Source organism: Mycetohabitans sp. B46 (genome assembly GCF_037389205.1).
Lineage (GTDB): Bacteria > Pseudomonadota > Gammaproteobacteria > Burkholderiales > Burkholderiaceae > Mycetohabitans.
Genome location: NZ_JADBGL010000001.1, coordinates 57,672 through 113,962, shown reverse-complemented (window position 1 = coordinate 113,962; position 56,291 = coordinate 57,672). Strand labels below are relative to the sequence as shown.

The 56,291-nt window shown below is 62.3% G+C and carries 54 protein-coding genes, 1 tRNA gene and 3 pseudogenes (2 of these 58 cut by a window edge); 31 read left to right on the top strand and 27 right to left on the bottom strand.

Annotated elements, in window-relative coordinates:
• Positions 1–330, bottom strand: partial view of a glycerol-3-phosphate dehydrogenase gene (gene glpD / locus IHE30_RS00565; RefSeq protein ID WP_337687972.1) — the beginning only. 1,230 nt of this gene lie to the left of the window's left edge; 330 of the gene's 1,560 nt are visible here — the first part of the coding sequence; the start codon lies at positions 328–330; the stop codon falls past the left edge of the window.
• Between the two features lie 78 nt (positions 331–408).
• Here glpD and IHE30_RS00560 point away from each other — a divergent pair, with 78 nt between their 5' ends.
• On the top strand, positions 409–816 hold the full coding sequence (locus IHE30_RS00560) for a hypothetical protein (protein ID WP_337687970.1): 408 nt from the start codon (positions 409–411) through the stop codon (positions 814–816).
• A gap of 242 nt (positions 817–1,058) precedes the next feature.
• Here the strand turns inward: IHE30_RS00560 and IHE30_RS00555 are convergent, their stop codons facing one another.
• The gene (locus IHE30_RS00555; RefSeq protein WP_337687969.1) at positions 1,059–1,256 is read right to left on the bottom strand and encodes a hypothetical protein; all 198 of its coding nucleotides are present in this window, start codon (positions 1,254–1,256) and stop codon (positions 1,059–1,061) included.
• Between the two features lie 255 nt (positions 1,257–1,511).
• Positions 1,512–2,291: a DeoR/GlpR family DNA-binding transcription regulator gene (locus IHE30_RS00550; RefSeq protein ID WP_337687966.1), complete on the bottom strand. Its 780-nt coding sequence runs from the start codon at positions 2,289–2,291 to the stop codon at positions 1,512–1,514.
• Between the two features lie 264 nt (positions 2,292–2,555).
• Here IHE30_RS00550 and IHE30_RS00545 point away from each other — a divergent pair, with 264 nt between their 5' ends.
• Complete coding sequence (locus tag IHE30_RS00545) at positions 2,556–3,383, top strand: ferritin-like domain-containing protein (RefSeq protein ID WP_337688359.1); 828 nt, start codon at positions 2,556–2,558, stop codon at positions 3,381–3,383.
• A gap of 80 nt (positions 3,384–3,463) precedes the next feature.
• On the top strand, positions 3,464–3,961 hold the full coding sequence (locus tag IHE30_RS00540) for a hypothetical protein (RefSeq protein ID WP_337687964.1): 498 nt from the start codon (positions 3,464–3,466) through the stop codon (positions 3,959–3,961).
• On the opposite strand, the gene IHE30_RS00535 is transcribed toward IHE30_RS00540, so the two are convergent.
• From IHE30_RS00535 to IHE30_RS00525, 3 genes are all read right to left on the bottom strand, one after another.
• The gene (locus IHE30_RS00535) at positions 3,958–5,616 is read right to left on the bottom strand and encodes a DEAD/DEAH box helicase (protein WP_337687963.1); all 1,659 of its coding nucleotides are present in this window, start codon (positions 5,614–5,616) and stop codon (positions 3,958–3,960) included. The two genes, IHE30_RS00540 and IHE30_RS00535, sit on opposite strands and share 4 nt — an antisense overlap.
• Before the next feature lie 192 nt (positions 5,617–5,808).
• On the bottom strand, positions 5,809–7,107 hold the full coding sequence (locus IHE30_RS00530) for a c-type cytochrome (RefSeq protein ID WP_337687960.1): 1,299 nt from the start codon (positions 7,105–7,107) through the stop codon (positions 5,809–5,811).
• Positions 7,108–7,127: 20 nt separating this feature from the next.
• Positions 7,128–7,859 carry a c-type cytochrome gene (locus IHE30_RS00525; protein WP_337687958.1) on the bottom strand — a complete coding sequence of 244 codons (732 nt, stop codon included), beginning with the start codon at positions 7,857–7,859 and terminating at the stop codon, positions 7,128–7,130.
• 399 nt (positions 7,860–8,258) lie between these two features.
• Between IHE30_RS00525 and IHE30_RS00520 the strand changes: the two genes are divergently transcribed.
• The gene (locus IHE30_RS00520; RefSeq protein WP_337687956.1) at positions 8,259–9,680 is read left to right on the top strand and encodes an F-box domain-containing protein; all 1,422 of its coding nucleotides are present in this window, start codon (positions 8,259–8,261) and stop codon (positions 9,678–9,680) included.
• 123 nt (positions 9,681–9,803) lie between these two features.
• Here the strand turns inward: IHE30_RS00520 and IHE30_RS00515 are convergent, their stop codons facing one another.
• From IHE30_RS00515 to IHE30_RS00505, 3 genes are all read right to left on the bottom strand, one after another.
• Positions 9,804–10,472: a phosphoribosyltransferase gene (locus IHE30_RS00515; protein ID WP_337687954.1), complete on the bottom strand. Its 669-nt coding sequence runs from the start codon at positions 10,470–10,472 to the stop codon at positions 9,804–9,806.
• Between the two features lie 56 nt (positions 10,473–10,528).
• Entirely contained in the window at positions 10,529–10,714 is a 186-nt protein-coding gene (locus tag IHE30_RS00510) for a hypothetical protein (protein ID WP_337687953.1), read from the bottom strand.
• Positions 10,715–10,810: 96 nt separating this feature from the next.
• Complete coding sequence (locus tag IHE30_RS00505) at positions 10,811–11,680, bottom strand: manganese catalase family protein (RefSeq protein WP_337688358.1); 870 nt, start codon at positions 11,678–11,680, stop codon at positions 10,811–10,813.
• A 408-nt stretch (positions 11,681–12,088) separates the two neighbouring features.
• Between IHE30_RS00505 and IHE30_RS00500 the strand changes: the two genes are divergently transcribed.
• The 4 genes from IHE30_RS00500 (at position 12,089) to IHE30_RS00485 (ending at position 14,695) form a co-directional block, all read left to right on the top strand.
• Positions 12,089–12,343 carry a DUF6566 family protein gene (locus IHE30_RS00500; RefSeq protein WP_337687951.1) on the top strand — a complete coding sequence of 85 codons (255 nt, stop codon included), beginning with the start codon at positions 12,089–12,091 and terminating at the stop codon, positions 12,341–12,343.
• A gap of 488 nt (positions 12,344–12,831) precedes the next feature.
• Entirely contained in the window at positions 12,832–13,035 is a 204-nt protein-coding gene (locus IHE30_RS00495) for a DUF6723 family protein (RefSeq protein ID WP_237576787.1), read from the top strand.
• Positions 13,036–13,105: 70 nt separating this feature from the next.
• Positions 13,106–14,371 carry an Nramp family divalent metal transporter gene (locus IHE30_RS00490; protein ID WP_337687948.1) on the top strand — a complete coding sequence of 422 codons (1,266 nt, stop codon included), beginning with the start codon at positions 13,106–13,108 and terminating at the stop codon, positions 14,369–14,371.
• 21 nt (positions 14,372–14,392) lie between these two features.
• On the top strand, positions 14,393–14,695 hold the full coding sequence (locus IHE30_RS00485; RefSeq protein WP_337687947.1) for a hypothetical protein: 303 nt from the start codon (positions 14,393–14,395) through the stop codon (positions 14,693–14,695).
• A gap of 229 nt (positions 14,696–14,924) precedes the next feature.
• On the opposite strand, the gene ydiK is transcribed toward IHE30_RS00485, so the two are convergent.
• The 7 genes and pseudogenes from ydiK to IHE30_RS00450 all read right to left on the bottom strand — a co-directional run.
• Positions 14,925–16,016: an AI-2E family transporter YdiK gene (ydiK, locus tag IHE30_RS00480; protein ID WP_337687946.1), complete on the bottom strand. Its 1,092-nt coding sequence runs from the start codon at positions 16,014–16,016 to the stop codon at positions 14,925–14,927.
• A gap of 621 nt (positions 16,017–16,637) precedes the next feature.
• The gene (gene arsB, locus IHE30_RS00475; protein WP_337687944.1) at positions 16,638–17,708 is read right to left on the bottom strand and encodes an ACR3 family arsenite efflux transporter; all 1,071 of its coding nucleotides are present in this window, start codon (positions 17,706–17,708) and stop codon (positions 16,638–16,640) included.
• Positions 17,705–18,010: a hypothetical protein gene (locus IHE30_RS00470; RefSeq protein ID WP_337687943.1), complete on the bottom strand. Its 306-nt coding sequence runs from the start codon at positions 18,008–18,010 to the stop codon at positions 17,705–17,707. The genes arsB and IHE30_RS00470 overlap by 4 nt, the downstream gene beginning before the upstream one ends.
• A 57-nt stretch (positions 18,011–18,067) precedes the next feature.
• A pseudogene (locus IHE30_RS00465) lies at positions 18,068–18,546 on the bottom strand (ArsI/CadI family heavy metal resistance metalloenzyme).
• Positions 18,543–18,884, bottom strand: coding sequence for an ArsR/SmtB family transcription factor (locus IHE30_RS00460; RefSeq protein ID WP_337687941.1), 342 nt, complete (start codon positions 18,882–18,884; stop codon positions 18,543–18,545). Before IHE30_RS00460 ends, IHE30_RS00465 begins: the two are co-directional and overlap by 4 nt.
• Before the next feature lie 438 nt (positions 18,885–19,322).
• Positions 19,323–19,399 (bottom strand) — tRNA-Met (locus tag IHE30_RS00455).
• 857 nt (positions 19,400–20,256) lie between these two features.
• Positions 20,257–20,434 (bottom strand): annotated as a pseudogene (locus tag IHE30_RS00450) (response regulator); the annotation flags it as partial.
• Positions 20,435–20,758: 324 nt separating this feature from the next.
• Here IHE30_RS00450 and recA point away from each other — a divergent pair.
• From recA to IHE30_RS00420, 6 genes are all read left to right on the top strand, one after another.
• A complete protein-coding gene (gene recA / locus IHE30_RS00445) occupies positions 20,759–21,823 on the top strand; it encodes a recombinase RecA (protein WP_337687940.1) in 1,065 nt (354 codons plus the stop codon).
• Between the two features lie 54 nt (positions 21,824–21,877).
• Complete coding sequence (gene recX / locus IHE30_RS00440; RefSeq protein ID WP_443193560.1) at positions 21,878–22,306, top strand: recombination regulator RecX; 429 nt, start codon at positions 21,878–21,880, stop codon at positions 22,304–22,306.
• Positions 22,307–22,461: 155 nt separating this feature from the next.
• A complete protein-coding gene (locus IHE30_RS00435) occupies positions 22,462–23,100 on the top strand; it encodes a DUF2889 domain-containing protein (RefSeq protein ID WP_337687939.1) in 639 nt (212 codons plus the stop codon).
• Positions 23,101–23,112: 12 nt separating this feature from the next.
• The gene (gene sucC / locus IHE30_RS00430) at positions 23,113–24,279 is read left to right on the top strand and encodes an ADP-forming succinate--CoA ligase subunit beta (protein WP_337687937.1); all 1,167 of its coding nucleotides are present in this window, start codon (positions 23,113–23,115) and stop codon (positions 24,277–24,279) included.
• Between the two features lie 87 nt (positions 24,280–24,366).
• On the top strand, positions 24,367–25,248 hold the full coding sequence (gene sucD / locus IHE30_RS00425) for a succinate--CoA ligase subunit alpha (RefSeq protein WP_041754466.1): 882 nt from the start codon (positions 24,367–24,369) through the stop codon (positions 25,246–25,248).
• 186 nt (positions 25,249–25,434) lie between these two features.
• Complete coding sequence (locus tag IHE30_RS00420) at positions 25,435–26,148, top strand: TerC family protein (RefSeq protein ID WP_337688356.1); 714 nt, start codon at positions 25,435–25,437, stop codon at positions 26,146–26,148.
• 248 nt (positions 26,149–26,396) lie between these two features.
• Here IHE30_RS00420 and IHE30_RS00415 read toward each other — a convergent pair whose 3' ends face one another.
• Positions 26,397–26,975, bottom strand: a complete 579-nt coding sequence (locus tag IHE30_RS00415) for a pilin (protein WP_337687935.1) — start codon at positions 26,973–26,975, stop codon at positions 26,397–26,399.
• Between the two features lie 160 nt (positions 26,976–27,135).
• On the opposite strand from IHE30_RS00415, the gene IHE30_RS00410 reads away from it, so the two are divergent.
• Positions 27,136–28,941, top strand: a complete 1,806-nt coding sequence (locus IHE30_RS00410) for a PglL family O-oligosaccharyltransferase (protein ID WP_337687933.1) — start codon at positions 27,136–27,138, stop codon at positions 28,939–28,941.
• A gap of 64 nt (positions 28,942–29,005) precedes the next feature.
• Here the strand turns inward: IHE30_RS00410 and moaC are convergent, their stop codons facing one another.
• Complete coding sequence (moaC, locus tag IHE30_RS00405; protein WP_337687932.1) at positions 29,006–29,485, bottom strand: cyclic pyranopterin monophosphate synthase MoaC; 480 nt, start codon at positions 29,483–29,485, stop codon at positions 29,006–29,008.
• Between the two features lie 281 nt (positions 29,486–29,766).
• Here moaC and IHE30_RS00400 point away from each other — a divergent pair, with 281 nt between their 5' ends.
• The gene (locus tag IHE30_RS00400; RefSeq protein WP_337687931.1) at positions 29,767–31,503 is read left to right on the top strand and encodes a M48 family metalloprotease; all 1,737 of its coding nucleotides are present in this window, start codon (positions 29,767–29,769) and stop codon (positions 31,501–31,503) included.
• A 30-nt stretch (positions 31,504–31,533) separates the two neighbouring features.
• Here IHE30_RS00400 and IHE30_RS00395 read toward each other — a convergent pair whose 3' ends face one another.
• The 6 genes from IHE30_RS00395 to IHE30_RS00370 form a co-directional block, all read right to left on the bottom strand.
• The gene (locus tag IHE30_RS00395) at positions 31,534–32,157 is read right to left on the bottom strand and encodes a DUF2946 family protein (protein WP_337687930.1); all 624 of its coding nucleotides are present in this window, start codon (positions 32,155–32,157) and stop codon (positions 31,534–31,536) included.
• 6 nt (positions 32,158–32,163) lie between these two features.
• Positions 32,164–33,177 (bottom strand): hydrolase, encoded by a 1,014-nt coding sequence (locus tag IHE30_RS00390; protein ID WP_337687929.1) that lies wholly within the window; start codon positions 33,175–33,177, stop codon positions 32,164–32,166.
• Positions 33,155–33,601 carry a nuclear transport factor 2 family protein gene (locus IHE30_RS00385; protein WP_337687928.1) on the bottom strand — a complete coding sequence of 149 codons (447 nt, stop codon included), beginning with the start codon at positions 33,599–33,601 and terminating at the stop codon, positions 33,155–33,157. The genes IHE30_RS00390 and IHE30_RS00385 overlap by 23 nt, the downstream gene beginning before the upstream one ends.
• A gap of 71 nt (positions 33,602–33,672) precedes the next feature.
• Positions 33,673–34,698, bottom strand: a complete 1,026-nt coding sequence (waaF, locus tag IHE30_RS00380; RefSeq protein WP_337687927.1) for a lipopolysaccharide heptosyltransferase II — start codon at positions 34,696–34,698, stop codon at positions 33,673–33,675.
• A gap of 166 nt (positions 34,699–34,864) precedes the next feature.
• Positions 34,865–35,059, bottom strand: a complete 195-nt coding sequence (locus tag IHE30_RS00375; protein WP_337687925.1) for a zinc-finger domain-containing protein — start codon at positions 35,057–35,059, stop codon at positions 34,865–34,867.
• Between the two features lie 31 nt (positions 35,060–35,090).
• The gene (locus IHE30_RS00370) at positions 35,091–36,011 is read right to left on the bottom strand and encodes a branched-chain amino acid transaminase (protein WP_337687924.1); all 921 of its coding nucleotides are present in this window, start codon (positions 36,009–36,011) and stop codon (positions 35,091–35,093) included.
• 309 nt (positions 36,012–36,320) lie between these two features.
• Between IHE30_RS00370 and IHE30_RS00365 the strand changes: the two genes are divergently transcribed.
• The 11 genes from IHE30_RS00365 (at position 36,321) to IHE30_RS00315 (ending at position 49,029) form a co-directional block, all read left to right on the top strand.
• A complete protein-coding gene (locus IHE30_RS00365; RefSeq protein WP_337687922.1) occupies positions 36,321–37,076 on the top strand; it encodes an AzlC family ABC transporter permease in 756 nt (251 codons plus the stop codon).
• Positions 37,073–37,396 (top strand): AzlD domain-containing protein, encoded by a 324-nt coding sequence (locus IHE30_RS00360; protein WP_337687920.1) that lies wholly within the window; start codon positions 37,073–37,075, stop codon positions 37,394–37,396. The genes IHE30_RS00365 and IHE30_RS00360 overlap by 4 nt, the downstream gene beginning before the upstream one ends.
• 749 nt (positions 37,397–38,145) lie before the next feature.
• Positions 38,146–39,111, top strand: coding sequence for a glycosyltransferase family 2 protein (locus IHE30_RS00355; RefSeq protein WP_337687919.1), 966 nt, complete (start codon positions 38,146–38,148; stop codon positions 39,109–39,111).
• A 55-nt stretch (positions 39,112–39,166) separates the two neighbouring features.
• On the top strand, positions 39,167–40,672 hold the full coding sequence (locus IHE30_RS00350; protein WP_337687918.1) for a glycosyltransferase family 39 protein: 1,506 nt from the start codon (positions 39,167–39,169) through the stop codon (positions 40,670–40,672).
• A 219-nt stretch (positions 40,673–40,891) separates the two neighbouring features.
• Entirely contained in the window at positions 40,892–42,106 is a 1,215-nt protein-coding gene (locus tag IHE30_RS00345) for a phosphoglycerate kinase (RefSeq protein ID WP_337687917.1), read from the top strand.
• Between the two features lie 177 nt (positions 42,107–42,283).
• On the top strand, positions 42,284–43,720 hold the full coding sequence (pyk, locus tag IHE30_RS00340; RefSeq protein ID WP_337687916.1) for a pyruvate kinase: 1,437 nt from the start codon (positions 42,284–42,286) through the stop codon (positions 43,718–43,720).
• A gap of 165 nt (positions 43,721–43,885) precedes the next feature.
• A complete protein-coding gene (fba, locus tag IHE30_RS00335) occupies positions 43,886–44,950 on the top strand; it encodes a class II fructose-bisphosphate aldolase (protein WP_337687915.1) in 1,065 nt (354 codons plus the stop codon).
• Positions 44,951–45,075: 125 nt separating this feature from the next.
• Complete coding sequence (locus tag IHE30_RS00330) at positions 45,076–45,972, top strand: phosphoribosylaminoimidazolesuccinocarboxamide synthase (protein ID WP_337688354.1); 897 nt, start codon at positions 45,076–45,078, stop codon at positions 45,970–45,972.
• Positions 45,973–45,985: 13 nt separating this feature from the next.
• Positions 45,986–46,558, top strand: a complete 573-nt coding sequence (gene purE, locus IHE30_RS00325) for a 5-(carboxyamino)imidazole ribonucleotide mutase (protein WP_337687914.1) — start codon at positions 45,986–45,988, stop codon at positions 46,556–46,558.
• Between the two features lie 219 nt (positions 46,559–46,777).
• On the top strand, positions 46,778–47,911 hold the full coding sequence (locus IHE30_RS00320; protein ID WP_337688350.1) for a 5-(carboxyamino)imidazole ribonucleotide synthase: 1,134 nt from the start codon (positions 46,778–46,780) through the stop codon (positions 47,909–47,911).
• A gap of 74 nt (positions 47,912–47,985) precedes the next feature.
• Complete coding sequence (locus IHE30_RS00315) at positions 47,986–49,029, top strand: L-threonylcarbamoyladenylate synthase (RefSeq protein WP_337688348.1); 1,044 nt, start codon at positions 47,986–47,988, stop codon at positions 49,027–49,029.
• A 74-nt stretch (positions 49,030–49,103) separates the two neighbouring features.
• On the opposite strand, the gene IHE30_RS00310 is transcribed toward IHE30_RS00315, so the two are convergent.
• Together IHE30_RS00310 and dacB are read right to left on the bottom strand one after the other, a co-directional pair.
• On the bottom strand, positions 49,104–50,195 hold the full coding sequence (locus IHE30_RS00310) for an SGNH/GDSL hydrolase family protein (protein WP_337687913.1): 1,092 nt from the start codon (positions 50,193–50,195) through the stop codon (positions 49,104–49,106).
• Between the two features lie 423 nt (positions 50,196–50,618).
• The gene (dacB, locus tag IHE30_RS00305; protein ID WP_443193572.1) at positions 50,619–52,226 is read right to left on the bottom strand and encodes a D-alanyl-D-alanine carboxypeptidase/D-alanyl-D-alanine endopeptidase; all 1,608 of its coding nucleotides are present in this window, start codon (positions 52,224–52,226) and stop codon (positions 50,619–50,621) included.
• Positions 52,227–52,629: 403 nt separating this feature from the next.
• On the opposite strand from dacB, the gene IHE30_RS00300 reads away from it, so the two are divergent.
• From IHE30_RS00300 to IHE30_RS00285, 4 genes and pseudogenes are all read left to right on the top strand, one after another.
• Complete coding sequence (locus IHE30_RS00300) at positions 52,630–53,289, top strand: response regulator transcription factor (RefSeq protein ID WP_337687910.1); 660 nt, start codon at positions 52,630–52,632, stop codon at positions 53,287–53,289.
• A gap of 9 nt (positions 53,290–53,298) precedes the next feature.
• A complete protein-coding gene (locus tag IHE30_RS00295) occupies positions 53,299–54,654 on the top strand; it encodes an ATP-binding protein (RefSeq protein ID WP_337687908.1) in 1,356 nt (451 codons plus the stop codon).
• Between the two features lie 160 nt (positions 54,655–54,814).
• Entirely contained in the window at positions 54,815–55,246 is a 432-nt protein-coding gene (locus IHE30_RS00290; protein ID WP_337687907.1) for a carboxypeptidase-like regulatory domain-containing protein, read from the top strand.
• Positions 55,247–55,359: 113 nt separating this feature from the next.
• Positions 55,360–55,718: pseudogene (locus tag IHE30_RS00285) on the top strand (DUF427 domain-containing protein).
• 81 nt (positions 55,719–55,799) lie between these two features.
• Here IHE30_RS00285 and IHE30_RS00280 read toward each other — a convergent pair.
• Positions 55,800–56,291, bottom strand: the 3' portion of a protein-coding gene (locus tag IHE30_RS00280) for a TetR family transcriptional regulator (protein ID WP_337687905.1). It continues 144 nt past the right edge of the window; only the last 492 of its 636 coding nucleotides appear in the window; the start codon falls outside the window, past its right edge; the stop codon is at positions 55,800–55,802.

Below are 56,291 nucleotides of genomic sequence, written 5' to 3'. Positions count from 1 at the left end.
CAAGAACAGTCCGGCGCGAATCAGCCATGCGGGGCGCAGGTGCGGCATGTGCGGCATCACGAAACGCAACGGACGGATGATGTGCGGCGCGGCGCGCAGCAGGACTTCGCGCTCTTGCAGCGCTTTCCTGACTAGCCCGAACTCGTAGTATTCGAGATAGCGCAGCCCGCCATGAATCAGCTTCGTGCTGGCCGAGGACGTGTGCGCCGCGAGGTCGTCTTGCTCGCACAGCAGCACCTTTAATCCACGGCCTGTCGCATCTCGCGCAATGCCCGCGCCATTGATGCCGCCGCCGACGACCAGTAGATCGTAGTGATCCGTTTTGTCCACCTTATCCCTCCGAATGGCACGGCCCCGCTGCGCGGTCTGTGCGCTGCGTCCTTGCCTATGCGCGATTAGCAACATTAAATGTTCGTAAACGAAAATTTAGCGAATAAACTTAAAAATATCAAGCTATTCAAATACGTGACAGAAAAAGGGACGCCTGGGCAACGGAAAGGACATTCGGCGCACATGCCCAGCCGCCGGATAGTGTCCTGGGCTGAGGCAGGGCCTGGCCGCCGGATGATGTTCGACGCTGGGAGGGTACCTGGCCACCGGGTGATGTTCGACATTGGAATGGTGCCCAGCCGCCGGATGGTGCCCGACGCTGGAAGGGTGCTCGGCCACCGAATGATGTTCGATGTTGGGGTGCTCGGCCACCGAATGATGTTCGATGTTGGGGTGCTCGGCCACCGGATGATGTCCGATGTTGGGGTGCTCGGCCACCGGATAATGTTCGATGTTGGGAGGGTGCTCGGCCGCTGGGTGATGTGAGCCGCTGGCATGGCGAGTTGGGCGTCACCGGAATGATGCTCCGGTGGCTGTATTTACGGTCCTCGGCGCTCGGGCGCGCCCGTGGAGTGGGAGGATGGGACGGCCAAAAAAACGCCACACGATCGCCATTAACGTCGCGACAAACGGCGAGATGGCTCGGACAGTATGCAGAGGCGGCAGCGCGCGCCGGACGCCGCAGGCGCGGCGTCCATCGGCTCAGCGCTGTTGCAGGGCAAAGCGGCTTACGAGTAGCGCTTGATCGCGCGCAACGCAGTATCGCCCATCTCGGTCACACGAAGCCGTTGCCAGCCGGTCGCCAGTTTCTCAAGCTCGACCATTTGGCACTCGAGCAGTGCGTCCAACTCTTCTCGGTTCATGTCGACCTGATTCGGCGCGTCCTTCACTAGCAAAAGCGTGGCGAATTCATGCGGACTCAGCATCGTTGTTCTCCAGCGGACCGGCTCAGCGGTGATTGCGAACTCTTCGGCAACGGGCGCCGAATCGGTTGACGGACCCCGGGGCAGGCTTCCTGGCGCTCGCGGTGCGGCCATGTGCACCATGAATCTCGGAAATTTGCATTCTAGTCGAGCATTGCAGCGTTGCAATTTGCAGCGCAACATCGAAAGTGATTGACAGGCAAACCGGGCGACGGCACTCATGCAATCGTGAAATGCTTGTGGCGCGCGTCGCTGTGCTTAACTGGCGATGTGAACGTCGGTGCCCGCTGCCAGCATGACCTCCGCCATCTCACTGGGTGTGGGTGCGTCGGTGAACAGCGCGTCGACCTGGCTCAAATGGCCAAGGCGCACCAGCGCGGGGCGCCCGAACTTCGAATGGTCCGCCACCAGGAACACGCTGCGTGCGTGCTCGATAATGGCCTCTGCCACCCTAACCTCGCGTGTATCGAAGTCGCGCAGCGTGCCGTCCAGTTCGATGCTCGAGATGCCGATCAACGCATAATCGACCTTGAATTGGCGGATGAAATCGATCGCCATCTCGCCGACCACGCCCTGGTCCCATGGACGGACGATGCCACCGGTGACGAGCACCTCGCATTCGGCATAGCCGCTCATGACCGCCGCGACGTTCAGGTTATTGGTGATCACGCGCAGGCCGCGATGGCGATTGAGCGCACGCGCCACTTCCTCGGTCGTTGTGCCCAGATTAATGAACATCGACGCCTGGTCTGGAATATGGCTGGCGACGAGTGCGGCGATGCGCCGCTTTTCTTCGTGGAACATGCGCTGGCGTGCAGTATACGACACGTTTTCCGAGCTGGTGGGCAACGTGACTCCGCCATGGTGGCGGCGCAGCAAATTCATTTCGGCGAGCCAGTTCACGTCGCGCCGGATCGTCTGCGGCGTGACGTGAAAGCGTGCAGCAAGGTTCTCGACAGTGACGAAGCCTTCGTGCTGAACGCAATCGAGCAATTCCTGCTGGCGTGCATTCAACGTGATGCGCGGGTCTCGGGTCATGTTTTTGTCAGCATGGTCGCGAAGCGGTCCGGTCCGTGTATTGTAAAGGCCCGCACACGCTGGATAGCGTATGTTCTTTTTGACGCAGGCTATCGGAACTGCCTGGGCGAATGCCCGGTCTGTTTCAGGTCAGCAGAGTCGGGCGCGGCACGTTAAACTGCAACCGATACTACGTAGGTCATGCAGAAGTCGCGAATCGATACCCGGATCAAGCACTGCGAGCAGGGGCGCAGGCGTGCCGGGGCGCAGGCTTCGGAGGAAAAAATGCAAACCGACACTCAAACTGTGTTGCCGTGGCGTATCGAGGATATCGATTTGTCGCGGATTGATCGTTCGCGCGCCGCTGTGAACGAGGATTTGCTGCTACTGTTATGCGCGGCGTCGTTTATTGAAAGCGGCTCAGATTTGTATACCAGTAACCTCAGCGCGTTCTTCGATGGCGATCCAGAAGTGTCCGGATGGCTGAACCAGCATTGGGAACACGAGGAGTTGCAGCACGGCCGCGCGCTCAAGGCCTATATCAATTATGTTTGGCCAGAGTTCGATTGGGACCTGGCATTTGAGCATTTTTTTGATGAGTATTCGAAAACGTGCTCGTTGGAAGCGTTCGAAAAGACCCGGGCGCTGGAAATGGTCGCACGCTGCGTGGTGGAGACCGGTACGGCCACGTTGTATCGCGCGATCAACGAGTGCTCAGACGAGCCGGTGCTCAAGCAGATCACCGACAACATCCGTAGCGACGAGGTGCGGCATTACAAGTACTTTTTCAGGTTTTTCAAGAAGTACAACCAGATCGAGGGCCATGGCCGTCTTGCGGTGCTCGGCGCGCTGATGCGCCGCGTGATGGAAATCAAAAACGAAGATTCAGAGATCGCGTTGCGACATGTATTCGCGGTCAGATATCCTGCGCAGGTTCGCAACAGCGCCTACATGCGGGAAAAGGTGGTGCGCGTGAACGCACTGGTACGCAGGCACCTGTCGGCGGACATGTGCGTGAAGATGCTGCTCAAGCCGCTCGACCTGCCTGCGAAGATCCAACCCGGCGTGCATTATCCGCTGGCCAAGATCACGCAGCACGTGTTCTTTCGCTAGCGACTAGTACGGCGGCGCTCAGTCGGCGAGCGCGGACGGCCCGCTGCGCGCGGGCCGTCGTTCACGACCCGGAGAAAACGATGACGGATCGGCAGACCGCGCTGATACGGGGCACATTCGATGAGTGGCCCGATGTGCTGCACGCCTGGTTCGATGGCACGCATCTGCATGACAAGGCGTCGTTTGCGGCCTCATTGATCGCCGTCGATCCGCTCCGCTGGCCTTGCACGTCGTTGCTCAGCGTGGGCGAAATCGTCGTGCCTGATTCCCACAGTGTGCGGTTCGCGCTGTGGCCGCAGTCCCGTACCGCGCGGGCTCTTGCCGCCGGCGGCAACGCGCTGCTCGAGTTCGTTTTCGAGCACGCGTGGTATCAGGTGCGCCTGGGCGTGAGCACACCGCGCCGGCAGGACACGACGACGCTGACTGTGTTCGACGCCGTGCTGGAGGCGGCACAATGGCAGCGCGTTGACTATGCGCAACTCGTGGCCGGCGTCACGTTCGAGCTGCTCGAGCCCGCGCGCGCTGCCGTGCTTGCGCGTTGGGACGCGCAAATCCGGGCGATGCTTGCACACGACTAGCGCGACGAGCCCTTAGTGCCACCGCCGAGCAGCGCCCCCGGGCCGCCGTTGCGCCGTGGCGATGATCGTGGCGAGTCGGCTGCGCGTGACTGCCGTGCGTCGCGGTCTTGGGCTTGCGCCATTCGTTTGTCACGGCCGTCGTGCGACGCAGGCGTGGCCGCTTCGCGGTGCCGCCCCGGCGTAGTTTGGGGTGCCGCGCCGCCGCGCTTGCCCGCCGGTGCGGCGCCCGGCTTCGCAGCGTGTGTTGCCGGGGATTTGCCCGCCTGTGCGGGTCGCGCGTTGGCGGCTGCTCCCGCCGGCGACCTGGCTAGTGCCGCTGGTTGTGACTTAGCGGCTGCCCCTGACTGGGTCGCTGACCCTGGCTTAGTGGCCGCCCCTGTGCGGGGTTGGGCCGCTGGCGCCGCGGGTGGTTTCGCCGCTTGGCCAGCCTGTGGCTTGGTGCCGGCGCGACGGGGTTCGCGTGGCCCTGCACCGCGCGCCGGCTGGCTGCGCCGCTGGATTGGCTCTGGCTTCGCATGGGGATCCGGTTCAAAGCCGGCAATGACCTCACGCGGTAGCGTGCGCTTGATCAGGCGTTCGATGTCCGTGAGCAATTGATGCTCGTCGATGCAGACCAGTGATACGGCCTCGCCCGTCGCGCCCGCGCGGCCGGTGCGGCCGATACGGTGCACGTAGTCTTCCGGGACATTCGGCAGGTCGAAATTCACTACGTGTGGCAATTGGTCGATGTCGATGCCGCGCGCTGCGATGTCGGTGGCGACCAGCACTTGCAGCGTGCCGTCCTTAAATGCTGACAATGCCCGGGTCCGGGCCGCCTGGCTTTTGTTGCCGTGGATAGCCAGGGCGCTGATGCCATCCTTCGTCAACTGTTCGGCGAGCCGGTTTGCGCCGTGCTTGGTGCGTGTGAACACGAGCACCTGGAACCAGTTATGCGCTTTGATCAAATGCGTGAGTAGCTCGCGCTTGCGGTCGCGATCGACCGGATAGATCGTTTGAGTGACCGTCTCGGCGGTGGTGTTGCGACGGGCCACCTCAATTAGCGCTGGTGAATCGAGCAGGTTGTCCGCGAGCGCCTTGATCTCGTCGGAGAACGTCGCCGAGAACAGCAGGTTCTGGCGCTGCGAAGGCAGATGCTTGAGCACTCGCTTGATGTCGTGGATGAAGCCCATATCCAGCATCCGGTCGGCCTCGTCGAGCACCAAAATCTGCAGGCTGCTCAGGTCGATTGTGCGCTGCTGAAGGTGATCTAGTAAGCGTCCAGGCGTGGCTACAACAATGTCGACGCCGCGCCGCAGTGCGTCGATTTGCGGGTTGATGCCGACGCCGCCGAACATGACTGTCGAGCGCAGCTTTAGGTACTTACCGTATTCACGCACGCTTTGCTCGACTTGCGCAGCCAATTCGCGTGTCGGCGTCAGGATCAGTGCGCGAACCGGTACTTTGCCCGATGTCGCGCGCGAATGGGATAGCCTTTCTAGGATCGGCAGCGTGAAGCCGGCGGTCTTGCCGGTGCCGGTTTGTGCGCCGGCCAGCAGGTCGCCGCCGCTGAGCACGGCCGGAATGGCTTGTCGCTGGATCGGTGTCGGCGTCGTGTAGCCGAGTTCGTTGACTGCGCGAACCAGAGGTTCGGACAAGCCGAGAGAATTAAATGACATGTTGGATGGTGGTGTCGCCACCGGTCCAGCGCGCAACGCGCATCAGTCGCGAACCGGTGCAGTGAAAGTCTGAAGACGCGAGGGCAGGCCGACTGTCGCGATGCCCCGCGTAAGTACAACAGCGTGATAACAAAGACAAAGGGCGCGGCCCGTGGTTCCGGCCGCGCCCTGAGATTGGAGATTCGCGTGGAATCAGTCGAGCGGCGCGGAGCGCAGTTCGTTGACCTGTTGCGGCGACACTGGCGTGCCCTTGTTGCCCCATGCCATGCGCAGGTACGTGACCACCGCGGCGACTTCCTGGTCCGACATCGAGTGCGCGAACGGCGGCATGCCGTACGGTTCAGGATTGGCGTGCGTGCTTGGCGGATAGCCACCATTGAGCACCATGCGGATCGGATTCACTGCCGATTGCATCTGTACCGACTGGTTGTTCGCAAGCGGCGGGAAATGCGGCGGATAGCCAAGACCATTTTCCGCATGGCACTTCGCGCATTGATCGTTGTAGATCTTCTTGCCTTGCTCGAACAACTCCTTGCCGAACGCGACAGAGGTTTCCAACTGTGTCGTCTCTGGTGCTTCCTTCTTCTGCGGAATTGTCTTCAGATACGTTGAAATCGCTCGGATGTCTTCGTCAGTCATGTATTGCAGGCTGTTGTGCACGACTTCGGACATGGGCCCGAACACCGCACCGCGTTGCGACACGCCAGTCTTCAACAAATCCGAGATGTCCTTCAAATCCCAGTCGCCCAGGCCTGCTTCCTTGTTCGACGTCAGCGACGGCGCGTACCAGTTCTGCAGCGGAATTAAGCCTCCAGCAAACGCCGCTGCCTGATTCGAGCCACCCAGCGCGTTGATCGACGTGTGGCACATGCCGCAGTGGCCCAGCCCCTCGACCAGGTAGGCGCCGCGGTTCCATTCGACCGACTTGGTCGGATCTGGCTTATATTCGCCCTCGCGGAAGAACAACGTGCGCCAGCCGATCAGCATGTTGCGTTGGTTGAACGGAAAGCGCAACTCATGCTCACGGCTGGGCTGGGCAACGGGCGCCACCGAGCGTAGATACGCGTAGATGGCATCCGAGTCCGCGCGCGTGACTTTCGTATAGCTGGTGAACGGGAAGCCCGGGTACAGCAACTCGCCGTTCTTGCCGCGGCCGGTGTGCATTGCGCGGTAGAAGTCGTCCGAACTCCATTTGCCGATCCCGTACTGCTCGTCCGGTGTGATGTTCGGCGTGTACATCGTGCCAAACGGCGTGGCCATTGGCAAGCCGCCGGCGAAGGGCTTGCCGCCGCGTACCGTGTGGCATGCAACGCAGTCGCCGGCGCGTGCTAAGTATTCGCCTTGCTTGATCAGCGCGGCTTGGTCGGCCGGGCTCGCGGCCATCGCGCTGCCGCCGTGGATATTGTCGCTGCCAGACCACAGCACCGGCACCAGCGCCGCGGCCGCTACCGCGATGACGGCCGACAGCGCGAAAAGAGTCTTACGTTTCATCTCGATGTGTCTCCTGTCGCTTACTGCGGCTCGCTGCCGCATTGCAGCGGCATCTTCGACGAACGGGCCGGCGCCGGCACTGGGTTGGCCGGTGCGGGTTGCGTGGAGAGCCAGTGGGCGACCGCGGCGATGTCGTCGTCGTTGAGGCGGGTCGCGACCGTGTGCATGCAGTCTGGCGCCTTCGCGCGGCGCACACCAGAGCGCCACGCGCCAAGCTGCGCGCTGATGTAGTCGGCATGCAGGCCCACTAGGCCCGGGATCGCCGGTTCCATGCCGGTCAGCGTCTTGCCGTGGCATGCCGCGCATGCGGGCACGTTGCGCGCCGGATCGCCATTCAACACGATCTGCTTGCCGCGCGCCAGCGTTGACGCAGAGACGGTCGGCTGCGCCGGCGCCGGGTACGGCGGCCGTTGTTTCGAGTAGTACTCGGCGATCTTGCGCAGATAATCGTCGGAAAGGTACGTGACCAGGTAGTTCATCGGCGGGTACTTACGGTGCCCGTCGCGGAAATTGACCAACTGGTTGTACAGATATTCAGCGGGCTTGCCTGCAAGACGTGGAAAGTAGTCGTTGTCGGTGCCCTGACCCTGATCGCCGTGGCATGCGGCGCATGCGGCGACGCGGGCTTCCATTGAGTTCAGAGGCAGCAGGTTCGCTTGCCCTTTGGCAGCGCTGGCAATGCCTGCGCTGGCAGCCAGAAGTGCAGCCAGCAACGGGCGCAAGAGGCGTCTAGAAGACACGCGTAACTCCATCGATAATGGGGACCGCATTTGGTAACGCAGGTGGTTTTGGCGAAGGCTTGGCGCGCCTTCCGAATCGCGACGCCGACTTGCGGCGGCGAAGGTGCTGCAACGCAGCAGGTAATTCTATCACCGAACGGTCATATTGGCCATTTGGCTGAGCGTCGAAGTGGCCATTGGGCTGGACGTCGCGACGGACGAGGCGATTCGGCCATCTGGCCAGTAATGTGACGATTTGCTACGTCTTTTTTCGTGCATCTCGCAGCCATCGGACCAAAACCTATGCGTGGCCGCTTGCCGCTGTCCCCAACGAGGTGATTTAAGCTATCTTATGTGTTAATGCGTCAATAGGTGGGCGCCACGCAGCCATCGATGGCCGCATTCCCCTCCGAACATTTTCCCGGTGAGTTCATGGATTTCGATTCAATCCACGCGTACAGTACGGTTGCTGCCCATTACATATTACAACAGCAAATTACCGTTGTGGGTGCTGCGCCGCCAAGTCTAATAGGGGGTAGTGCGCTTGCCGCGCTGCCGGCCGGCCAACGCGAGGCGCAACAGCCGGCTGGCTCCGCAGCGAGGCGCGCGACGACGTTCGACGATCTGCCGCCCGAGATCACTCGGCGGATCGCAGCGCACACGTCGTTCGACGACATGGGCAGCTTGTCGTCGGCGACGCGGCGCACCTATCACGCGCTGCAGGACATGCGACGCAGCTGGCTTTGTTATCAGCGAGCCGACAATGTCCGTTGGCTTGATTCGCGCCGCACACAGGAGTTGCTGGACGAAATCGAACGGATCGGCGGCGAAGCGATATTGCGGGCTGAGCCGCTCGGGGCGCTGTGGCCTCGAATATCGGAATTGCCGCAGCAATACCGGGCGCAAGCATACAAGCGGATTTTCGACATGGCGGGCCGGTTGCCGACACATGCGAGCTTGCCGATACGCAAAGGTATGATCGGCACTATACCGGGATTGCCGGCCCAGGAGCAGTTGCCAATGTATGACTTCGTCCATGCGGCTATCGAAAAGAGTGGTGCCGCCGGGCATGGCCAGTTGTGGGCCTCGCTTGCATGGCTGCTCCGATGCTTGCCGCTGGATCCGCCGCGCTTCGAGCGCGAATACTCGGCTTTCGTCGGCAGGCTTGCCTCGCTGGATGCGCCTGCGCAGGCGGAGTTGATCGTGCAGTTGGTGATGCTGCTGCCTGGCTTTTGCGAGGATAACGCGGATGAATCGGCCACGCTGGCCAGTTACCATCGGCTTATGCAAGATTGGATGCAGCGGTTGCCTCCGGCTTATCGGGGGGCACCAATCGGCGCACTGGCCCATATGATATGGTTGCTGCCGGTGGAGCAAATGCCGGCGCTTTATACGCAGTTGCGTAGCCTCACGGAGGCGTTGCCGGACGATCAGATCGGCCTTGCGCTTCGGCGCCTGCCGACTGCGTTGGTGTTGCTGCCGCAGCAGTACCATGCAGCCGAATTCGCGCTGCTGGAGCCTCTTGTCAGTCGCATACGGCCCGAGCATTGTGAGGCAGTCACGCTGGGATTGCTCGAAAGCACCGTCGGACTGGACGACGCGACGCTGTACAAGTGGGTGTGGCGCAAAGCGTTTCAGCTGCTCGACGGCTGCGACGACACCTGTCTGTCTAACGTGGTCGACGAATTGGTCCACCAACAATTGGTACCATTGCTTTCCGTGCAGCAATGGGAGGACGCAAAACGCGAGATTCTGGCGTTCATCGAGCGTAACCCGCTCAGCGACGCGGCTCGCACACAGCTGCTTGACTTCGTCAGCACGACAGTGCCAGAGGATGAACTTGCGTACGATTAGCCTTCAGTGGCGCTGCTGTGCGCGTGCTTTCACGTCGGCTGGCGCCAGCGCGGTGACCGACATGCGGCTCAGTTGCGCACTGACGTTTTGACGCTTGCGTCTGGCCCGCACGGCTGACGCAACTCAGGCGCGCCTATCGCGCGCCTGTGTCATCAATTTGATGACTTCGTCGTCAGTGGTTTGCGCGAAATCGACGTAATATAGACTTACGGCGCCAAACGAATCAAGCGGTGCGATGCATACAGCGTCGTGCGCCAGCGTCGCGATCGAATTCCAAACGTCGCGTGGAGCGACCGGTGCTGCCGCGACTAGGCGTATAGCGTCCAAATTGCGCAACGCGAGTAATGCCGCCTTCATCGTGCTTCCAGTAGCCACACCATCGTCGACGACGATAACCGTACGGTGCGAGGCCGCAACAGGTCCCATACCATCCCGATATAACGCACGGCGTCGTTCCAGTTCCTGCCATTGGCGGTGCTGCTCACCGCGCAAGTAGTCATTGCTGGGGCGCAATATGGAAATGATGTCGTCATTCCAGACCACTTGCGGCGGATTCCCGTCAATGATGGAGCCGAGCGCGAGTTCAGGCTGCTGCGGCGCGCCAAGCTTGCGTACCAGCAGCACATCAAGCGTGCCGCCAAGGGCGCAGGCCACCTCGTATGCGACTGGGACACCGCCGCGTGGTAGGCCAACGACGAGCGGCGCAGCATCACGATAACGCGCAAGGGCACGGCCCAGCACAACGCCTGCCGCGCGGCGATTGTCGAAAGGCAAAGGTGGCGGGAACTGCATGAACTGTTTACTGCGTCGTTAGCCCAGGCGACAGGTTTGCGACATCGGGCCGCTCTTTACTGTTTATCGCTGCGCTCACTCGAATCGACCTCGGATAGATCGTCTTCGCGTACTTGCGTTTCGCGCACGGTCGTGCCTTGATCGTCGGTTTCAGACACGTCCGTGGTAAATGTGTCACGCTGGTTTGGCTTAACTTGCTCGGCACCATGTTGCGGGTCGTTTGCAGTAGCGTAGTTTGCCATTTCGATACTCCTGTCGGGTGAATATTGCCTCGGTGTCAAGCAAGTGATGTTCCGTGCGTCGTACCGGCACAACTTGCCCATGCGATGAATCTTGTACTACGGTTTTTTCATGCCCAGTTCCACACCGGTCTCGGGATCCACGGACGGATCCGATTTCAGCCGCTGCCTCATTGCGTTCAGCGCGGCGTCCTCGTCTGGCTGAAGGGTGACGGTGGCGCTGCCGTCGCCACCATCGACCGCGGAGGGCGGGTCTTGCACGAGCTTCAAGTCGCCGCCTTCATTCCACGGGCCACATTCCGGCGGCGCGCCCTTGGACATTTTGAAATAACTGCTCGCATATTCTGGCGTGGGCGGCAGCTTGCCCGGCGGAAAATTCGACGTAATCGAATAAAGCGCTTTTTCGAATGATTTTTGGTGAGAGACCTCGCGGGTCATCAAAAAGCCGAGCGCGTCTCGCACGCCGGGATCGTCGGTGACGTTGATCAGCCGCTCATAGATGATCTTGGCCCTAGCCTCGGCGGCGATATTTGAGCGCAGGTCGGCGGTCGGCTCGCCAATCGTATCGATGTACGCAGCGCTCCACGGCACGCCGGCTGAATTCGTCAGCGGCGTGCCGGCGCCATACAGCACTTGTGTCACGTGGCTGTCATTGCCAGCGCCATTCAGTTTGCGATAAAGCTCAGCCTGCTCATCAACCGCCTCGGCCAACTCGCCCTTTGCTCCGCGGTTGAGCATCGCGACGATGGAACCGATGATCTCCAGATGACTGAGTTCTTCCGTCGCGATATCGAACAGCATGTCCTTGCGACCGGGATCTTCCTCGGAGATGGCCTGCGTGAAGTAACGCATTGCTGCAGCCAATTCGCCTTGCGGGCCGCCAAACTGCTCCAGCAACAGATTCGCTAGGCCGGGGTCCGTGCCATTGACCCGCACAGTGTACTGCAATCGTTTGTTGTGGACGAACATGAAGCCTCCTGTGACGTGAAAGATGTCGCGGTGCTCGTCAAGGCCATACGCGTAACGTCGGCCGCCGATTTGCTCGCGCAACGCCCGTTCCCGCCAACGCAACGCGCAACCGCGTTATGGCACGGGTATTGCGCTAGCGTGGCGACAGCGACATCGTCCGCGCACTCCCATAGAAGACTGTCCGGTGCATGCCGTGCAATCGAAAGGAATCCCCACACAGTCGGAACGGCTCGATTTGTTCGTTGAAAAGAGGCCTTATGCAAAGCAAGCCTGTAGCAGGCAGCGCGAGCATCTAGGCAGATAATGCAAGCGTATGGCAGGTAGTGCAGACGTGTAGCAGGTAGCGCAGGCGTGTGACCGGTACCGCAGTGGAGGCAACGGCGAAACGTGGATCAACGCAGGACGATGATGAATAGCTTATCCGGCCCCAGTGATGATGGCGCCGTGGTACTGGATTACCTGGGCCACCATGTCACCGTAACGGCGCAGCGCAACGCGCGGGGCGCGTGGGTACCGCAGGTCCAAATCACGCATGATGGCACGCCGGTGCAGTTCGACATGCCGCAAGAGGCGACGCCAGAATGGCTTACCGTTGACGAAGCCGTGCGCGCCGGACTGGAGCGGGCGCGTTTGCTGATCGAGAGGCGACGAGGCGCCGGTTAACGGTGGGCGACGCGACAGCGGGCGGCAGATTCTTGCTGCCTGTTGTACTTGTACGCGGACGCCGGTGCCGGTGTGTCGGTGGGCGCGTCCGCGCACCAGTGATGCGGCACGTACCCGCGAGTACCGCGTACCAAACACATCGCGGACCGGCAGCGCGGACGAAACGTACCGGGGGCTGAGCGTAGCGTGTGTGCCGGCGCGTTTGGCCTGGGTTCGCGCAAGCTTGCAAATTGAGGTTGCTGGGGCTCGCAGCCGGGAACAAACCGTGCTGATGGCTAACGGCGACGCCTGGTCGATGAAGCCGGCGCCGTGTTTCGAGCGAGGCACGGCGGTAGCCGGCGCTGGACACCGCGCGGTGCTGGCGTGGGAGCTGAGTTCGGCGTTGGCGTATGGAACCGAGTCGACAGGAGAGGACCGTGCAGTACAACCCACCCCAAGCCGGGGGGCAGGAGCCCGGCGCTGAGGAACCCTGGAGCGAAGGATTCAAGGTGCTCGTCACCGCCAAGCCCGGCGTGGACGGCCGTTTTATTGGTGTGCTGAAGGTCGTGCGACAGGCTGATCGTCGCGTGATCTTCCCATTTTCGGGCGCTCCGGAGATCGGCCCGTTCGACACGATTGAGCAGGCGCGTGCGGCAGCGCTTGAATACGGCCGTAAGGTCGTGGCCGACGACCGGCGCAATCCAGAACGGTGACGCCACGCCGTCGCAGGGCGTCGCACGGACCGGCGCCGCTGCGTTCAACACGACGGGAATGGGCAAATTCATGGCGATTTCCAGCGAGCAAACCGCGCAGCAAGTTAGGCAGGTACTGGACGGCCGCCGACGCGGCGTGCGCATCCTGCTACCGTTGGCCGGACCGGCCGTGGTGGTGTCGGTCGCCTACATGGATCCGGGCAACTTCGCGACCAATATCCAGGCCGGTGCCGGATACGGCTATCAGTTGCTGTGGGTGGTGTTGTTCGCCAGCCTCGTTGCGATGCTCTTCCAGGGCTTGTCGGCACGGCTTGGGATCGTGACCGGATGCAACCTGGCTCAATTGTGCCGGGCGCGTCTGCCTAAGCCGATGACTTTGTCGATGTGGATGGCCAGCGAACTCGCGGCAATGGCCACAGACCTGGCCGAGTTCATCGGTGGTGCCATCGGCGTGGCGTTACTGTTTCACATCCCGCTGCTCGCTGCCATGGTGATCGTCGGTGTGCTCACGTACCTGATGCTGATGTTTCAGCGGCACGGCTTTCGGCCGCTGGAATTGGCGATCGGCGCCCTAGTCGGTATCATCGCGTTGGCCTATGTCGCGCAGCTATTCATCGTGCCGATTGATTGGCGCGCGGTCGGCCACGGCGCGCTCCACCCATCGATACCGGACCATCCGGCATTGACCATCGCGGTCGGCATCGTTGGCGCAACGGTGATGCCGCATGCGCTTTTTCTGCACTCGGGACTGACCGGCGAGCGCATCGTCGCGCGAAGCGACGCGGACCGCCGCACGCTGCTGCGCTACAGCCGGATCGAGGTGCTCGTTGCGCTGAGCGTGGCGGGACTGGTCAACATGGCCATGGTGGTGATGGCTGCCGGCGCATTCCACCCCGGCCATGCACACGTCGCCGAGATCGATCAAGCGTACCGGACGTTGACGCCGTTATTCGGTGCCGCGGCCTCGACGTTGTTCATCGTGTCGCTGATCGCGTCGGGCTTGTCGAGTTCGGTGGTTGGCACAATGGCGGGACAGATGATCATGCAAGGCTTCGTCGGTTTTCGCATTCCCGTTGTCGTGCGCCGCTTGGTAACGATGCTGCCTGCGTTCCTTGTGGTGGCCGCCGGTGTCGATGCGACCCGTGCCCTGATCATTAGCCAGGTGGTATTGAGTCTCACGGTGCCGGTGCCGATGATCGCGCTGGTCTGGTTGTGTCGTCATCGCGACGTGATGGGGCGCTATCGGCTCGGTCCGTGGCTTGCCGTATTATCGATGTTAGCCGCGGTGCTGGTGATTGGCTTGAACGTCGCACTGATCGTCGACACACTACGCTAGCAGCCCCATTGCGTTTCAACCATGCGACGTGAAGGCTTGCCGCTGGACGGGCGGCGGGCTTCAGTGGGCCTCGTCGCCGTAACCCGCGAAAGCGGCGCGAAGGCTTCGATTGACAACAGCGTAGATAGTGGCGGTGTGTTGGATGGCGACCGTTCTTGCGGTTACCCGGAGTTTTGGGTTGTGTCCAATCTGACCACAGGATACGCAATGGGCATTGCCGCGTTCGCGTGCCGGAGACTCGACTCGATCGTCAACGGCGGCGGCGATTATAGCTTCGTGGTTGTGGCGCGCACGGGGTGCCGCGCGGTCGCGCTCAGCGCTTGACAAAGCCGGGCCGGCCGTCAGGTAGCCGATCGGCGTACAGCGTGCCGGCAGACAGGGATCTGGGTTTAGTGTGGTTTGGGACCGGTGAATGGCCAGCGCGACTCACGAGTCCGTTGCTCATCGTGCGGCGCTGGGTTGAACGCTGGCGATGATATGAACCAATGCAAAACTAAATGAACAGACTTTAGTAACGTAGCGGAGACGGCGCGGGGTATCCGCGCCGTTACGGCTATGCCCGTTCTTGGCGAGTGGGGCGGGACACGGCCTTGGCCTGCTCGTCAATCCACGCATGCATCAGCTTGTAGGTGACGGCCAGAATGACCGGCCCGATGAACAGTCCGACGATGCCGAATGCGATCAGTCCACCGAGTACGCCAGCCAACACCAATAGCATCGGCAGGTCCACTCCGCGCTGAATCAACGGCGGACGTATGACGTTGTCGAGACTGGAAACGACGAACGCCCAGATGAGCATAGCGACCCCGGCGATAGTCGCATCCTGATAGAACAGCCAGATTGCCGCGCCGATCAATGGCAGCAGCGGACCGATCTGCGCCAGGCATAGGATGAGAATAATCGCGCATACCATGCCCGCGCCGGGTATCCCGGCGGCGAGTAGTCCCAGACCGGCCAGCGCCGATTGCACGGCCGCGGTCACGACGATGCCCAGCGCGACGGCGCGGATGGCCTGGCCGGCCAGACGCACCGCGGCCGTGCCGCGCTCATCGGCAAGGCGATAGGCGAAGCGTCGCACGGCCCCTGCTGCCGTTTCGCCATGCATGTACAACACTCCGCATAGGATCAGCGTCAACAGCAGATGCACGAGTACGCCCCCGACCGCGGTCGCTTGCGATACCATCCATTTCGCGCCGGTGTCCGCGTAAGGGGCAATGAATTCCTGTAGGCCGTTGACGCCGGCGTGGGCAAGCCGCTGCCATGCCGAGGTGATGCGCTCGCCGACCAGTGGCACCTCGTGCAACCAAGCCGGTGGCGGCGCGGGCCGGTAGTCCGGCAGGGCACGGGCGTGCTGCAGGATCGTATCGGCGTGGGCCGCGATGGCCACCACTGCGCCATACAGTGGCAACGCGATGACGATCAGCAAGGCGGCCAGCATCACCGCAGTAGCCCGGCCGCGTCGTCCGCCGAGCCGCTCCTGCGCGCCGCGCATCAGCGGCCACGTTGCCACGACGATCATCGTGGCCCAGATCAGCGCGGGTAGGAATGGGCGCATGATGTACAGGCTGCCCCCGATTAGCAGCGATAGCACAAAAATGATCAGCAAAGCCCGCGCGAGGTCTGTTTGCGCTTGCGAATGGTTCATACCGTCGATACCTCCAGCGTAATTGACGTGCCGCGCCCGACGCGGCATGCGTGGGACTGTAACGGATCGGGCCCGGCTCACGCGAGCATGTTCCACACGATGGCGAAAAAACGCGTGCTTATGGCCGGTGGGGCATCATGGTTGCGACAGCCACGATTTCAATGGGCAATGGAGAGAGTAGCCATCGAGTCTTTTCATGCGCGCGATGGTCAATGCGTTTAGGCACAACGTGCGCCATTGGATGGAGACAGCGGCCTGCCGATGACGCGGTCGCAAGGCCGTATTCGGCGTCGCGGCACGCGACTCACGCGTGCTGCGCATCGGTCAGCTGGCACGCGGCCGCCTTATCTGCTTTCAGCCGCGACGTCACGGCCTGGTACGTCGTGTTCAGCATCGCGTCGGACCTGACTCACTGACGGGCCGTGCATTCGTTCATCGTTTGCTGATCGACCGCGTCCGTGGTGCAATTCGGCTGCGCGTGCGCGGCGCGGCCCAGCAACAACGCGGCGAACCAGGCTCCATGACGCATGGCGAGGTTCCTGTTCATATCGGCCTGCATTCATGCTACCCGCGCGCCGCTGTGGTCCGGGATTTTCACCTCCGGTGAGTGCTTGTGCTGACTCAAGCCCGCTCATACCAGCTTTTCGATTGGTTGACGATGCGCACCACTAGCAGCATGACCGGCACTTCAATCAGCACGCCCACGACGGTTGCCAGCGCTGCGCCGGAATTGAGCCCAAACAGGCTGATTGAGGCCGCGACCGCCAGTTCGAAGAAGTTGGATGCGCCGATGAGCGCCGACGGGCAGGCGATAGTGTGTTTTTCGCCAACGGCGCGATTGAGGCAGTATGCCAGTGCTGAATTGAAGAACACTTGAATCAGAATGGGCACCGCAAGCAGGGCGATCACGAGCGGTTGCTTCAGGATCGCTTCGCCCTGGAACGCAAAAAGTAGCACCAGCGTCGCTAGCAGTGCGGTAATAGACCAGGGGCCAATCTTCGCCATAGCGGTGTCGAATGCAGCTTGTCCCTTCGCGAGCAGCAGCTGACGCCAGATCTGCGCGAGGATTACCGGAATAACGATGTAGAGCACCACTGATGTGAGCAGCGTAGCCCACGGCACCGTGATCGCGGAAATACCGAGTAAGAGGCTCACCAGCGGCGCAAACGCAATCACCATGATGCTGTCGTTCAACGCGACCTGAGACAGGGTAAACAACGGATCGCCGCCGGTTAGTCGGCTCCAGACGAATACCATCGCTGTGCACGGCGCGGCAGCCAGGAGGATTAGGCCAGCTAGGTAGCTATCGAGCTGTTCCGCCGGCAGCATCGGCGCAAACAGGTGCTTGATGAACAGCCAGCCGAGAAACGCCATCGAGAAGGGCTTGACGAGCCAGTTCACGACGAGTGTGACGCCGATACCCTTGACGTACTGTCGGACTTCATGCAACGCGCGGAAGTCGATTTTGACGAGCATCGGAATGATCATCACCCATATCAGCAGCCCGACTGGGAGATTGACCTGCGCGTATTGCATCCGTCCGACTTGCTGAAACAGACTAGGCAACGCTTGGCCGAGCGCCATGCCGGCGATGATGCACAGCGCTACCCAGACGGTCAGATAGCGTTCGAAGAAATGAATGGCAGACTTGGTGACGGCCTTTCCCGGCGGGATGGCGTTGGGCGTGTTCATTGGACTGCTCGACGCATCGGCGTAACCCCAATGCGCTTTGACCGGACTGCTGGGCCAGTATGGCACGTCTGCGACGCCACGCTGTCGCACACCGTGCTGGCGATGCGCATTGTGGGTACACCGTCGCCGATGATCTCGTCCCCGCTTTTGCTCCGATACCCGTCGGTGGACAAACACCAGCGCGCGAGCGCGCGAAGCGCGAGCGGATTCATCTCGCCTTTTGGATGGCTACCTGCCAAATATGCGACGAAGCGCCCGCCGAACGGGTTCGTCAACGCTTCGGATAGAAGATGCGAGCGCACGGAGTTATCGGTACACAAGAAGAGAATGGGGTAGCGCTTGTCATTCATGGTCGGGCGTCAGCAGCAGGCAGATTTCACCGGCACGCCGACTGGTTTGCCGCCAATAGAGGCGCAGCAAACGGAAGCGCTGGCGTTTGAGTCGCTCGCTGGCGTGGCACGGGACCCGCCGAAAGGCGGGATGTCGGCAAGGATCGAGTATGTCTCCTATGCGATGCCCTGCGGATCGCCCCCCAGTATTTATTGGAGCGTGCGTAGCAGCAGGCGTCTCCGATTTGCTCGTCAACGGACAGCGCGGTATCGCGGAGGCGATCGTGCATCTGCGCACGCTCGGCTTCGCTTTTGGCCTGCCCGCCTAAATGATCGAATCTCAATGCCGCGCCGCGCTGTGAAACGTCGACATTCACCTGCGGAGCGCCGAGCAACCATTTAGCGTAGTCGGGCTGCTTGACCGTGGGTTCGCTCGCGAATAGCTTCGAGTAAAATCGGATGCTCGCCGCCAGCGCTTCGACGCAGGTAGGGATAGGCAAACGTTTCACGATGCTTTTTCCTTTGTCGGCTTGCAACTGGCGGCATGGATGGGCGAACAGGGATGGCCGCCGCAACAATTGTCGGTCAGGAATGCCAACAGATCGTTCATGGCCGGATAGTTGGCTGAATAGATCATGTAGCGCCCGCGCTGCTCGACCGTGACGAGATTGGCGTAGGTCAACTCTTTCATATGAAAAGACAGTGACGACGGTGCAAGGCCGAGATGTTCCGCAATTTGGCCAGCGGGTACCCCGCTTGGGCCGGCTTCGACGAGGAATCGGAAGGCGGCTAGTCGGGATTCCTGGGCTAGCGCGCTAAGTGCGCGCACGACAATGTTCATTTCCATATTTCAATGATAGTCGAAATAAAAAAGAAAAAACGATCGACTGAAGATTTTCTGCTCTAGCGACATCGCGGGTGAGGTTGGGTCGTGGAGACGCAGTGGTAGTGCTGAGTGCTTCGGCAGGGCAACTTGGAGGCGCTAGTCTGGCTTTGATTGACCGTGCTCGACCTTGGCTTTGCGGTTTGCGAGTCGCGTAGCGCTTTGATTCATAACAATGAACTGCACGCCGCTAAAGTTTCGAAGGCAATGCTTGGGTGGTGGGAGAGGGATGCGCGGTGCTTAGCGTCGAGCAAGGGGCGCGACGCATTTGGCAAATGGCCTGAACGGGCGTCTTGGCCTTCAGCGAAGGGTATGGGATGGCGCCGGATAGGAGACGTCGTCTCATATCGACTTGCAGCGGCAAAAAAAGGCCTAGCATCACTGCTAAGCCCTGGATTTTCTTGGTGGCGAATCAGGGACTCGAACCCCGGACCTGCGGATTATGATTCCGTCGCTCTAACCGACTGAGCTAATTCGCCTAAAGAACCCCGGATTATGGGCATACCGAGACGAGTTGTCAACGATTTTCGCGTTTTCTGTCGTGAGCCCATGAGTTGTCCGGGTTTATAGCACGTAATGTGTCCGGTTTTTGGGTGTCATATGGAGCCACCTGTAAGCCGGGTACGTTGGTGACAGGAAACCCGGAAGATGAGACGCGAAGGGGGCGACAGCGACGGGCAGGACAAGCGACTCACCTGGCAGGACAAGCGATTCCCGCAGGCCGAGGCGGCACGGCTATTGGGGCTTGCGAGCACACGTTTCGGCGGCAGATGGGGCGCTACGAGGCCGATGGCCTGCGCGGGTTGATCGACAAGCGACTAGATCAGGTTTCGCACAAGCGCGCACCGGTCGGCAGCCACTGTTTCCATACGCCTAAAGCCGGCGAAAAGGCCGATGCGAACACAGTGGCGCAGTTCGGCCGAGCGCTGGCGCAACGGGGTATCGAGTACATTGGAGCACATTGCGGCCTATGGGTCGCAGGCTCATGGGTGTTCAGAGCGGGCCTTCGGTCCGCACTAGCAGCGCTTACCCCGCGAGTTGGCCAAGGCTGGCATCACCGACATGCAGCAAGCCAGCGCCTACCTGGCGCAGTGCTACATGCCGCGTCACAATGCTGAGTCCGCCGTGCCGGCCGCTGAGCCGGGCAGCGCCTTCGCGCCCTATATCGGCAACGGCTTAGTAGACATTTATGCGAACACCACGAGCGCGTCATGGGCAACGACAACTGCGTGATGTTCGGGCGGCGGCTCAAATTGCAGAGTCCAGCTAAGCGCACACGGGCTCACTACGGCAAGCAGCGTGTGCGGGTGCCTCGCTATGTGGATGGCGCGCTGAACCCGCTCATGCGTGGCAGTTCGAGATCGAGAATCCGCAGATCGAACGATTGCATCGACAGGGCAATGTCGGCCTCTATCCCTGTCTTGACGTAACCGACCGCATAGCCCGATTGGCGGAGTGCTCGGATCAGACCATCCGCAAGTATGCTGTCATCATTCGGCAATGAGAATGCGCACGGGCGTGTTTTAGGGTCGGCAGCGCAAACCTGTCCCCCTTTCCGGCGTCTCCTTGTCGTGCATATTGCAACGACACGCGGTGTCCAGCGCAATGTGCAACGATTCTTCTACCCCGAGGGCGTGGCACGCAGCGCGACCAGGCATGCTAGTTGCGAGAAGGATGGATGTATTTCGCGCTTGCAAACAACACTGTTTTTTTATACAGTATCTGGAGCCGCGCATTGGCGCGGGCAGCGGTTTCATCCGGGGATGACCGGCATGGCCGCGATGCGAGGCGTGCCGCTTCGGCAACAGACTGCCGCTCATCATAGCAAAGGACGATTCATGGAAGAAAGCAAGAAAGGCTCAACTGGACTGACTGCGGAGAAGAGCAAGGCACTGGCTGCCGCGCTGTCGCAGATCGAGAAGCAGTTCGGCAAGGGGTCGATCATGCGGCTTGGCCATGGCGAGGCAGTCGAGGACATTCAAGTCGTATCGACTGGCTCACTCGGCCTGGACATCGCGCTAGGCGTTGGTGGGCTGCCGCGTGGCCGTGTCGTCGAGATCTACGGGCCGGAATCGTCCGGCAAGACGACGCTCACGCTGCAGGTGATCGCCGAGATGCAGAAAATCGGCGGCACCTGCGCGTTCATCGACGCGGAGCACGCGCTCGATGTCCAGTACGCGTCCAAGCTGGGCGTCAATGCGTCGGAACTACTGATTTCTCAGCCTGATACTGGCGAGCAAGCACTGGAAATCGCCGATGCACTCGTGCGCTCGGGGTCGATCGACATGATCGTCATCGACTCGGTGGCCGCGCTCGTGCCGAAGGCCGAAATCGAAGGTGAAATGGGCGATTCACTGCCCGGCCTGCAGGCGCGGCTGATGTCGCAGGCGCTGCGCAAGCTGACCGGCACAATCAAGCGGACCAATTGCCTAGTCATTTTCATTAACCAGATTCGCATGAAGATCGGTGTGATGTTCGGCAATCCGGAAACTACCACCGGAGGTAATGCGTTGAAGTTTTACGCGTCGGTTCGGCTCGATATCCGTCGGATCGGCTCGATCAAGAAGAACGACGAAGTCATCGGTAACGAAACGCGGGTTAAGGTGGTCAAAAACAAAGTGTCGCCACCGTTCCGCGAGGCGATTTTCGACATCTTGTATGGTGAGGGGATTTCGCGACACGGTGAAATCATCGATCTTGGCGTCCAGGCGAAGATCGTCGAGAAGGCGGGTGCCTGGTATAGCTACAACGGTGAGAAGATTGGCCAGGGCAAGGACAATGCGCGAGAGTTCCTGCGCGAGAATCCGGATCTTGCGCGCGAGATCGAAAATCGCGTCCGCGAGTCGCTCGGTGTCGTAGCGATGCCGGCCGGCGCGGTGGTTGCCGAGGGCGGACAAGCGTAACGCGAAGTGCACGTGAAGTGCCCACGCCCCGCGCCAAGCCTGAAGGGGCGCGCGTTGAGATATTTGTCGCGCCGGGATTACAGTCGTGCCGAACTGGCTGCGAAGCTCAAGCGCGACGCCCAGGAAGGCGACAATATCGAGCCGATTCTCGATGCACTCGAGCGAGACGGCTGGCTGTCTGATAGTCGGTTTGCCGAAAGTGTCGTGCATCGCCGTGCGTCCCGCTTCGGCGCGGCCCGGATCGTCGGTGAATTGAAGCGGCACGCGTTGCATGGCGACCTGCTGGACGACATCAGCAATCAATTACAGGAAACCGAATGGGAGCGGGCGAAAGCGGTGTGGCAAAAGAAATTTCAGGGCCATGTCGCGCAGTCGCCAGCCGAGCGTGCCAAGCAAGCGCGTTTCCTGGCCGCCCGCGGCTTTTCCCGCGCGGTGGTGGCGCGCCTCGTCAGCGGGATCGACGACGAAGCCGGCGATGAATGACGGTCCGCGTAGACTGCGTCGTGCTACGTGGGATGTTGTGCTTCGCCTATGCGTTCGGGCGATGAAGCGCGTTCCAGGGCGCGCGCGGGTGTCGGCAGGCCGTCGGACCGGTATGCTAAAATCGCTGGGTTTTCCATCCGGCCGCAACCCTTTCCATGCCGCTCCCTCCCTCTGCTCCTCGTTGGGCGCGTCATCGCCGTGCGATTGACGTGCAAGCGTTCGAGCGTGAAGACGGCCTGTGGGACATCAAAGCATGCCTGACCGATCGTAACGCGCGTGATACGCAACTCGCAACCGGCGTTAAGCCGATCGGGCTACCTATCCACGAACTTCGACTGCGGGTGACGATCGATCGCCAGATAAATGTCGTCGATGCGCAGTCGCCGGCGGCGAAATGGGTTTCTTATTCGGGGCATGGCGAAGACGCTAATCCAAGCGATTGCGCATTGATTGGGTTGGACCTGCGTCGTGGGCTCCGGCATGCCGTCACTAAGCGTCTTGGTGAGGCGGTGGGCTGCACGCATCTGACCGATTTGCGCGTGCTATCGTCGAGCGCAGCCATTCAAGCTTGCGTCGGCGAGGCGTCGCAGACAGGCACGTCAGACACGGACGCAGCTGGCGATGCGATGCTGTCTCGGCTTGATCGCTGCCACGCGTTGAAGCTTGACGGCCCGTGGTCACGCAATGCTATCCGAGCTGGTATGGCCACGCGCCGCGTGAAGTCCGCGCCGCATCGTGCGCGAAGCCGCGCCAAGCGCCACATACAGCGATATTCATTCCAACTCTCAGACTGAAGGGAATCACGCATGAAGATTCACGAGTACCAGGGTAAAGAGATCCTGCGGAAATTCGGGGTCACGGTGCCGCGCGGCCAGCCCGCGTTTTCGGTAGATGAAGCCGTCAAGGTGGCCGAGGAGCTTGGCGGCCCGGTCTGGGTGGTGAAGGCCCAGATCCATGCTGGTGGCCGTGGCAAGGGTGGTGGCGTCAAGGTCGCGAAATCGCTGGATCAGGTGCGTGAGTATTCGAACCAGATCCTCGGCATGCAGCTCAAGACGCACCAGACTGGCCCCGAAGGGCAAAAGGTCAACCGGCTGTTGATCGAAGAAGGCGCAGACATCAAGAAGGAACTGTATGTCGGTCTCGTCGTCGACCGCATTTCGCAAAAGGTTGTGCTGATGGCCTCCAGCGAAGGCGGCATGGACATCGAGGAAGTGGCCGCGAAGACGCCCGAGTTGATCCACAAGGTTGCGGTCGATCCGGCTAAGGGCTTGCAGGACGCTGAAGCAGACGAGATCGCCAAAAAAATCGGCGTACCGGATGCATCGCTCGCGCAGGCCCGTGCGAACCTGCACGGACTGTACAAGGCATTCTGGGAAACGGATGCATCGCTGGCTGAAATCAACCCGTTGATCCTGACCGGCGACGGCAAGGTAATCGCGTTGGATGCAAAGTTCAACTTCGATTCGAACGCGCTGTTCCGTCACGTGGAGATCGTTGCCTACCGTGATCTCGACGAAGAGGATCCGGCCGAAATCGAGGCGTCGAAGTTCGATCTCGCCTACATCTCCCTGGATGGCAACATCGGCTGTCTGGTCAACGGCGCCGGCCTGGCGATGGCAACGATGGATACGATCAAGTTGTTCGGTGGCGAACCGGCGAACTTCCTCGATGTCGGCGGTGGTGCGACGACCGAGAAGGTGACCGAAGCGTTCAAGCTGATGCTGAAGAACCCGAACCTGAAGGCCATCCTTGTCAACATCTTCGGCGGGATCATGCGTTGCGATGTGATCGCCGAGGGCGTGATCGCGGCATCGAAGGCGGTGCACCTGCAAGTCCCGCTGGTCGTGCGGATGAAGGGCACCAACGAGGACCTCGGCAAGAAGATGCTCGCCGACTCCGGGTTGCCAATTATTTCCGCGGACAGCATGGAAGAAGCCGCGCAGAAGGTCGTCGCCGCAGCCGAAGGCAAGTAAGCCGCCGCGCTCACTTCGAGGATACGCATGGTGTCGTTGCCACCGCGCCTTGCGCGAGCTGCGACGCCGAACGAAAGAGGTCATTACATGTCGATTCTGATCAACAAAGATACGAAGGTCATCACGCAGGGTATCACCGGCAAGACCGGCCAGTTTCATACGCGCGCCTGCCGCGAGTACGCAAATGGCCGCGCTGCCTATGTCGCGGGTGTCAATCCGAAGAAGGCCGGCGAGGACTTTGAGGGCATTCCGATTTTTGGCAGCGTCAAGGAAGCCAAGGCGCAGACCGGTGCGACGGTGTCGGTGATTTACGTGCCGCCGGCTGGGGCTGCTGCGGCAATCTGGGAAGCAGTCGAAGCCGATTTGGACCTGGCGATCTGTATCACCGAAGGCATTCCGGTCCGGGACATGATCGAGGTGCGCGACCGGATGCGCCGTGAGAACCGCAAGACGTTGCTGCTCGGGCCGAACTGCCCAGGTGTGATCACGCCCGACGAGTTGAAGATCGGCATCATGCCTGGTCACATCCACAAGAAGGGCCGCATCGGCGTTGTCTCCCGCTCGGGTACGTTGACGTATGAGGCGGTCGCCCAGCTGACCGCCCTTGGTCTGGGTCAATCGTCGGCTGTCGGGATCGGCGGCGACCCGATTAACGGTCTGAAGCACATCGACGTGATGAAGATGTTCAACGACGATCCGGATACGGATGCAGTCATCATGATTGGTGAAATCGGCGGCCCGGACGAGGCAAATGCGTCGTACTGGATCAAGGACAACATGAAGAAGCCGGTCGTGGGCTTCATCGCCGGCGTGACGGCGCCTCCTGGCAAGCGGATGGGTCACGCTGGCGCATTGATCTCGGGCGGTGCCGACACCGCCGAAGCGAAGCTTGAGATCATGGAGTCGTGTGGCATCAAGGTAACGAAGAACCCATCTGAGATGGGTCGCTTGTTGAAGTCGGTGCTGTAAGCGCCGCCGACACGCACGCATCACTTCCGGTACAGCCGGCCACCGCGAAGCGGTGGCCGGCTGTGTCTTTTTCCAGCCGGTGAAGCGCGGAATTTGATATGCTTTCGAAAACCTTTCGTGTGCGGCGCTTTCTATAAGCAGTGAGTCTGAAAGACGCTTGGTCTTTTTCATTCCGCATTGGCCACCATGCTCGAACTGCTCGCGTCGTTGAACTGGAGTGCCGTGCTCCAGATCGTCATCATTGATATTCTGCTGGGCGGCGACAATGCCGTCATCATCGCGTTGGCCTGCCGGAATCTGCCGCCCGCGCAACGAGTGCAAGGCGTGCTGTGGGGCACGGTTGGCGCCATCGCGCTGCGTCTCGTGCTGATTTCGTTCGCCGTGCTGTTGCTCGATGTGCCAGTGCTGAAGCTCGTGGGTGGCCTGTTGTTGCTGTGGGTCGGCATCAAGCTGATGCAGCCGCAGCTGGATGCGCATGGCAGTGTCAAGGCCGCGGATAAGCTGTGGGCGGCCGTGCGCACCATCATCGTCGCCGATTTCGTGATGAGCTTGGACAACGTGATCGCGATAGCCGGCGCGGCCGATGCGGCTGCATCGGAGCATCGGCTGGGGCTGGTGGTCTTTGGCTTGCTGTTGAGTGTGCCGTTGATCGTATGGGGCAGCACGCTGGTGCTCAAGCTGCTGGATCGTTTCCCGGCGATCGTTACACTCGGTGCCGCGTTGCTCGGCTGGATTGCCGGTGGTCTGATTATCGGTGATCCCCTTGTGGCGAGGCTGCTTGGGGGCGGTATGCAAGCGTATCACTACGTCGCCAGCGTTGTCAGTGCGCTGACCGTGGTCGGGATTGGCGGGTGGCTGAAACGCCGTAGCCGACATGGTACGGCGGTGCGTGCTCGCTGACGCGCGGACACGGGACGCGGCGACCAACGCGGCCCAGCACTCCATCACGACGCTGCCAGTGTCGTTCATGGGCGCAGCCCCCGTGGCAATCGCGCAACGCAGGCGCTCGTCCACGGCATGACGATGCGCGCAGGTCCGGTGCACCGGTACCAGTCCTTTGATGCCACCATGCCCAGCATGCCGGCGGCACTGCGATGCCGCCACGCCCAGCGTGCCGATGCGCCGTGGCACACGAACCTGGATGCGGCTCACGCACGGCACTCCGGCGGCGCAAAACGGGCCGGCAGTGTCGGGCTCGGGTCGGGCACTGGCCCGGGAATTGGAAGCGACGAAGTGGTCTTGCCTGCGGCGAAGCACTCCCAGGTCAGTGTGCCTGCGCCGCTGCGGTTGCTGCTAACGGATACTTGGGCATAGGGTGCGTCCGGATCGTCGGATGTCGACGGTACCAGCACAAGCGTGTTTTCGCCGGATGGGGCGACTAGGGCGGTATAGCGGATCGTGATGGCCCCCGTTTTGTCGTCGATGTCGATCGATTCCACATTGCGTGTCGCCGGCGCTCGTGCATAGCCGTTGCCGAGCCGTTGCGCGCCCGCCACGACGTTTTCTGCTACGGCCAGCCGCGCTGGCGCGGCCAACGACAGGCCCTCGCCGACCCGGCTGCGAGTCAGATAATCGCGGTACGCTGGGAGCGCAAATGACGCGACGACGCCAACGATTGCCAGTACGATCATCAGCTCCACCAGCGTGAATGCCGCGCATAATGGTGCTGGTCCCCGTGCCGTGGTGCGGTCAGAATCGTCGGGCTTCTGGCGGGTCGATGCAGTCATCGGTGCACTCCTTACTAGGGGCCGCTTCGGGAATCGAACGCGGTCCGAGCAATGGTGCGCGACAGGCTGAGTCAGCTGTAGTCAGCTAAATAGCCAATGCATTGCCACAGCGGTGCGGAATTTTTGTATAGTGCGCCGGTTTCCTCGAGTCCAACCCGCCATGCCCGTATCGTTGTCGCGATTGCTCACATTTGTCTTTCTTATCCTGGCCTGGATCCTGCCGTACGCAGTCACGCTACATACGTATCCGATCCCGACCTTCTACGCTGAGTACTCGGCGCTCGCGTTGTACCTGCTGGTCGGGGCATCGGTTTTCGCGTGGGTGTGTGCGTGCGGCGAGCGCGCGGCGATCGATGCGCCGCGGGTGGCGCTCGTGCCGCTGCTGTTCGGCGCGTTGTTGTTTGCGCAGCCGTTCATCATCAATACCGTGCAGCCATCGATGAACCTGCTCGGCGGTGGGTTCCTGCTCGCCGCGTTGATGGCGACGCAGACGGGGTACTGGATCAGTCGCCTTGGTTCGATGCAGCGCGCGTTCAATGTGATGGCGTACGCGCTGCTGGCAGGTGGCGTATTCGCGGTGTTTTGTCAATTCGTCCAACTATTTCATTTGGAAAACCGCGTGGCGCCCTTCGTGGTCAGCTACCCCGTGCAGGTAGGGCGGCGGCCGTTCGGTAACATGGCGCAGGCGAACCATTTGGCGACGTACATTGCGTTTGCGCTGGCCGCGGCGCTGTATCTGGTTCAGCAGCGACGGTTACGCTACCCGGTATGGATCGTGTTGTCGGTAGTCTATGCAGCCGGTCAGGCATTGACGGTTTCGCGCGGCCCCTGGTTGCAGACCGGTGTCATCGTGCTAGCGGGGGCATGGATGGCGTTCGAGGCGCGTCGCAGTCGCGCCTCTTCTTATGGTGGACGCCACGACACCCGGCGTTTGCTGCGCGACTGGATGACGCCGGTGTTGCTGCTGGTTATTTTCGTCGCCGTCAATCTCGCGACGCGCTGGGCCAATGCGTCTTTCAATCTAAATTTGGGGCAGTCCGCCGCCGAACGGTTCCAGGATGCTGGCCAGATTGCGCCGCGGTTGGCGCTCTGGAAATACGGGCTCGCGATGTTTGAGATGCACCCGTGGTTCGGCGTTGGCTGGGGCGAATTTCCGCGCACTCAATACGAACTCGTCGACAGGCTTGGTAGCGTCGAGATCGCGAACAATTCCCATAACATCGTGATCGACCTGTTGGCCAAGACCGGTGCACTCGGGCTGGCAATCGTCGTGGTGGGGCTGCTGCTGTGGTTTGTGCCCGTGCTGCGCGGTGGTGAGCGGATCGAACGGGTATTCGGTGTTGCGCTGATCGGCATCCTGTTGATGCATGCGCTGGTCGAGTATCCGCAGCAGTACATGTTCTTCCTGCTGCCGGCGTGGTTCGTGATTGGTCTGCTGGAGACCTCGCCGCTGCGGGCGGCGCCCGCCGCCGCCCGGGGAGGGCAGGGCGCGCTGATATTGGCCGGCCTCGTCGCGTTGTACCCGATCCAGCGCGACTATGCGCGCTCGGAAGTGCTGTATTACAGCTCGAATCCCTATGAGCAATACCGGGCTGATCCGGCGGTGCTATTTTCCGCATGGGGCGAATATGGTCTCGCGACATTGTTGCCATTGGACAAGACCGATCTCGACAAGAAGCTGGCGATGCACCGTCAGGCGATGGCCCTGTTGCCTGGAGAAACCGTGGTGCGGCGGTATGCGGTGCTGCAGGCGATCGCTGGCGATACCGACGGCGCGCTGCAGACCATGCGACGACTGAAGGTGTTTGCAGACATGTTGAAGGATTGGCCGGCGCAGCTTGCCGCAGTGTATCGCGCGTGTGACGATGCGGGCAGTGTGCTTGTGCCATTTAAGCAGGCGCTTGTTGCCCGCTATGGGATCGTTCCCGCGGCGCCGCTGGAGGACGGCGAAGACAACGGGGAATGATCGGCGTGGCCGGTCCCGCCCTAGCGCGGGACCCGTTTGATGGGATTCGCCTTCCCTGTCGTGCCTATTCTCCCGCCACCCAACCCCCGGACTTGCCGCCGTGCTTCTCGAGCAGCTTCACGTCGGTGATCGTCATGCCGCGATCCACAGCCTTGCACATATCGTAGATGGTCAGCAGGCCGATCTGCACCGCCGTGAGCGCTTCCATTTCGACGCCGGTGCGGCCGATCGTCTCGACGCGGACGGTGCAGTGCACGGCCGCTGGCTTTTCGTCTAGAGTGAAATCGACACTGACGCGGGTCAGCGCGAGCGGGTGGCACAGTGGAATCAAGTCGGCTGTGCGCTTGGCGCCTTGAATCGCCGCGATACGTGCGACGCCGAGTACGTCACCCTTGGCGGCGCGACCTTCGCGGATGAGCGCCAGTGTGTCGGCGCGCATCGCAATTGTGCCACGCGCCATCGCGACACGTCGGGTTGCGTCCTTGTCGCCAACGTTGACCATCTGCGCCTGGCCGGATGCATCGAAATGAGTCAGTTCTGACATGATAGGGATGGCTCGATATCGTTGCCGGACAGCGGCGGTATGGGGCTTGCGGGGACTCGCCTCCGCGTGAGGCTGGTCCGGTGGAGGCTGTCCGGTGCGCGGCGCCTCGGCGTGCAATAGCGATTCACCGAGGCCCGCAGGCATCCCGGTATCATAACAGTGGCACGCACGGGCGCGTGCACGAGCACCGCGGCGCCGGGCCTACGGGGATTCACGGTGGTGTGTCGGCTGAATGGGTGCTGCCGTGCCGCAGCCGTGTACCGGAATGTCCTGATCAAGTCATGCAGACCAAACGTTTTATTGCGTTATCCGTCATTGTTGCGCTGGTTTGGCCGCGGCTGCCGAGCGCCCAGCCCTCCGGCGTGCCCGACACCGTGCGGGCCGGCGTGCGAGGATCCACCGGCACGCCGGCGAATCCAGTGGTCAGCGCACCGGACCGTGGTGCTGGGCAATATGATTCGCGCTATTGCGATTCGCTGAGCGACGTCTTTGGCGTGTATCGCGGCAATGCGGGCAGCATCGAGGGCCCAGGTACGTCGAGGTTCACAGGTACGTCCCATGGGCCGGATGTGCACTCGCTGCCCAGCCTTGGCGATGGCTCGGGCGGTTCGTTGTCGCCGCAGGCTGAGCGCAAGCTTGGCGAGCGGGTGATGCGCAAGGTGCGGCATGACCCCGACTACCTAGACGACTGGCTGGTGCGGGACTATTTGAACTCGGTCGCTTCACGGCTCGCCGCTGCGGCCCGCGAGCGCTACATCGGTGGCTACGTGCCGGATTTCGACCTGTTCTCGGTGCGCGATACGCAGATCAATGCGTTCTCGATGCCGGGTGGCTTCATCGGGATAAACACGGGTTTGATTGTCGCGACACGTACCGAATCGGAGCTGGCGTCAGTAGTCGGCCACGAGATGGGCCACGTGCTGCAACGGCATATCGCGCGGATGATCATGATCAGCGAGCGCAACAGCTATGCGGCGATCGCCGGCATGTTGTTTGGTTTGCTGGCTGGCGTGCTGGCCCACAGCGCGGATCTGGGCTCGGCGGTGGCGATCGGCGGACAGGCGTTCGCCGTTGACAATCAGTTGCGGTTTTCGCGCCTCGCCGAGCGCGAGGCGGATCGCGTTGGCTTCATGATGCTGGAAGGCACGGGCTTCGACCCGTATGGAATGCCATCGTTCTTCGAGCGCATGGAGCGTGGCACGGTTGCGGATGTCGGCGTGCCGCCCTACGCGCGAACGCACCCGCTGACCGGGGAGCGGATCGCCGACATGACGGACCGGGCTCGCCATGCAGCGTATCGCCAACCGCGGCAGTCGCCGGAGTACGTATTCGTGCAGGCACGCGTGCGGGTGCTGCAAAACAAGTCGGCAAGCGACCTTGCGGATATCGAGCAGCGGCTACGGGCGGAGATCGATGGCCAGACCGCACCAAGTGCGGCGGCGAACTGGTATGGCATCGCGCTGGCGCAAATGCTGCAGGCACACTATGTGTCCGCGCAGGCTTCGTTGCGCCGTGCGCGGGCGGTATTCGACGCAGCACAATCGGCGCAGCCGGATGGCATGTCGTCCACGGCCAGCCTGGATGTGCTGGAATCGGAAATCGCTCGCCGCGCCGGACGGCTGGACGATGCGTTGCGCGACGCCGAACGGGCGCGGCGCCGCGGTCCGGCTTCGCACGCGGCGATCGACGCGTATTTGCAGGCGATGATCGCCGCGCGTCGGTACGCCGACGCTCAGGCGCTGGCACGGGCGCAGGCGGCTGCGCAGCCGCAGCATAGCGAATGGTGGCACTATCTGGCGCAAGCCAGTGCCGCGCTGGGTGACACGGTCCAGCAGCGCCGCGCGCAAGCGGAGACGCTGGCGCTCGACGGCGCGTGGCCATCGGCGATCCGCCAGCTCAGGCAGGCGCGCGATACGCGGAGTGCGTCATACTACGACATGTCGATGATCGCCGCGCGGCTGCGGGAATTCGAGGCGCGTTATCAAGAAGAGCGGGGCGACGACAAGCCTCGCGGGTAGCGAGTCCGCAGGGGCCGTCGTGCCGCATGCTCACGCTACGGGGTCGGCAGGGCCGGCTGCCGCGACCGCGGCGGCGGGGCTGGGCTCGAAATGAAAGCGCGCCGGCACATCGGCGCGATCGATGGGCTGGATTCGCAACGGCACATGCGGGCGCCAGACGAACGTATGCGGCTGCCCGTCCTCGTCAAAATCGATGTGTTCGGAGAAGAGTGCCAGGTCATGATCGTGTAACACTGCGACCCGGGCCGGTGCGCCATCATCGACGAACAATACGCCGCCGGCATCGTCAAGGTAGCACGCGCAAGGCACGAACGGTGCCCCGGTATGGTCGCGCAGCGTCAGCACGTCGCCGTGCAGCACTTCAGACAAATCCTCGTTCTTGGACATCCTAACGACGTAAGGCGTGTACGCCAGTTCGACGTAGACCCGCTGTGGCCCATTCTGGAAGTACCACTGACCGTCTTTATCGCTCTGGTAGTTGCGATTGATAAAACCGAGCAGCGCCGGGTGCCGGATCGGCGTGCCTGGCTCGCCGTGCGCCTGCGCCGCTTCATCGCGCATGCGCCAGTTGCCGCGTCTGTCCAGCAGCAGCCAGCCGGTACAGTGTGGGACGTCGGGCCATTTAGCTAGTGCTTTCTTGACGATTTCATCCATCACGAGTCACCGAGCGTAGGGTTGGAAATAGCCGAGCACGCGCCGTGCCAGCCACTCGATGCGTCCTGGGAACGGCCCCGTCATGAAACCGACGTGGCCACCGTATTCGGGTTGCGCCAGTTCGACGGCCGCCGACACGTCGCGCGCTGCCGGCAGCGCATGCGCGGGCAGGAATGGGTCGTTGCGTGCGTTAAGCAGCAGCGTCGGCACCGTGATCTCGCGCAGCAGCGGCTTAGATGCCGCGCGCTTCCAATAGTCGTCCACGTCGCGAAAGCCGTGCAGTGGCGCGGTGACGATGTCGTCGAACGCTTGGAAATTGCGTGCCTGCAGCGTGGCGGTGATGTCGAACAGGCCGGGATATTGTTGCGCCTTGATGATGGCCTTGCGCTTGAGCGTGCGCAGGAAATTACGCGTGTACAGCCGGTTGAAGCCGCTGGACAGCGCGACGCCGCCTACGCTCGGGTCCAGCGGCGCGCTGATGGCCGCCGCGGCCTCGACCAATCTGCCAGCGTCCTCACGCCGTTCGCCGAGCCAGCGCAGCAGCACATTGCCGCCCAGCGACACGCCGGCAACGAGCAGCGGACCCGCGTGCGCGTCGCGCAGACGGCGCAGAATCCAGTCCATTTCGGTGCTGTCGCCCAGATGGTAGAAACGCGGCGCCAGATTAATCGGGCCGCTGCAGCTGCGGAAATGCGGGACCACGCCGCGCCAGCCCTGCAACGCGACCGCCGCCATCAACGTGCGCGCGTAATGGCTGTCGGAACTGCCCTCCAGGCCGTGGAATAACACGACGAGCGGCGCATCTGGCGCCGGCTCGGCGGTATCGAGCCAATCTAGCTCGATGAAATCGCCATCTGGCGTGGTCCATCGCTCGCGCCGATAGGCGACTTGTGGCGCGCGCGCGAGCAGCGCCGGCACGATCGTCTGGATATGGGCATTCGGTAGCCAGCGGGGCGGCCGATAGATCCAATCGATGTGGGCCGCCCCCGACGAGCGCTCAGTGTAGCGAACCCTGTCCATGGCGCATCTTCGCGGCGAACTGGCCGGCAGCCTTGTCCGGCATCGGGCTCGCGTGGATATGGGCGATTCGCCATTCGCCGCGCTCGTGCACAAGCACATAGGTCGAGAACACCATCGTCGCGGGCTCGGTCTGGTCGGCCGAACGGTGTGCCTCGGCAATCGCGTAGACCACGGTGCTCAGGCTGTCGTGGACGCGGATGTCGACTGGCTCGATCGTCATGCGTGCTGCCTCAAACTGCTTTGCCAGCCCGTTGCGGATTTCGCCAAGGCCGTGCATGTGCGAGCCGTCCGCGCAGATGCAGCTGGCGAATTCCTCGTCGATCCACAGGCTCATCGCATGATCCAGGTTCGCGTCGGCAATAGCTTGGTAGTACGCGTTGAGCGCGTCGGCGGCGGCGTCGAAAAGGCGGGTGAAACGTGGCATGGCGCGTCGATGGGTTCGGCTCTGGCGGGGCGCTCGTTTTGCTCGGCAAGCGTGGCGCGCCCCGGCACAGCTCAGCGGTTGGCGATCAGCATCCCGCGCAAGTCGCCGAATACCTGTTCGGCGGACAGCTCGCGCAGGCAATTCAGGTGACCGAGCGGGCACTCGCGCGCGAAGCACGGGCTGCACTCGAGATGCAGCCATTGTACCTTCGCGAGTTCGGACAGGGGGGGAGTATGTCGCGGGTCGCTCGATCCGTAGAGTGCGACGAGCGGCCGGCGCAATGCCGCGGCCACATGCATCAAACCGGAATCGTTGGTCACTACCGCGCTCGCGCGCGTGATCAAGGCACAGGCTTCGCCGAGCGACGTCTGGCCGCATAGGTTGCGCACGTTGGGTGCGCGGTCCGCGATGGCCTGAGCGACCGTGCTGTCCTTGGGCGAGCCCAGTGCGACGATCTGCGTGTACGGAAATGACTGGCCGATCATCCGGGCCAGCGCCGCGAAGTGCTCCGGCGGCCAGCGCTTGGCCGGTCCGTATTCGGCGCCGGGACAGAACGCGATCAAAGGCACCCGCGTGTCGAGATTGAACCGGTGCGACACGCGCACCGGCTCGTTTAGGTCGATCTCCAGTCGCGGCGGCGGCAAGTCGGCCGGCAGCTTGGCGCCCGGTGCGTAGGCGAGCGCCGCGTAATGCGCCACCATCGGCGCTCGCTCACCTCTGGGCGGATTCGGATGCCGCACGTTCAGCAGCATATAGCGGCTCTCACCGGTATAGCCGATGCGTAGCGGGATGCCGGCAAGCCACGGAACCAGCGCTGATTTCAGCGAGTTCGGTAACACGTAGGCTGCGTCATAGCCGGCGTCACGCAGGTCGCTGGCCAATTGCCACCGCTGCCATAGTTGCAGCTTGCCGTGCCCGAGGTCAGTCGAATGGATCGCGCGGATCTCTGGCATCCGCGCGAGTACCGGCGCCACCCAGGCGGGCGCGACGGCATCGAGGACGATCCGCGGGTGCAGCCGCTTGATCAGCGCGAACAATGGCTGAGCCATCAACGCGTCGCCAATCCAATTGGGCGCGATTATGAGCGCACGGCGCATTGGGTCAGAAATTCCAGTCAAAAAGCGCTTCGGCCGGTTCTTGCCTGGGGCGCCGGAAGCGGGTCGATTACGGGGGAAGCAACACGGAGACACTGCGCGTGAAAGCTGTCGCACCACGGTGCGACAGCTTTCACGGCCAGCCTGCGCCGGTGTGTGGCGCTTGGACTCAATGGCCCTTGAGCACCTCGCCGTCGCGCAGCTTGTAGCGCGTGCCGCAGTAAGGGCACCGCGCCTCGCCGTGTGTGACGTCGATGAAAACACGCGGATGTGCGCTCCAGCGGGGCATCGCCGGGTTCGGGCAATAGGCGGGAACGTCCTTCGCGCTGAGTTCGATCAGCGGCATTTCCTTCAATTCGCTCATAGGGTCGATCTTGGGTTCGAAAGAGGCAGGCTCAGACCTGGGTCAGCCAGTGCGCGTACTGTTTGTTTTTCCCCGACACGATATCGAAGAACGCAGATTGGAGCTTTTCGGTGACCGGTCCGCGGCGTCCGGCGCCGATCGTGCGGTTGTCCAGTTCGCGGATCGGCGTGACTTCGGCCGCGGTTCCGGTGAAGAACGCCTCGTCCGCCGTATACACCTCGTCCCGCGTGATGCGCTTCTCGATGACTTCGATGCCGAAGTCTTTCGCCAGCGTGATGATCGTGTCGCGCGTGATGCCGTCCAGGCACGACGACAAGTCCGGCGTATACAGCTTGCCGTGGTTGACGAGGAAGAAGTTCTCGCCGGAGCCCTCGGACACGTAGCCGTCCACATCCAGCAGCAGCGCCTCGTCGTAGCCGTCGGCGGCCGCCTCCTGGTTGGCGAGGATCGAGTTCACGTACCAGCCCGACGCCTTGGCGCGCACCATCGACACGTTGACGTGGTGGCGCGTGAACGACGAGGTCTTTACGCGAATGCCGTTGGACAGCCCTTCGTCGCCGAGATAGGCGCCCCATGGCCATGCCGCGATCGCGACATGGATCGTGTTACCTTTCGCTGACACGCCGAGCTTCTCGGAGCCGACCCAGATGATCGGGCGCAGGTAGCACGACTGGAGCTGGTTTTCTCGCACGACGTCGCGCTGCGCGGCGATGATCGTTTCCTGGTCGAACGGCACGTCCATCTGGAAGATCTTGGCCGAGTTGAACAGGCGCCTCGTATGTTCCTTCAACCGGAAGATCGCGGGGCCCTCGCTAGTCTGGTACGCACGCACCCCTTCGAATACGCCCATTCCGTAGTGCAGCGTATGCGTCAGCACATGGATCTTCGCGTCGCGCCAGTCGATCAGCTGGCCGTCCATCCAAATCCTGCCATCGCGGTTAGCCATTGACATAGGGATTCTCCTCGCGGTGGTGTCCGTCGTTGGCCGCCCGCACGGAACGTGCAACGGCTCAGCCAAAAAATGTTATTTTAGCGCCAATTCGCGCCCCGCCGCGCATACGGCGACCATCTTGCAGTGGCTCGCTGCTGTTTCTCGCCGCGTGCCGCGCGTGGCTCGCCGGCGTCCAACGCAGCGGTTAGCGGAGCGTCAATGCGTGGATGCGTGAGCAGGCCAGTCCTATAATCCGTGTCTTCACCTAGAGGGGGGCGTCGCTGCAATCGCTGCTCGCCAGCCCGTTTCGCTCAATTTACCGTTGCTGCTATGTTCCAGCGTTTGTCCGATGTCGACCGCCGCGCCTTTGGCGACGGCGTGCGCACCTATGCCCCGACCTTTGCCGCGATGTTCTCCTGGGGGTTGGTGACTGGCATCGCGATGAGCAAGTCGGTGCTGACCGTGCCGCAGGCGCTCGGGATGTCGCTGCTCGTGTATGCTGGCTCTTCGCAACTGGCCGTGTTGCCGCTGCTCGCCGCGAAGTTGCCGATGTGGACCGTGCTGCTGACTGCGGCGATGGTCAATACGCGGTTTATCGTGTTCAGTGCCGGCCTGGCGCCCCATTTTTCGTATCTGTCGATGCCGCGCCGCCTGCTGCTAGGCTATTTCAACGGTGACCTGATCTACTTGCTGTTTCAGGGGCGCGGTTTCAAGCCCGGGTATGAGCCTGGCAAGGAGGCGTTCTTCTGGGGCATGGCGGCGTCAAGCTGGATCATGTGGCAAGCATCCTCGATCATCGGCATCCTGCTTGCCAGCCTTTTTCCGGACGACTGGGGCTTAAGCCTGGCGGGTACGCTCGCGTTGATCCCGATCATGGTGTCGGCGATCGTCGACCGCTCGATGATAGTGGCCGTCGTCATCGCGGCGATCGTTGCACTCGTTAGCATCGACATGCCATACCGCCTGTCGCTGCCGCTGGCGATCCTGGCCGCGCTGCTCGCGGGGCTCGCCAGCGACACCTATGCGCGCAATAGGTCGGCGAACGCATTGCGGCGCGCCGGGCAGAGCGGCAGGATGTCGCAATGAACTCGACCGAAATTTGGCTCGCGATCGTCGGCATGATGATCGTCACCGGCGTGACCCGCGCCGCCTTCCTGGTGGGCGGCGAGCGCACCGTGTTGCCGGAGCGCGTGCTACGTGCATTGCGTTATGCACCCGCAGCAGCGCTGATCGCGGTGGTCGTGCCGGATGTCGCCATGACGCCGCAAGGACTATCGTTCGCGCTCGGCAACCATGCGTTGTATGGCACGGTCGCCGGCACGCTGTGGTTTTTGTGGCGCCGCAGCATGGTCCAGACGATCGTCGTCGGGATGGCGGTGTTTACCGCGTTGCGATTGGGATGTTAGCGTTGTTGCCGTCCGAGGCGTTCTGGTAGGCTACATATAAAGCACGCTACTTTGCGGTCAAGCGGTTCTGGAGAAAGGCCTTCGGTATAGGCGTCCACTCATACGCCGAGCCGCATCGCTGATGCAGGACAAGTTGTAAACAAGAAGGGAAAATGCGAAGCGAAGTCATTTAATGACGTTCGTCGTGCCAAATGTTGCATCGCGGTAGAGGCCGCTGCGTGCGGATTATGCTTTTAAATTGGGGGTGGCTTGCGCTATCATCAGAAAAAATGTACTTTTTAGCCGCCATGGTGCGGCAGCGGAAGCCACTGTAGCGACACAATTAATTTTGTGCGGTAAATGCTTACGTTACGCGCGCTCTGGTTGAGTGGGTGAACGTGATTTTTTATAGGCGATTCTCCCGGTAAAGCGCCTTATCAAGTAGTGCAATCACGGTAATTGTGTGGTGCACAAATTGGTGTGTCAGTAGTAAGCCGTCGTGTAGTGACTTGGCAATCAAGTGAGCGCACAAATGTGAGCCATTTGCGTCAATTGATCTAGCCTTGCGTCCCCCAATGCACCCTATTTTTAGGATAATAGCCCTGAAATACGTAGCGCAACGATCTACCCTTCCTCTTTCATTGCAGGGTGACGCTGCTGGTTATAGGCAGCATGATGGCCAGCCGTCAGTAAATGGTTTACCTGTGACAGTGCAGTACGTCTGTCCACATTGTGGGGGTGGCTGGCATAGCTCGGCCCCGGTGAGCAGCGTGGACGAGCAAGGAGCCCAAACTCATGCGGCGACAAATTTTCCTTTGATTTCACTTGTTGTGCCTTTTTACAATGAAGAATTCATGGTGGAAGCATTCTTTTGCGCCGTCTTGCCAGTGTTACGCAGCATACCCAAAGCGCGATATGAAGTGATTTGTGTCAACGATGGGAGTACCGATTCCACGCAGCAGAAACTTTTGGCTGCACGCGAGAGCGACCCCCGAATTTGCATTATTGAATTGTCTCGCAATTTTGGCAAGGAGGCGGCGTTAACAGCCGGTATTCACGAGGCCCGGGGCGCGGCGATAATCCCGTTTGACGCGGATTTGCAAGATCCGCCGGATATCATCCAGCAATTGGTGGCACGGTGGCAAGAGGGTTTCGATATGGTACTGGCCAAACGTGTGAGTCGGCACACAGATACCTATGTCAAGCGAGGAACCGCAGCGCTTTTCTATCGACTGCATAACGCAATTTCCGACACAGCAATCCCTGAAAATACGGGCGACTTTAGACTAATGTCTCGCCAAGTAGTGGAGGCGCTGAAGCAGTTGCCCGAAAACCGGCGGTTTATGAAGGGATTGTTTGCATGGGTCGGCTTTCGTACAAGCGTAATCGAGTACGTGCGCAAACCGAGGGCGGGCGGCAAATCGAAGTTTTCTGGCTGGAAACTTTGGAATCTGGCCCTTGAAGGGCTGACCAGCTTTGGAACGTTGCCATTGCGGGTGTGGACGTATATCGGTGGCACTGTTGCAGGTCTGGCTCTATTCTATGCTGCGTATTTGATTTTGCGCACACTATTTCAGGGAGTCGATGTTCCAGGCTATGCATCGATCATCACTATGGTCCTTTTTTTGGGTGGTGTCCAATTGATAGGTATTGGTATGATAGGTGAGTACGTGGGACGCATATACATGGAAGCCAAAAGAAGACCTTCTTATATCGTCAGAAAAATTTACCGATAAATTTATATGGTTTGTTGAAGTAATAAATTTTTCTTAAATATTATTTAATTTAATTTTGTTTTTAGTTGGCATTATCCATATGAAAGAAAAGGGCGACGTAGGTCGCAATTTGCAAATGCTCTGGTTATTGCCAATACACGCGCTCGTATGGACGTTCGCCGCATGGCTGTCATGGGGTAACCTTGACAGACAGGGCGACATGGTTGAGAACTACGTGTGGGGCATAGAATGGCAAGCCGGCTATTCGAAGCACCCCCCTCTGTTTGCATGGATCACTGCAGCCTGGTTCCGCGTTTTTCCCCACACTGATATTGCTTATTTTTTACTTTCGGCGCTTAACGCAATGGTGGGGCTGCTCGGTATTGTGGCCCTTGCCAAGCGCTTCCTGCCAACCCGGCTTGCTATATTAGCAGGCTTGGCGATGGCAGTTTCACCACTATACTCAAATCTTGCAATCAAATTCAATGCTAATGCAGTTTTACTGTTGCTTTGGCCGTGGACTGCATATTTTTTCGTCTGCTTTATGCAAAATCGTCGCGTGGACTGCGCGATTGCGCTTGGCGTACTTTTCGGTGCGTCGATGCTGGGTAAGTACTTTTCAGTGGTATTGCTCGTAGCATTATGCGTGGCCGCATTGATGCATCCGGCTTGGCGTGCCGCTTTATTGAGTCGGCGCTCGTGGCTGGTAGCAGGCGCCGCGGCAGTTGTCATGCTACCTCATCTTTACTGGCTCGTGTCCAATGATTTTTTAACGCTCCGCTACGCGCAAAATCGTACGGGCGGAACAGTAAGTGAGGCTATTGTACGCTTTTGCATCTACACAATTGCGCAATTGGGCTACCTTCTGCCAAGCTTTTGCTTCATTGCGCTATTGACCCGGACACATTGGTGGCAAGCGGCGCTTGCAATGGCGCGCAGTTGTGTTGTTCCCCCCGAGCGTTCAGGTCTTTGGTGGCTTGTCGCAAGCCCGCTTATCGTTGTAGGCGCGGCAGCAGTGGCGGCAAAAACGCAGATGGCCTCCGTATGGGGCATGGCCCAGTGGTTTGCTATCGTTCCGTTTTGGCTGGTGGTACTTCGTCGCGGCGGATTTGAGATAACGCCGGCGCGCGCACCGCGGGTGATGTTGGCCTACTGGCTGATTGTATTGCTAGTGGCGTCTATTGTCGGATGGTTGGCCGCGAAGCGCAATACAGAGGGAGGTGCCGAGCCGCGGGCCGAGTTGGCTGCTGCTGCAAGCAATCTTTGGCGCCAGCGGATTGGCGGGGACATTCCGATAGTAGGCGGGGCAATTAACGAGGCGCGGTCGATTGCATTTTATAGTCGTGGCCACACACGTTTTTGGGATTTCCGCCATTCCTACGAGACACCATGGGTGAGTGCCGCCGACGTGGCGCGTGAGGGTGCCTTGCTTGTCTGCCGGGACAGCGACCCGGACTGTATTGCGGCAGCAAGCTCAATCAGCTCAGCGTCGCCATCATTATGTGAGGTGAAAAAACAGGCCTGGGGCATGACACTGCCAGCGCGCAAATACCAGCTCTTTTTAATGCCCCCCCACGCTTGAAGACACAATCAATATCAGCCTTGTCTTGGTTGAGATGCTTGCAAGTACTACGCTGTGCGTAGTGTGTGAGCGCGATACACTTTTAGTTGCTACTGCTGCATTGCGTCGCTATGCGATGCGCTAAGATGAAAAATTGTATATAAGTACGTCATCCGAATGGCAGGCAGCGGTCGTTGCGCCGCGGCTTTACCCTTTCCTCAACTCCGTCAAGCCAACCTCATGACTCAAGTTCTGCGTTTGACCGACCTCATCGCGGACGGAAAGCTCCGCGGCCAGCGCGTGTTCATCCGTGCCGACCTGAATGTGCCACAAGACGATGCCGGCAATATCACCGAGGACACCCGTATCCGCGCGTCGGTTCCGGCGATCCGCGAGGCGCTGGGTGCCGGCGCGGCGGTGATGGTGACCTCGCACCTGGGCCGGCCCACCGAAGGGCAGTTCAAGCCAGAAGACTCTCTCGCACCCGTGGCTCAGCGCCTGGGCGAGTGGCTCGGCCGCGATGTGCCGCTGGTGGCCAACTGGGTCGAGCAGGGTGTGAGCGTGGCGCCCGGCGATGTCGTGCTGCTCGAGAACTGCCGCGTCAACCCGGGTGAGAAGAAAAATTCAGATGAGCTTGCGCAAAAGATGGCCGCGCTGTGCGACGTCTACGTCAATGACGCGTTCGGCACCGCGCACCGCGCAGAGGCGACCACGCACGGGATCGCAAAGTACGCGAAGATCGCGTGCGCCGGTCCGCTGCTCGCGGCGGAACTCGATGCGCTGGGCAAAGCGCTCGGTAACCCGAAACGTCCGCTCGTGGCGATCGTGGCGGGCTCGAAGGTGTCGACGAAGCTGACAATCTTGAAGTCGCTTGCCGAGAAGGTTGACCAACTGATCGTGGGCGGCGGCATCGCAAACACGTTCATGCTGGCCGCTGGGCTGCCGATTGGCAAATCGCTGGCCGAAGCGGATCTGGTCGCCGAGAGCAAGGCGATCATCGATGCGGCGAACGCACGCGGGGCGTCGGTGCCGATTCCGACCGACGTGGTGACCGCGAAGGCGTTCGCGCCGGGCGCCCAGGCGCAGACTAAGGCGGCAAGCAAGGTGGCCGACGACGATATGATCCTGGACATCGGTCCGCAGACCGCGGCCGCGCTGGCCGTGCAGCTGCAGAAGGCCGGCACGATCGTGTGGAACGGGCCGGTCGGGGTGTTCGAGTTCGATCAGTTCGGCAACGGCACGAAGACGCTCGCGCAGGCCATCGCGCAGTCTAAGGCGTTTTCCATCGCCGGTGGCGGCGATACGCTCGCGGCGATTGCGAAGTACGGTATTCATGACCAGGTCAGTTATATCTCGACCGGCGGGGGGGCCTTCCTCGAGTTCCTTGAGGGCAAGACACTGCCCGCGGTCCAGGTGCTGCAAAGCCGCGCGCAAGCCGGCAACGTCGGCGCATAAACGGTTGCGGCGCGCGACCTTGCGCCATTCGCCGCCGATGCCGCAACATGGCGGCGCGGCTGTCCTAGCCCGGCCGGCCGCGCGCGGTGGCGTGGTGCCGGTGTCGCATTTGCTCCGGGCCATCGCCTCCGCGGCAGCACTGTATGCAGCGCTGCTTTAACCCAGTCAAGGAAACTCATGCATCGCGCTACCAAGATTGTCGCCACCATCGGACCCGCGTCCAGCTCGCCGGACATCCTGTCGCGGATGATCGCAGCAGGGCTGGATGTGGTGCGGCTGAATTTCTCGCACGGCACTGCCGACGATCATCGCCAGCGTGCCGAGTTCGTGCGGGAGGCTGCGCGGCAGGCGGGCCGTGAAGTGGCGATCATGGCGGACCTGCAAGGCCCGAAGATCCGCGTCGGCAAGTTCGAGAACGGCCGCGTGACGCTCATCCCTGGCGCGCCGTTCGTGCTGGACGCCGCGTGCGAGTTGGGCAACGACGAGCGCGTCGGCCTGGACTACAAGGATCTGCCGCGCGATCTAAAGGCCGGCGACATCCTGCTGCTCAACGATGGTCTGATCGTGTTGAGTGTGCAGCGGGTGATCGGCGGGGAGATCCACACGAGCGTGAAGGTTGGCGGCGAACTGTCGAACAACAAGGGGATTAACCGGCAGGGCGGCGGTCTGTCTGCTCCCGCACTGACGGCAAAGGACATGGAGGATATCCGTACGGCCATGGCGCTCGGCGCGGATCTGGTCGCCGTGTCGTTCCCGAAAAATGCGACGGACATGGAGATGGCGCGGCAGCTCGCGAACATCGCCGGTGCGCCGTACGGCCACAAGCCGAAGATGATCGCCAAAATCGAGCGTGCCGAGGCGATTCCGGCATTGCAGGAGATCCTCGATGCATCGGACGGCATCATGGTGGCGCGCGGCGATTTGGCGGTGGAGGTCGGTAACGCGGCGGTGCCGGCGCTGCAAAAGCGCATGATCCGGATGGCACGGGAGGCGAACAAGACCGTGATCACCGCCACGCAGATGATGGAGTCGATGATCCAGAACCCGGTGCCGACGCGGGCGGAAGTCTCAGATGTGGCCAACGCGGTGCTGGACGGCACCGATGCGGTGATGTTGTCCGCGGAGACCGCGGCTGGCCGGTATCCGGTCGAGACGATCGAGACGATGGCGGCCATTTGCGTGGAGGCGGAGAAGTCCGAGCATGTCGAGTTGGACAAGGATTTCCTGGATCGCACGTTCACCCGCATCGACCAGTCGATTGCGATGGGAGCGCTGTTTACCGCGTTCCACCTCGGCGCCAAGGCGATTATTGCGCTGACCGAGTCGGGCGCGACCGCATTATGGATGAGCCGGCATTGGCTGCATGTGCCGATCTATGCGTTGACGCCGCGCGTGGCCAGCGAGCGGATGATGGCGTTGTATCGCAATGTGGTGCCGCTGCACCTGGAATCGAGCTTGGACCGCGATACGGCGCTACAGCAGGCGCTCGAGGTGCTGGTGAAGAACGGCTACGCAGTGCGTGGCGACATTGTGGTGTTGACCGTGGGCGAGCCGATGGGACAGGCGGGCGGGACCAATACGCTGAAGATCGTGAAGGTGGGCGGCATCGTCTGAGGTTTTCGCCGCTGGGCGCGTCCTAGTCAACGTACAATAATGGCCGATGACCGACGCGACAGCGCCCGATCTGCGGCAGCGCGCGGCGCACGGCACAACACGGATGCACGCGGCCCACGGTAGCGCGGCCCATGCCGGGAAGAATTCTCATTGAAGGAGTGAAACATGCCTCTCGTATCGATGCGTCAACTGCTGGATCACGCGGCTGAAAATGGCTACGGATTGCCAGCGTTCAACGTCAATAACCTCGAGCAGGTGCAGGCGATCATGGCGGCTGCGCACGAGGCGAATGCGCCGGTGATCATGCAGGCGTCGGCGGGTGCGCGCAAATATGCGGGTGAAGCATTTCTACGCCATCTGATCGAAGCGGCGGTCGAGTCCTATCCGCATTTGCCGATCGTCATGCACCAGGATCACGGGCAGTCGCCGGCGGTTTGCATGGCGGCGATCCGCAGTGGCTTTACCAGCGTGATGATGGACGGCTCGCTGCAGGCCGATGGCAAGACGGTCGCGAGCTACGAGTACAACGTCGAGGTGTCGCGACAAGTGGTTGAGTTCTCGCATGCGATCGGCGTGACGGTCGAGGCCGAGCTTGGCGTGCTCGGTTCGCTCGAGACGATGAAGGGCGACAAGGAGGACGGCCACGGTGCGGAAGGGACGATGACGCGCGAGCAACTGCTCACCGACGTTGAGCAGGCGGCCGACTTCGTGCGCGCGACGCAGTGCGATGCGCTGGCCATTGCGATCGGTACGTCTCACGGCGCTTACAAGTTTACGAAGAAGCCGACTGGCGACATTCTGGCCATCGACCGGATCAAGGAAATCCATGCGCGGATCCCGAACACGCACCTGGTGATGCACGGCTCGTCGTCGGTGCCGCAGGAGCTGTTGGCGGAGATCCGCGAGTTTGGCGGCGATATGAAGGAAACGTATGGCGTGCCGGTCGAGGAAATCCAGGAAGGCATCAAGCATGGTGTGCGCAAGATTAATATCGATACGGACTTGCGATTGGCGATCACCGGTGCGATCCGCCGCTATTTGGTCGAGAACCCGAGCAAGTTCGACCCGCGCGACTATCTGAAGCCGGCGCGCGAAGCGGCCAAGAAGGTGTGTCTGGCGCGTTATCGGCAGTTTGGTTGTGAAGGGCAGGCCAGCAAGATCAAGCCGTTGCCGCTGGACAAGATTGCCGAGCAATACAAGTCGGGCGCGCTCAAGCAAGTGGTGCGCTGATTCGCCGCCAGCCGGGCTGGCACGGGTTGTCGGCCCCGCGACACGGCGCCGTGCCGCGCCCGGTTTACAATACACGCCGTTCCCGCATTGCGCGGAACGGCTTTTCCACTTTCTGGGACCCGATGATGCCCTCTGTGCTCTATGAATCCACGCTGAAGTCGCTGCCGCTGCTGGGCCGCGGCAAGGTTCGCGACAATTATGCGGTCGGCGACGACAAGTTGCTGATTGTAACGACCGACCGCTTGTCGGCGTTCGACGTGATCCTGGGCGAGCCGATTCCAGACAAGGGGTGCGTGTTGAACCAAATGGCCAATTTTTGGTTCGACAAGCTTGCGCACGTGGTGCCGAACCACTTGACCGGCGTGGCGCCGGAAAGTGTCGTCGCGCCCGACGAGGTGCCGCAGGTTGCCGGCCGCGCGGTTGTGGTGCGGCGCCTGCAGCCTATCCTGGTGGAGGCGGTGGTGCGTGGCTACCTCGCCGGCAGCGGCTGGAAGGACTATCAGGCCAGCGGCTCGGTGTGCGGCGTCGCGCTACCGGCGGGCCTGCAGAACGCGCAACAGTTGCCGGAGCCGATCTTTACGCCGGCGGCGAAAGCGGACATCGGCCATCACGACGAGAACATCACGTTTGCCGAGGTCGAGCAGCGTATCGGCGTCGAGTTGGCCGCGCGCATTCGTGATATCAGCATCTCGCTGTACAAGACGGCCGCGGACTACGCGGCCACGCGCGGGATCATCATCGCGGACACTAAGTTCGAGTTCGGGCTCGATGACGACGGCAAGCTGTACCTGATGGACGAGGTGCTGACCGCCGACTCGTCGCGATTTTGGCCCGCGGACCAATACCGGGTTGGCACGCAGCCGCCGTCGTTCGACAAGCAGTTCGTGCGCGACTGGCTGGAGGCGCAGCCGTGGAATAAGGCGCCGCCGGCGCCGAAGCTGCCGCACGAGGTGATCGACAAGACCGCGGCGAAGTATCGCGAAGCCCTCGAGCGGCTCACCAGCCAGCCGCTGCATCGATAACGGAGGCGCGGCGATGAACGAAATCAAGCAGCAAGCACAGCAACCCGTGCAGCCCGGCAGCGCGCACAGTCACTCGGACCCGCTGGTCGGCGTGGTCATGGGGTCCTCATCGGACTGGGACACGATGCAGCACGCCGTGGCGATCCTGCGCGAGTTCGACGTGCCCTATGAGGCACGCGTCGTGTCCGCGCACCGGATGCCCGATGAGATGTTCGATTATGCGCAGGCTGCGCGCGCACGCGGGTTGCGTGCGATCATTGCGGGCGCAGGTGGCGCCGCGCACCTGCCCGGCATGCTCGCAGCCAAGACAACGGTGCCGGTGCTTGGCGTGCCGGTGGCCAGCAAGTACCTGCGGGGCGTGGATTCACTGCACTCGATCGTGCAGATGCCCAAGGGCGTGCCGGTCGCGACGTTCGCGATCGGCGAGGCCGGCGCGGCCAATGCCGCGTTGTTTGCCGTGGCGTTGCTCGCAAGCGCGGGCAGTGCCGGCGCGCCGGTCGACGCGGACGGCTTCGCGTCTAAGCTCGCAGCGTTCCGCGTGCGTCAAAACGATGCCGCGCGGGCGATGGTGCTGCCGGCGGATTGACGCGCCGCGTGCGCCGAGGCGCCGGCGTGGCGGCCTTCGGCATTAAATTGTGTGTCCCAGGGGCTCTGCCGCCGACCTAATGATGCTGACAAGATGACAGATGTTCGCTTACCCGTAGGCACGGGTTCATCCTCGACGGCGTGTGCCAACTCGAACTCGCCCACATTCGGCGCGCCAGCCTATCCGCGCGCGCCTATCCTGCCGGGCGCATGGCTGGGCATGGTCGGCGGCGGCCAGCTCGGCCGGATGTTCTGCTTTGCCGCGCAGGCGATGGGCTACCGTGTCGCTGTGTTGGACCCGCAGATGACCTGTCCGGCGTCCGGTGTTGCGGATCGCCATCTTTGCGCCGCGTATGACGATCGCGAGGCGCTTGCGGAAATGGCGCGGCTGTGCGCGGCCGTGTCCACCGAGTTCGAGAATGTGCCAGCCGCCAGCCTGGATTGGCTGGCGCGCACTACCTGCGTGAGTCCGTCCGCGCAGTGCGTCGCCATCGCGCAGGACCGTATCGCCGAAAAGCGCTGGATCGAGCAGGCCGGCGTACCAGTCGCGCCCCACGTGGTGATCGAGTCGCCGGCCGCGCTGCAGGCCCTATCCGACGAGGCCCTGGCGGCGGTGCTGCCGGGCATCCTGAAGACCGCGCGGCTTGGCTACGATGGCAAAGGGCAAATGAGTGTGTGCAACCCGGACGAGGTGCGCGCCGCGCATGCGTCGCTGGGCGGCGTCGCGTGCGTACTCGAGCAGCGGCTGCCGCTCGCGTACGAGATCTCGGTCATCGTCGCGCGCGGCGCGGACCGCACGACGGGGGTGTTTCCGGTCGCCCAGAATATCCATCGTAACGGCGTTCTGTCGCAGACGATCTCGCCGGCGCCGGTTGCGGATGCGACGCTCATTGAGCGGGCGCAGGCTGCGGCGCTGTCGATCGCGGCACAACTAGACTATGTCGGCGTGCTGTGCGTGGAGTTCTTTGTGTTGAAGGACGGCTCGCTGGTGGCCAACGAAATGGCGCCCCGGCCGCACAATTCCGGCCACTATACGATCGACGCGTGCGTGTCGAACCAGTTCGAGCAGCAGGTGCGCGCGATGACCGGCATGCCACTGGGTTGCACGCGCCAGCATTCACCCGCGGTCATGCTGAATGTGCTCGGTGATGTGTGGTTTGCCGACAAGACGCCGCGCGTGCCGCCATGGCACGAGGTTGCTGCGATGCCGGGTGTGCACCTACACTTGTACGCGAAGGAAGAAGCTCGCGTCGGGCGCAAGATGGGCCATCTGACGTTGACTGCGCCGACGCTGGACGAAGCTCGGGCAGCCGCGCGCGATTGCGCGCGCCTGTTGCATATCCCACTCGAATGAACGCCGCCCGGCAACGCAACGACGGGCGCGGCGCGTCAACGCCGACGTCTGCCGACAGTGATGCGCCAACGCCGATGTCTGCCGACAGCGACGCGCCGACGCGCGCTTGGCCGGCGCCGGCCGCGATCGATGACGCCGCGCGCCGCCTGAACGCCGGCGAACTGGTTGCGTTCCCGACCGAGACGGTGTACGGGTTGGGCGCGGATGCCCGCAATCCACAGGCCGTGGCGCGCATCTACGCAGCCAAGGGCCGGCCCGCGACCCATCCCGTCATTGTCCATTTGGCGCCAGGTGACGATCCCGGTGGCTGGGTCCGTACGCTGGGTTTGGAGGCGCGCCGCTTAATCGATGCGTTTTGGCCCGGACCATTGACGTTGATCCTGAAGCGGGCCGACGCAATCCCGGACGCGGTGAGCGGCGGGCAGGATTCGATCGGGCTGCGCTGTCCGTCGCATCCGGTGGCGCAGGCGTTGCTGCGCGCGTTCTCCAACTTACAGCACGGCCACGGTGGCGTGGCGGCGCCGTCCGCGAACAAGTTTGGCCATGTGAGCCCGACGACCGCGCAGCATGTGCGCGACGAATTTGGCGACAGCGTGCACGTACTGGATGGTGGCGCATGTGATGTCGGTATCGAGTCGACGATCATCGACCTGTCGCGTGGCTTTCCAGCACTGCTACGCCCTGGGCGGATCACCCCGCAGCAGATCGCCGACGTGCTCGGCGCGGCGCCGCGGCTGCCCGACGGCAGCGATGCCACGGTGCCGCGCGTCTCCGGCACGCTGAAGGCTCACTATGCGCCGCGCACGCCGCTCGCGTTGCTGCCGCTCGAGGCCATCCTGTGCGAGGTCGCCGCCCATGCGCCGCATGAACGACTGGCGGTCATCGCGCGCGCCGGCCTGCCACAGGCCGAGGCGTTGCGTGCTCGACCCAACTTGCAGTTCGTCGCCGCGCCCGAGGACCCGCACGTGTATGCGCGCGAACTGTACCGGATGTTGCGCGAACTGGATGGCGCGAACGTGCTGCGTATTTTTATCGAGCCATTGCCAGCTACCGCCGAGTGGGCAGCGGTTAACGACCGGCTGCGGCGCGCGGCGGCAGCGTTCGAAGCCGGCGTTTGACACGACCGGACGGAGGTGGCCCGGTCGGGCGCTCCGTCGCTGTCGAAGCGTCGCTGGCACGCGCGACCGGGTAATTACTTACCGATGCCGTGCGCCGCGATTTGCTGCTCTGCGAATTGCGCGAATAACTGGTGTGTGCGGGTCGTCGGGTGGATCAGGTCGGCGAACATATAGGTCTGGTCCGCATTTTGCTCGGTGTAGCTGTCCGGCGCGCACAACAGCGACGTGCCATACGAGGCCGAATTGGGCACACCGGCCTGTTGTGCCGACGTGACCATTTTGGTCAAATTGCATGCGGTACCGGTGGCGCCGACTTTGAACCCATTGACCTGGTAGTGGGCCGCCAGGTTGGTGATCCACGAGAACACATCCAGTTGGATGACCTTCTGGTCGATGCCGCCTTGCGTGAGCGCTGCCTTCAGCGCGGTGTTGAAGCCGGCCGACAATTGCGTGAGCCCGGCGCCGCCATCGGCGCTGGACACACCGAGCGGCGTCATGCCGATGTTGGGCAGATTCGCGACGACCACCTTGGTTGCGCCGGCCTGCAGGATCTGGCCGACTACGTGGGCGAGTGCGTTGGCCGCCGTCGTGATGTTCTGTATCGCCTCGGCTTGTGTGATTTGGCCGGCCGCCAGCGCTTGCGCGTTGCCTAGTACATCGTTGGCCCCGGCCTCGATGAGCACCAATTGGTTGCTGTTGAAGCTGCCGTGCGCCTGCAGGTAGGCACTCACCTGCCAGGTGACGGGCTCGGCCGTCATGCTGACGCCGGTGGTCGAGCCACCGATATTGACCGTGGCCGCGCCTTGCGCGTAATCCAAGCCGCCCGCCGCGCTCAGCGGCACGCCGAAGCCTCCCTTAAACGCCGGCGTGAGCGTATCGCCGTAGTATTGTGCGACGTTCTGCGTCCACACCTGTCCGGGATTTGTCGTGAAGCGGCCGCCGCCCAACGCGAGCGGACCGGTGGTGCTCGTGCTGGTAACCGCATAGGTGCCAGCATCGGATAGGCTGTCGCCGAACGTGACCACTTGCAGCCGGATGTTTCCCGCTGGAGTGTGCGTCGATGAGTCGCCGCTGGTACCACCGCCGCACGCGGCGAGCAGCGCGAATGTGGAACATGCGATCGCGGTGCGCACGAAGCGCTGCCACGTGTTCTGTTGATTCTTCATGGTGTCTCCTCGTACGGGTGGGCCAGGCCATCAGGCCGGATAGGTCGTGAGCGGCCGCACGCCACACGTTGCGCGCTGGCCGAGCTGACATCGCGGCGGACTGAATCGATATGGATAACGAAACGTTGCCCGGGTGCCGGCAGCAGCCAAATGGCGTCGAACCGCATCCGCGTCCTCCGATATGCGTCTCGAGCGGCATGGTGCCGCTCATGCATTGTCATTGCTGTGCCGGGCGTGGGTGCACCCGCGCTCCGTCTCACTGAAGCCGTCTGAGCGGCCACGGCAAGAACGGGTTAAGGGTACACCGACTTTGATTGATGCTTACGTCTATCAGCTAGAGACTTTATTCAATAAGCCACGCCCGACCTCGCGTGCCGTCAGGGTTTTTCTGGATGCTTGAAACGCAGTGCCTTCCGGCGAGCGTTATCGGGCGCGGTGGTATACCCATTCGAGCAGGGCATCGTGTGCCTGCCGCGCGGCGGCGGCGCGTGGGTTGTTGATCAAGCTCACAACCACGTAGCTTTCGCCGTTCGCCGCGGCGACATAGCCGGCAATCGCACGCACGTTGCGCAATGTGCCTGTTTTGATCCGCGCATTGCCGCCCACCGGTGCCCCGGTGAGCCGGTGACGCATCGTGCCGTCGACGCCGGCAATGGATAACGACGCGACGAAGGCTTGTGCCACAGGGCTGGCGTTGGCCGCTACCAGCAGCTTAGCCATCGAGGCCGCGCTGATGCGCTCGTTGCGCGACAGGCCAGAGCCATTGTCTAGTTGCAACTCGGGCATCGCCAGCCCGCTCCTGGTCAGAAAGTCGCGGATGACCTGTGTGCTGCGCGCGGGCGTGGACGGCACCGGCGGGGCGAGGGTGACGGGCAGGTGCGACGCAATCGGGCGTGCTCCGACTGCGCCGATCGACAAAAATAGGTTGCGTGCCATCGTGTTGTTCGACAACTTGTTGATGTCGTTCACGATCGTCGATAGCACTATTCCGCGATGGGTGGCCACCGGGTGCGCGTTGGGCGGCGTCGCACCTTCGCGCACTGTGCCGGTGAAGGTGCCTCCGGTCTGCTTCCACAGTGCGAGGAAACCACCGGCAAAAAAGCTCGAGTGATCCAGTGCGGCCATGTTGACGGTACGCTCGCCACAGCGCGTCGGATAGTCGCCGCTGAACACCGCTTGCACGATGCCTTGCGGCGTCGGCGTGATGACCGGGGTCATGCTTCGTAGCACGCCGGTGCACGCGCCGCGCGTCTTGCGCAACTGGTTGACGATTTTGAGTTGCGCGAGTGCGGGCGTCACGTTGATGGCCACGTCGCCGTTCGGCGACGGGTTCAGCGTAAACGACAGCGACTTGAACGCATACAGCAGCGGATCCGGGCCGACGTTGTACGGCGAGCCGGCGTTGTCGTCGAACGCAGGCAGGTCGCGCGTGGAGGCATCAAACCATCGCTTGTCCAGGACCAGGTCGCCGTCCAGCGCGATGATGCCTTGCTTGTGGATCTTGTCCACCAGGTCGAGCAATGCCTCTGGCACGAGCTTCGGATCGCCCGTGCCCTGGATGTACAGGTTGCCGTGCAGCACGCCGGAGGCGTCGATGCTGCCGTCCCGGTACGCGCTCGTGCGCCACCGGTAATCCGGGCCGAGGATCGACAAGCCGGCGTAGGTGGTCACCAGTTTTATCGTCGAGGCGGGCAGCATAGCCTTGCTCGCATTCCACGCGAGCAACGGCTGCGTGTCGCCTATGCGCTGCACGACGACGCTGACCGACGAGAGCGGCACCCGTGCACGCGCGAACCCGGCCATCACCGGCGCGGGCAGCGGGCCGGACGGTACGCGGGCCGCGCGGCCCGCGGGCTTGCCTTTGCAGCGCTTCGTGCGAGTCTTGGCGCACGATGCGTTGGCCGCCACGTTGCGACTTGCCTTGCGACTGACCTTGCTCTTGGCTCGCCATCCCTTGGCTTGGGGCGTCGCGTCGGCGAAGGCCGGCGTGGGCACGCTGGGCAATGCAATCCATGCCGCACACGCGAGCATCGCGACCAGCCACCGTCGGCGCGACCATTGTGCCGCACCGCTCGTTTGCCGCGAAAGGGTCGTGACGCACGCAGCGCCCTGGCGGACATCGACGTTACGGCTGTGCAATCGGACAGCAGACAGGTGTGGGTGGCCGAAGCCGGAGCGGGCGAGGCGGCCAAAGAAAGCGAGCGGATGCAAAAGCATAGAGAAGCGCGAGCGATCAAAATGCGCTGACGCCAACATGGCGGCCAGTTGCGTGCAAAGCGCTCATTGTAGTGACAATGGGACAGGCCGGCGGCTCCACGATACAAAAATTCGACACGGGGCGATTCGACACGGGGCAGCGATATGCCGAATCGGTGTGGCGACAAGGATAGAATGTGCGCATGACTCATTTGCGGATGGACGAACGGTTGGCACCATGCGTGTTTTACTCGTCGAAGACGACTCGATGATCGCCGAAGGTGTGCGCAAGGCGCTGCGCGCGGACGGCTGGGCAGTGGATTGGGTCCAAGATGGCGCCGCGGCGATCCTGGCCGCTGACGGCGAGCCGTACGATCTGATGCTGCTCGACCTCGGATTGCCCCAGCGCGATGGCCTGGACGTGCTCAAGACGGTGCGCGCCAAAAAACATGCGCTGCCGGTGCTGATCGTGACCGCCCGGGATGCGGTGGCCGATCGTGTCAAAGGGCTCGACGCGGGCGCGGACGACTACCTGGTCAAGCCGTTCGATCTGGACGAGCTGGGCGCCCGGATGCGAGCCCTGGTGCGCCGCCAGGCGGGTCGGGCCGAGACCGTGATTCGGCACCGCGGCTTGACGTTGGATCCGGCCGCGCGCGAGGTCACGCTCGAGGGTGTGCCCGTTGCGTTGTCCGCGCGCGAGTATGGGTTACTCGAGGCGCTGCTCGCGCGGCCTGGCGCGGTGCTCTCTAAGAGCCAGCTTGAGGAAAAGATCTATGGCTGGGGCGAGGAGATTGGCAGCAATACGGTCGAAGTCTATATCCATTCGCTGCGCAAGAAGCTTGGCGCGGAACTGATCCGCACCGTGCGTGGGCTGGGCTACATGATGCCGAAGGCATAACGCGAGCCGATGAATTCGATTCGTCGACAACTGCTGATCTCGCTGATCGCGGTGCTGCTGGCGGGCTTCGGCCTGGCAGGCTGGTTCACCTTTCGGCAGGCCCGGGCCGAAGCCAATGAACTGTTCGACTTTCAATTGCAGCAAACTGCCGCGGCGTTGCCAGCGGAGCCGTTTAGTTCCGCGTTCGGCGCGGGTGATCCGGAAAGCGGCGGTGTCGTGATCCAGATCTGGAGCCGCGAGGGCGTGCAACTGTACTACTCGCACCCGCGCGCGCCCCTCGCGCCGCATGCCAAGTTGGGTTTTTCGACCGAACATACGTCCGGTGGCGACTGGCGGGTCTACAGCGCGGTGGTGGGCGACAATGTCGTGCAACTCGCTCAGCCGATGAGCGTGCGCAGCCGGCTGGCGGCGCAAGTGGCGCTGCGCACGCTGTGGCCTTCGCTAATGCTGCTGCCGCTGCTGGGCGTGGCCGTTTGGCTGGTCATCGGCCGCGGGCTGAAGCCGTTGCGCCGCGTGGCGCTTGCGTTGGACACGCGGCAGCCGGACGCGCTCGACCCGTTGCCGGACCAGCGGCTGCCCAATGAGGTGCAGCCGCTGGTGCGTGCGCTCAATGGATTGCTCGAGCGGCTGGCGCATGCGCTGGATACGCAGCGCGCGTTTGTCGCCGATGCCGCACACGAGTTGCGCACGCCGCTGGCCGCGTTGCAGATCCAGGTGCAGTTGCTGGAGCGCGCGCGGGACGATGCGGCGCGACGGGAGGCGACGGCGGACCTGAAGCACGGGGTCGAGCGTGCGACGCGGCTGGTCGAGCAATTGCTGGCGCTCGCGCGTGCCGAGCCCGGCGCGAATTGCGCTAGCGCAGGGGCGCCCGTGTCGTTGCGCGCAGTGGTCGAGGACAGCGTGCGCGCCTATACGACGCTCGCCGCGCAACGCGGCGTGGATCTGGGCCTGGACGGGGCGGCGGACGCGACCGTGTTGGGCGACCCCGACGCGTTGCGCATGATGATTGGCAACCTGGTTGACAACGCGGTCAAGTACACGCCGCGGGGCGGGCGCGTCGACGTGTCGATCGATGTCGACGGCGCTGGCCGGCCGCGCGTGCAGATCGTCGACACCGGGCCCGGCATTCCGGCAGCAGAGCGCGCGCGCGTGTTCGATCGGTTCTATCGGATGCCGGCACGCGATGAGTTGCCCGCACAGATTTGCGGCAGTGGGTTGGGCCTGGCCATTGTGCGTGGTGTCGCGCAGCAGCACGGTGCGTTATTACAGTTGGATGACGGGCCGGGCGGACGCGGATTGCGCGTCAGCGTCACCTTTGCGCGGCACCCAGATGGCGCGCGTGAAGCCACCCCGGCCCCGATGTGACAGCCCATAAAAAACATCGGGTTAACCAATATTTACCGGCCGCCGCGTGGTTCGCTGGAACCGTATGCTGTTGATCGTGTCGGTAAGGTAGGGCAGGTCCGTGTGCGCGGCGCGGCACGGATCCGCCGTCCTTGAACCAGCCTAGGAAGGGAGTGACACGATGAAAAACCGTCATCGAATGGGGCTTGCCATGCTGGCGGCCGGCTTGCTCGGCGTCACCAGCTTTGCCACGCGGGCCGGGGCACAGGACAACAACGGCTTGCCGCCGGTCAGCACGCAGGGTGAGGTCAGCTATATATCGGGCGGCGTCGGGTTGGACGAGTCACAGGCGTTGCGCCGCGAGGCGCCGCATTGGCCGCTCGCGTTGCGGTTCACCGGCTCGCGTAACGAATACCTGGCCGACGTGCAGGTGACCATCACGCGGGCGAGCGGCCAGAGCGTGCTCGATACGATCTCGCAGGGCCCGTACATGCTGATCAAGCTCGCGCCCGGACGCTACACGGTACGCGCGCAGTACAAGGACGCGGCGCAGACCAAGTCAATTGAGCTGAGGCGCCACGCGACGCTTGCGTTCCGCTGGTCGCAGCCGTAAGCGCGGCGCGCTTCGCCGGCGCGCCGCACGAGGTGCGGCAGCGCCATTTTGCCAATAATAGGTGCCATGGCTGTGACTGTGTTGCCGTGGCTTTTTAACGGAGGTTCGTTCGGATGTCTGCACCGTCAGACGAACATCCGATCACCATCGTCAGTAATCCGCACCGCGTTCGCGTTATCCAGCAAGGTGTCACCTATGCGGACACGCTGTACGCGCTGACGCTTCACGAGACCGGCCTGGCGCCGGTCCAATACCTGCCGCGCGCGGACGTGAACATGGCGCGGCTGATGCGCTCGGCGCATCGCACCCATTGCCCGTACAAGGGCGACGCGAGCTATTTTCATCTGAGAACCGAGAACGGCATTGTTGAGAACGCGGCGTGGAGCTACGAAGAACCGTTCGACGCACTTGTCTCCCTGGCTACATTGCGTTTTACTTAGATCGGGACGACCAGATCGAGCAGACATCGTGATGGCCACCGTACGCGACGCCTGCTACGCCCGAGTGGCGTCTCGGTGTCGAGGGAGCGCCGTTAAAGGGCGTTAGGAGGGCATCAGCGGCGCGCGGTGAGCGTCGCCGGGCTGCGCAGCATCGCGAAACCGCTGTCTGCGATGCGCTCCGCTTCTTGTGCCAGCGCGATCGACGTATGGTCAAGCAACCAATCGCGCAGGATGCCGCCGAAGAATGCATGCAGCAACTGGGCGCCGCGCTGCGGATCCAACTCGGCGGACAATTGGCCCTTGGCCATCGCATTGCGCAGCCCGATCTCCAGCCGTGCGCGGCCATCGCGGGTCGCGTTGCGGTGACGCTCCAGCACGGGGCCCATATCCTCGGTGTATTCGCATTTCGTAAATAGGATCTCGAAAACCCGCCGACTGCGGGGATTTTGTGCGGCATCGCGCAGGCAGAACACAAATACGTCGCGTAGTCTGCCAAGCGGATCCTGTTCGCGCGAGTCGATGGTGGCCTCGACCAGCGTTTCCATTGGCAGCGTGACCCGGTCGACCATCGCGGTGAACAGGTCAGCCTTGTTTTTGAAGTGCCA

Bases quoted from the DNA above. Each gene is read 5' to 3' on its own strand.
- IHE30_RS00560 (WP_337687970.1), top strand. From the start codon at position 409: ATGTTCGTAAACGAAAATTTAGCGAATAAACTTAAAAATATCAAGCTA.
- IHE30_RS00550 (WP_337687966.1), bottom strand. From the start codon at position 2,291: ATGACCCGAGACCCGCGCATCACGTTGAATGCACGCCAGCAGGAATTG.
- IHE30_RS00525 (WP_337687958.1), bottom strand. From the start codon at position 7,859: ATGGAGTTACGCGTGTCTTCTAGACGCCTCTTGCGCCCGTTGCTGGCT.
- IHE30_RS00290 (WP_337687907.1), top strand. From the start codon at position 54,815: ATGAAAAACCGTCATCGAATGGGGCTTGCCATGCTGGCGGCCGGCTTG.
- IHE30_RS00510 (WP_337687953.1), bottom strand. From the start codon at position 10,714: ATGGCAAACTACGCTACTGCAAACGACCCGCAACATGGTGCCGAGCAA.
- IHE30_RS00315 (WP_337688348.1), top strand. From the start codon at position 47,986: ATGTCTGCCGACAGCGACGCGCCGACGCGCGCTTGGCCGGCGCCGGCC.
- IHE30_RS00420 (WP_337688356.1), top strand. From the start codon at position 25,435: ATGCTCGAACTGCTCGCGTCGTTGAACTGGAGTGCCGTGCTCCAGATC.
- IHE30_RS00365 (WP_337687922.1), top strand. From the start codon at position 36,321: ATGTTCCAGCGTTTGTCCGATGTCGACCGCCGCGCCTTTGGCGACGGC.
- IHE30_RS00320 (WP_337688350.1), top strand. From the start codon at position 46,778: ATGGTCGGCGGCGGCCAGCTCGGCCGGATGTTCTGCTTTGCCGCGCAG.
- IHE30_RS00515 (WP_337687954.1), bottom strand. From the start codon at position 10,472: ATGCAGTTCCCGCCACCTTTGCCTTTCGACAATCGCCGCGCGGCAGGC.
- IHE30_RS00310 (WP_337687913.1), bottom strand. From the start codon at position 50,195: ATGAAGAATCAACAGAACACGTGGCAGCGCTTCGTGCGCACCGCGATC.
- IHE30_RS00505 (WP_337688358.1), bottom strand. From the start codon at position 11,680: ATGTTCGTCCACAACAAACGATTGCAGTACACTGTGCGGGTCAATGGC.
- waaF (WP_337687927.1), bottom strand. From the start codon at position 34,698: ATGCGCCGTGCGCTCATAATCGCGCCCAATTGGATTGGCGACGCGTTG.
- dacB (WP_443193572.1), bottom strand. From the start codon at position 52,226: ATGCTCGCGTGTGCGGCATGGATTGCATTGCCCAGCGTGCCCACGCCG.
- IHE30_RS00360 (WP_337687920.1), top strand. From the start codon at position 37,073: ATGAACTCGACCGAAATTTGGCTCGCGATCGTCGGCATGATGATCGTC.
- IHE30_RS00530 (WP_337687960.1), bottom strand. From the start codon at position 7,107: ATGAAACGTAAGACTCTTTTCGCGCTGTCGGCCGTCATCGCGGTAGCG.
- IHE30_RS00370 (WP_337687924.1), bottom strand. From the start codon at position 36,011: ATGTCAATGGCTAACCGCGATGGCAGGATTTGGATGGACGGCCAGCTG.
- IHE30_RS00385 (WP_337687928.1), bottom strand. From the start codon at position 33,601: ATGCCACGTTTCACCCGCCTTTTCGACGCCGCCGCCGACGCGCTCAAC.
- recA (WP_337687940.1), top strand. From the start codon at position 20,759: ATGGAAGAAAGCAAGAAAGGCTCAACTGGACTGACTGCGGAGAAGAGC.
- IHE30_RS00485 (WP_337687947.1), top strand. From the start codon at position 14,393: ATGCGACGTGAAGGCTTGCCGCTGGACGGGCGGCGGGCTTCAGTGGGC.
- IHE30_RS00540 (WP_337687964.1), top strand. From the start codon at position 3,464: ATGACGGATCGGCAGACCGCGCTGATACGGGGCACATTCGATGAGTGG.
- sucD (WP_041754466.1), top strand. From the start codon at position 24,367: ATGTCGATTCTGATCAACAAAGATACGAAGGTCATCACGCAGGGTATC.
- arsB (WP_337687944.1), bottom strand. From the start codon at position 17,708: ATGAACACGCCCAACGCCATCCCGCCGGGAAAGGCCGTCACCAAGTCT.
- ydiK (WP_337687946.1), bottom strand. From the start codon at position 16,016: ATGAACCATTCGCAAGCGCAAACAGACCTCGCGCGGGCTTTGCTGATC.
- IHE30_RS00300 (WP_337687910.1), top strand. From the start codon at position 52,630: ATGCGTGTTTTACTCGTCGAAGACGACTCGATGATCGCCGAAGGTGTG.
- IHE30_RS00415 (WP_337687935.1), bottom strand. From the start codon at position 26,975: ATGACTGCATCGACCCGCCAGAAGCCCGACGATTCTGACCGCACCACG.
- IHE30_RS00490 (WP_337687948.1), top strand. From the start codon at position 13,106: ATGGCGATTTCCAGCGAGCAAACCGCGCAGCAAGTTAGGCAGGTACTG.
- IHE30_RS00390 (WP_337687929.1), bottom strand. From the start codon at position 33,177: ATGGACAGGGTTCGCTACACTGAGCGCTCGTCGGGGGCGGCCCACATC.
- IHE30_RS00295 (WP_337687908.1), top strand. From the start codon at position 53,299: ATGAATTCGATTCGTCGACAACTGCTGATCTCGCTGATCGCGGTGCTG.
- sucC (WP_337687937.1), top strand. From the start codon at position 23,113: ATGAAGATTCACGAGTACCAGGGTAAAGAGATCCTGCGGAAATTCGGG.
- IHE30_RS00545 (WP_337688359.1), top strand. From the start codon at position 2,556: ATGCAAACCGACACTCAAACTGTGTTGCCGTGGCGTATCGAGGATATC.
- fba (WP_337687915.1), top strand. From the start codon at position 43,886: ATGCCTCTCGTATCGATGCGTCAACTGCTGGATCACGCGGCTGAAAAT.
- pyk (WP_337687916.1), top strand. From the start codon at position 42,284: ATGCATCGCGCTACCAAGATTGTCGCCACCATCGGACCCGCGTCCAGC.
- IHE30_RS00500 (WP_337687951.1), top strand. From the start codon at position 12,089: ATGAATAGCTTATCCGGCCCCAGTGATGATGGCGCCGTGGTACTGGAT.
- IHE30_RS00535 (WP_337687963.1), bottom strand. From the start codon at position 5,616: ATGTCATTTAATTCTCTCGGCTTGTCCGAACCTCTGGTTCGCGCAGTC.
- moaC (WP_337687932.1), bottom strand. From the start codon at position 29,485: ATGTCAGAACTGACTCATTTCGATGCATCCGGCCAGGCGCAGATGGTC.
- IHE30_RS00435 (WP_337687939.1), top strand. From the start codon at position 22,462: ATGCCGCTCCCTCCCTCTGCTCCTCGTTGGGCGCGTCATCGCCGTGCG.
- IHE30_RS00330 (WP_337688354.1), top strand. From the start codon at position 45,076: ATGCCCTCTGTGCTCTATGAATCCACGCTGAAGTCGCTGCCGCTGCTG.
- IHE30_RS00375 (WP_337687925.1), bottom strand. From the start codon at position 35,059: ATGAGCGAATTGAAGGAAATGCCGCTGATCGAACTCAGCGCGAAGGAC.
- IHE30_RS00520 (WP_337687956.1), top strand. From the start codon at position 8,259: ATGGATTTCGATTCAATCCACGCGTACAGTACGGTTGCTGCCCATTAC.
- IHE30_RS00410 (WP_337687933.1), top strand. From the start codon at position 27,136: ATGCCCGTATCGTTGTCGCGATTGCTCACATTTGTCTTTCTTATCCTG.
- IHE30_RS00460 (WP_337687941.1), bottom strand. From the start codon at position 18,884: ATGGAAATGAACATTGTCGTGCGCGCACTTAGCGCGCTAGCCCAGGAA.
- IHE30_RS00395 (WP_337687930.1), bottom strand. From the start codon at position 32,157: ATGGATGAAATCGTCAAGAAAGCACTAGCTAAATGGCCCGACGTCCCA.
- IHE30_RS00345 (WP_337687917.1), top strand. From the start codon at position 40,892: ATGACTCAAGTTCTGCGTTTGACCGACCTCATCGCGGACGGAAAGCTC.
- IHE30_RS00555 (WP_337687969.1), bottom strand. From the start codon at position 1,256: ATGCTGAGTCCGCATGAATTCGCCACGCTTTTGCTAGTGAAGGACGCG.
- IHE30_RS00400 (WP_337687931.1), top strand. From the start codon at position 29,767: ATGCAGACCAAACGTTTTATTGCGTTATCCGTCATTGTTGCGCTGGTT.
- purE (WP_337687914.1), top strand. From the start codon at position 45,986: ATGAACGAAATCAAGCAGCAAGCACAGCAACCCGTGCAGCCCGGCAGC.